We start from the raw sequence: 46,671 nt of genomic DNA, 5'->3' as shown, positions 1-46,671 counted from the left end.
GAAGACGCTCGGCATCGTCTTGTCCCGCAAGGCGATCACGATCCGGAACCGCGAGAAAGCCAGCCAGGCCACGAACAGCACGGTCTTCATCCCGTCAACGACGGGGCCATCCGCGTAGTCGAACTGTAGCCAGAGCCCTGGCTCCGGGGTCCAGGGCCGGTGCACGCGCACGTTCCGGGCCCGGTATTTGGCCTTCAGTTCAGCCAGCGTTGTCCTGGTTGTCCGCTCACACCCGGTGAACCCCAGGGCGAGGAGTTTCTCATGCACGATGTCGCCGCGGATCTTCCCGCGGGACTGCTCGACCCAGGAGATCATCTGCGGCAGGAACGGGTCGGTCATCCGGCCGCGTTGCCGGGCCATCGGCGCCTGCGCGCCTTCCTGACGGGCTTTCACATAAGAGCGCACCGTATTGTGCGAAACACCGCAGATCTTCGCGGCATCCCGGTAGGACCGGGTCAAATCATAAGCAGCTAAAATTTCCATGAACTCTCCTGGAGACTTCACAACGAGCCCCTTCCTTCCGGTAACGGGTGAAATACAGACGATCGACATCGCCATTTCACCGCGGAAGGAAGGGGCTCTCCCCGTAACGACACGAGGGATGGACAAGGGAATCCCCGGCACGCCAAGCCACACACCGGTGGCCTAATCCTGTTCAAAAATGCTTGCCGCTGCTGGTCAAAACCTTGCCGCGAACGGTCAGTCAGATTTTCCGACTCCGGTCAGTTTAAAGTTGCCGCTTACATGCCTGCCCTGACCTGAGGAAGCCGGCGCATCCTCAGCAATGTCTCCGACCCAGGTTTCCGGCAGTTCAGGATCATCCGCGTAACCTATCGCGTTCCGATGTCTCGCAACCTCAGTGCCCATCAGCACATCGTAGGTCGGGTGCCCTGGAGAAAGAACCGTGCCGAGCAAGGCCTTCTTTTTCCGTCCGGTCTCCAGCTCGGTCACCTCCTCGAAGCGAGGATCTCCAAGCTCGATCACTTGGATCACCCGACCCCGATGGTTGAGAGTTACCCATTTCTCCTGGGCCAGTCGGCTTTCATCCAATGACCAGGTTCCCCGGTTGTGCCGCCACAGCTCTTCAGCCGTTGCCGCGGGGTCATAACCCCACCAACTACGGGGAAGAGGATCGTTGCTGTCCGAAGGCGTCCGTTCGCTGAGCCGAATATTGATGACCATGGATCGAGTATGGCTGACCGAAAGCGCGACAAGACGAACAAGCCATGATGAGCCCAAAATGTGGGATGCTATGGGCCGCGCCCGATTCAATCTCCAATGCCCATGGTTTCGGCGCTGAAACCTTCGACGCACTCTCGGAAGGCACCCGGTGAAGGATAGCGCTGGCTCTTATGGGATAGATCAAAGGAAGCAGCAGGTTCTGCGCTGCTTGAGAACGTATGATCTTGCCTCAGGCTCGGAATTTTCCGCCGATCGTGCAACCAGGAAGGGACTAACAATGTGGAGTAAGTTTGATAATCATGGCTTCGAGAACGAGGAAGATTATCTGAAGTCGCAGAAGAAGGAAGACAGCTACAGTTTCTCGTATCCCTTCGAGTACATCGCCAAGAATTACGGAAATGACAACTACGACATCGGCATTGCGACCATGGAGGTCAGCGTCGAGTGGAGTGATTTTCAGGTGGGATACGTTATCTCGTACAGCGTCCCTGATATGGACAAGATCGACCCGGCTCAAGGGAACAGCGATGCCCAGGGGTTCTACGAGTACGGCGTCTATGATCGCGTGAGGGCCGACCTTTCGAGCCTCGGTATCGAGTTCGATCTCATCGCCGGGTAGACACATCCACCAAGCGCGAGGCGGCTGTGGCATTGCGGCGTCAATTGCTTCGTCCGATCTCGATGCGGCGACGACGACTGGATGGTTACAACGGTCGGTCATGATCGTCCAGCACGGTACTGCTGCCTGCCCACTTCCCGCCGCACGTTGGGCATTCGATATACCACTCGTCGGTCCCCGGGAACTCGATCATTCGCCCGACGTTCTCGCCGCTCGACGGGCACCACGCCTTCAAGTCCTCTTCCTTCTGAAGAATCGTCTCTTGAGCCTTCATGAAGTCCAGATCTCGGTTGTCTCTGCTCATGTCGGCGATCGTACAGAGTGTGACCGACACGGGGGGCGCCGTCACTGAGCAGACGGAGCACCCTTGTCTGATGGCTCTGCTCCTGCGCCTACCTCCCCGGGCCCCTTGCGTTCGGTGAGCAGCTCAATCAGCTGCTCGTCAGTGATCCAGTTGTGCGTTGCCTTGCGCCTGCGGCTCCGCCACATGCCGCTCGTAGATCAGTGCGAATCCCACTCGAACGCGGGTGCCAACCGGCAGATGTCTCAAGTCACTCATCTCTCGTCCTCCACCTGCATTTGTTAGGTGCCACCGCCTGTTTTGAGAAGCGACCGCGCCCCATTCGGTCCCGCGGAGCGTAGCCCGGACCGTCTTTAGGAACGGCTGCTTCCGGTTTCATTCTTCCCCTTGACGATCAGCCCGGACAGTAGTCCCTGACGCCTAAGTCAACGTTTGCCCGGATGGGCGCGGGCGTGCCTCCGGGCAACCCGTGGGAGAAAACATGCCCGAGTGGTGAACGCATCGACATTTTCAGCTGGCCGTCGACGACTCACCAGACACAACCTTGGACTCCACTTCCTTGTCGCGAGGTCCGGGGAGATCATCTGGTACTAGAGATGCGTCATCAGGATGGTGGAAGATCCAGTTACGGGCACTGGCAATCGTATGGTCGTTGAAGAGCTGAGCCCACATTGTTGAACCGGGCTGCTTATGGTCGTGCTTTCCCGCGACGATTTCCTCTGCCACGTCCTCCGGCTTCTGCTGGTGGTGATCAACTCTCTCTTCAAACACAGAAGCGGGGTGGTTCATGAGCAGCCCGACTTCTCTGGTAAGTGGAACCAAAATTCCCCAGGCGTTCCCAACCCCAACGCCTGCGAAAACACCATCCAATTCCGGGTTGTGCACGAGAGTAACCGGGGTGTCGCAGGTCAACAATTTCTTTGACTTGAACCTGATGAGCGCCCAAGGACGCCCCAAAAAAAGATCAACAACTCCGGCACCAGGTCGAGAATGTGTTGGATATGGCCGGACGACGTGGTTTCCACGGTGATCCCATCGGAACCGGATGCTTGTTGGACCAGCCGATCCGCCACGTCATCATCAAACTCTTTGCCCGTCTTTTGCAAAGTCTCACGAACACCCTCCGAACCCATCTGGGTGATCATCTCGGACAGCAATGTTCCGTGCGTCTGATCCATCCATGTTCTGGTATCCGGGCCCCGGAGGAACTGGAACGTGAGAAACGTACCCAGGATTTCCCGGTCTTCGGGGGACAGCGGCCAGGAACCTTCCACGGCCTTCCTGATGACGTCGGACGCGTCACCCTCCAAGCCAGATAACTCCTTCTCAAAGACGTCGGCTCCGTCGGGATGGCCGGGCAAAGCATAGAAGTTCGTTCGGACAGTCGCGTGGGTTGTCGGTATGACCAACCGCTTCCCGTCACGACTGGCTGCACCGACTTGCGGAGTACTGCCGGTGTCGTCTTTTGATCCGAAGCCATTCAGGTAGAACTTTGGAACCGTGTGGTGTCGCTTGCTGACCCCCATGCTGACTGCGTCCTCTCTCTGGCTTTCTGACAATCAAGGCCTATTTTCCAGCTCCGCCCACGAATGGCCCAGCTTCGGGCCGAAACTGGGCGGCTTTGATCGCTATGTGGCCACACCGAGCGCAAGAAACTCATTCTCGGGCGGCTTCCGGACAGTCTCTGTCCAAAGCTTGCCCACAATCAACCCGCCGCCGGGCGACAAGGCGGCTTTGGAGCGTTCATGGGCGATTTGACTCGAGTTGAACCTCTCAAAACGCTGCCCCGCCCTTTTGGCGCACCGCTCGAGAACAAACCCACCCAAAACCAGCCCACACGCGACCACACCATTGCAGCCAGCCTCCCCGTCGATCAAACCCGCAGTCCCTGATCAGCTCAAGCGAGCGCGTCATCGTCTGGAACGTCCGCAATGTAACGAGACTTCGCCAAGCGGCACCAAATTCTCATTCCTCCGCAAATTCTCATTCGTCCGCACACGTCTGGCATCCAAGCGGGGACTCACGCCTATCGACGGCAAGGTGACAGGCTGCCGGCAGTCATGTCCCCGAGCCCGTTGCAGACGATGAAGGGGCGTGAAGCAACGGCGAAACACCATCACCGCCCCATGCCCGGAGTGCCGTGTATGCCCGCATTCCCCGAGTGTTCCCGGGGCATTGCGGTGACGATGTCCATTGCCCGGCTGTCTGCGGATGCCGGGGTGAAGTACCTGCTGAAGACCACGGCCCATGGTGATGTGACCGTGAGGAATCTGACGGACTACTACACGAAATCCGGTAACCCGCCCGGGACCTGGCTGGGCAGCGGCATCGACGGCATCGGCCTGGCCCCCGGCACCGTCCTGACGGATGATGCGGCGAAGGCAGTCTTCGAAGCAGCGCTGCATCCGATCACCGGTGAGCCGCTGGGCCGCCGGCACGGGCAACGGGCCACCACCCCGGCAGTGTCGAGCCAAAAGACCGGAACGTCAACGCGTTACCCCGTTGCTGGGTTCGACTTGACGTTCAGCGTTCCGAAGTCGGTCTCGGTCCTGTGGGCGCTCAGCCCGCAGGACGTACGGGATCAGGTGTTGGCGGCGCATCACCGTGCCGTGCAGGACACCCTTCTCTGGCTCGAGGGCCGGGCGATCGGCACCCGGACGGGCCGCAACGGCGTGGCCCATGTCCCGGTCCGCGGAGCCATCGCCGCCGCGTTTGATCATTGGGAATCCCGGGCTGGTGACCCGCAACTGCACACCCACCTTGTCATCGCCAACCGCGTCCAGCGGACCAGCGACGGGGCGTGGGCCACTCTGGATTCCCGGACCCTGTACAAGGCGGTGGTCGCGGCCAGTGAGCACTACAACGGCCTGCTCTTCGACGAGCTGCGGCGCAGTCTGGGAACCGAGACTGAGCTGCGGGCGCCGGTCTCGGTCGAACGCAACCCCAGCCGCGAGCTATCCGGGGTCCATGCCGGGCTGATCACGGAGTTCTCCGCCCGGGCACGGATCATCGAGCTGGAGAAGGACCGGCTGGTCCGGCTCTGGAATCTCGAACACGGGACCAATCCCTCCGACGCCACTGTCCTGAAGCTGCGGCAGCAGGCCACCTTGTCCACCCGGACGGCCAAGGATTCCCAACCCGTTCCCCTGGCCGAGCGGCTTACGTCCTGGCGTCGCCGGGCCGAAGGCCTTGACTGCACGCCGGAACACTTGATTGCCGGCACTGTCGACCAGTCCCGCACCCGGCCCCTCACAGGTGCGGACTTGTCCCCGGAATGGCGGCAGGTCACCGGGCAGCTGGTGATGGACTTGGTCGCCCAAAAACGCGCCACCTGGAACCGGTGGAATCTGCTCGCCGAGGCCGAACGCGTTTGCGCGGGCATCCGGATGGCCAGCCCAGCCGAACGCGCAGCGATGATCGAAGCCCTTGCCGACGACGCCCAGACGTTCTCTGTCCCTCTCAACGACTACCGGTACATCGCCCCTGACAACGCCCCGGCCGACCTCGCCACCGACGGGCGCACGGTTTTCGACCCGGTCACTGGGACGGTCTTCACCAACGCACGCATCCTTGCCGATGAGGAAGCCATCATGGCTGCCAGCCACGCCACCGGCGCGCCCGGCTTGGAGCCCTGGGACGCCGTCGACGCCGTCACCCCCACGCCCGGCAGTGCGGGGCCTGTCTTGTTCGCGGACCAGCAGGACGCCGCCATGCAGATCCTGACCAGCCGGCGCTGTCTGGACGCGCTCACCGGCCCGGCCGGGGCAGGAAAGACCGCCACGATGAAAGCCGTCAGCGACAGCTGGCAACAGGTCCACGGCCCCGGCAGCGTGGTCGCCCTCGCCCCGGCCGCCCTGTCCGCCGACGTTCTCGGCGACGCGTTGGGACTCGGAGCGGAGAACGTGACGAAATGGCTCTACGAATCCAACGGCCCGGGAGCAGCCAACCGCGCCCGCCGCTACCTACTCGCCGAACGCGCCCTTGAACACCCTCTGGGTACCGGCCCGACTCACAGGTGGCGACGGCAGGCGGCACAGGTCCTCGCCACCGTCACCGCCGAACAGTCCCGCTGGCAGCTCCACCCCGGCCAACTCGTCATCATCGACGAAGCGTCCATGGTCTCCACCTACCAGCTCGCCACCCTCACCGAGATGGCGTCCGCGGCCGGGGCGAAACTGGTGTTGGTCGGTGACCCTGCCCAGCTGGACTCCATCGACGCCGGCGGGATGCTCGGCTGGCTCGACCGCACCGACCGGGTGGTGCGGCTGACCTCCCTGCACCGCTTCACCCATGCTTGGGAAAGCGCCGCCTCGCTCCAGCTGCGGGCAGGGAACTGGGACGGGATCCTCGAGTACGAGCGGCACGGCCGGATCGTGGCCGGCACCGACAGCCGGATGATCGAGGCGGCCTACGCTGGATGGGCCGCCGACGTGAAAGCAGGGCTGGCCTCCATCCTCATCGCCGCGGACAATGACACAGTGACCGTCCTCAACCGGCGCGCGCAGGAAGACCGGGCCGCCGCCGGCGCGGTTGACACCCGGCTCACCGTGCCCCTGTCCGACGGTCTCAGAGCCGGTTGTGGGGATATGATCTTGGCCAGGCGCAACGACCGGCGGATCAGGGATAGCCTGGGCGGGTTCATCCGCAACGGCACCCTCCTGACCATCACCGCGCAGCCCGGCAAAGCCGGCACTGTGACCTGCGTCAGAAAAGACACCGGCGCCACCGTCAACCTTGACCCGGGCTACCTTTCAGGGTTTACGGAGTTGGGGTATGCGACCACAGCGCACCGCTCGCAGGGAATCACCGTCGATACCGGTCACATCGTCGTCACCGAAGGCAGGCTCACCCGCGAACTGTTCTACGTCGGCATGACCCGCGGTCGGACCACGAACACCGCCTACGTGGTCGAACCCGACACTGACGCGGACGAACGGATTGATCCGACAGCTCTGCCTGGCTGGCCGGAGATCCTCGGCCAGGTCCTCGCCAGCGAAGGCGCCGAACACACCGCATACGAAACCCGACAAGAACTCCAAGACAGCACCGATACCCTCCACCAGCTCGCCGCCGAGCACGACTACCTCACCCAACTCGCCGCCGACGAGGACCTCGCGGATTTCCTCGCCGCCAACTTCCCGGGCTCGGCCGACGATCTGCGGCGCTCCCCGGCATGGGGCCCCGCGGTCGCCGCATGGAAGCGGCTGGCAGCACATGACCGGAACCTGGCCGAACACGAAGTGCTCAACGCAATGACGCCCCGCGGCGAAGTCCGCGACCTGACGGCCATCATCCACAACCGGCTACGCACCGCCGCCAAACTCCACGAAGCACTCGAAGGGCTCGTCCCGTGCCCCAGCAACCGCACCGACCTGAGCAACCTCATCACCCAGGTCGAACAGCGCATCCGCAACCGCGCCAAACTCGTGGCCGCACGCATCCCCGCCAGCCAGGAACCATGGATGCAAGACCTGGCCTCACAACTCCGAAACATCCCGGACCCAGACCGGCGACGGCAAACGCTCCAGGAAATCCTCATCTACCGGGACCGCTGGGCCATCACCGACAACACCACCCCGCTCGGAACCCCTGTCAGCTGGGACGAACCAGACATGCAAAACCAACGCCACCGACTCCAGACGAAGCTCTCCCCGGTTATCCACACCCGCACCAGCCCCGCCACGGCAACGGTGCACCCCCACCAGCCCTCCCCTTCGACACGGGACATGGGACTGCGGACCTAGAGTTAGAAGTCGCAGTCCCCAGCGCTGGCCGAAGGTGCCAACCTCTCGAAAGTTTTTGCCGAACCAAACGAGACATATTGGTGTGGTCCGGTGTCGGCCTGCCGTTCTCGCGCTCCAAACCGCCCGGTCGCATCCCGTTTGATGACTCTTGCAAAGCCCACGTGGACCGCCCGCACGAGATATCGGGGCGAAGACCGCCGCATTCCAATGTTGGCCCTTCGCCTTGGAGGCAGGGCGTTTCAGGGGCTGCCGAGACCTCGCGTCAAGCGCAAAAGCCGTGGGCACTTTTTGGGCACATTTTGGGCACATCCGATGTAAAAACGGGTGATTTGAGGTAACCAAAATCCTTGAATTCTAGGGATTTTTCATGCCCTCAATGGGGCTGAAAAGGTTTCAAATCCCACCGTCACCGCCAATGAAAACCCCCGGAATTCCGGGGGTTTTCTGCATTCCGAAACTGGTCGCGCCCGCGTCGGGGATGTTGACGTGGCGGCTACGCGTGAGGCGGTAGCCTCTGCTAAATCTCGAGCACGGTCGCGTGACGCCGCCTGAACGGTGCGACAAGCCGCCCGGCCTGCCGAGGCCCCCATAGCGGCCTTGTGGCTGGTCGCGGCTGAAGGTGGCCAACGCGCTCATGATGGGCCGCGGAGCTGACCATGAAGCCAAGGATGGCCAGGCCAACAATGAACGCGTAGATGACGCCACGCTCAAAAATGCCTGAGAATTCGGTTTTACCGCCGGTGAGCAGCATCAACAATCCCGATACGCCAGCGACGATGGCCAGTCCGAAAAACCAAAGGCTTGCGTCGGTCCGCCTGAACCAGAGCACGCCGATCGAGACGAGCGTTACGAAGATACCCAACGACAGAATGACGACGGCGGGGTCGTGGATGCCAATAGTGTGGCCTGCATTTGGATAGTCTTCGGGGAAGACGCCGATGGCGAAAATAGCCAGCCCGGTAACGGCGAGCGACCAACGAATGATGGTTGTCGTCACCTTGGCAAAACCGGTGGGCTGCATCCGAATCTTGCCGTCAGTTTTGTCCCGACGTACCGCCTTGTACGCGTCATCAAGGTCGCCGGCATGTGCTGCAATCCAGAGCACCGGCGAAGTGATGAGACAGGCCGCTACCACGACGTTCACGCCGATGAAGATAAGAGCCAGATCCATCGCAGCGAAAGACGGAGAACACACGTAGCGGGCAGGGTTGCCGACGTTGTCGCAGTGCACCGCGCCGAGGTCGCTGACGTAGTTCGATGCGTAGCTGTAAGTGCCATTGCCTTTCCACCCAAGCTGAACGACCCACTCAAATACGATGAAGCTAAGCATCGCTTTTGCGGCCCATGATCCGATCATGTGCCGAGTATCCGACGTCCTTGGACGCCGCCCCAAACACCAGCCGCCGAGTAGCTCGATCCAGCTGTTCACCTTGTTCATAGCAAGGATTAAGGCGCTCGACTGGACAAAATACTAGAGGTTCCGCTACTCGAATGAAGACCTGCGCATCCTTGCACGGAATTGAGTAGAGGAGAGCCCGCTGTGTTACCCGTTAACTAGTTCAGTGAATAGCCTCCCTGGCAACGCAGTGATAGTTGAGGCATCGGTGAATGGGCGGCCTAGAATCGTCGTATGGGCCTCCTAACGTTCAGCATCAACGTCACCCTGGATGGTTGCGTCGACCATCAGGAAGGCATCGCCGACGACGAGACACACGCCTACTTCACCCGCCTGATGGACGAGGGGGGCGCAATGCTCTGGGGCCGCACCACCTACGAGATGATGGAGAGTTACTGGCCAGCGGTCGCCCGCGGCGAGGAGGACGCGCCGCCTGCGATGCGCGAGTGGGCGCTCAAGCTGGAGGCCAAGCCGAAGTACGTTGTGTCGTCGACGCGAAGCGACTTCCCGTGGAACAACAGCCACCACGTCGTGGGCGACCTGCAAACGGCGGTGCAGGATCTCAAGGATGCGACTCCCGGCGGAGTGCTCGTCGGCAGCGGCAAACTTGCAACAGCGCTGGACCAACTGGATCTGATCGACGAGTACAAGTTCCTTGTCCATCCCAGGATTGCCGGCCACGGTCCCACCCTGTACCAGGGCGGACTGCCTAGCACGCGACGCCTCGACCTGATCTCGGCGGAGCCGCTCAGCAACGGCGCGGTCGCCTTGCACTATCGACGGGCTGATTGAGGGTGGCTGCCCGTCGCCGGTGAGCTTCGGCTGAAAGACCGTGCGCTCGTTAATGTAGAACCAGATGCGTACGGTGTTACGGCCGCTCCACGGTCTCGTCATCGTCAAGCCGCTCGAGGTCGGCGCTGCCGTGTCCGGCTACGGCCGTGGCCGTCTCTTTCCAGCTGGTCAGCTCGGCCAAGGCGAGGTGCGGCTGGTTGGTTGAGAAAGAAGTCGCTTGCCCTCCTCAGATCTACTCGTGTAGATTCTGTCAAGAATGTTAGCCAGGTCACACTCAAGAAGATCACCCGAACAGTCCTGGGCATGAAATAGAAACGACCAGCCCATGAAGACCCCAACGACAGCCGTGGACCGTCCGGGCCTGGCCATACTCGGCGCCCGCACCCTGGGTAATGCCCTGGGCTCCGGACGAAACTCGCTGAACGCCCTGCGGTTGGTCTTCGCGGCAGCCGTGATCATCTCCCATTCCTGGTGGCTGGGTGGCTACGGCCCGGAACCCTCGCTTTACGGGATCAAGCTCGGGACCGCTGGCGTCATGGGCTTCTTCGCCATCTCCGGCTATCTCATCACCGTCAGTGCCGAACGCTCGGACACTGTGCTCGAGTATGCCGCAGCACGGCTCGCCCGCATCTATCCTGCCCTCGTGGTCGCGGCGCTTACTGTTGCCTTCGTGGCAGCACCGCTTGGCGCCCTCCTGACACACGGGACCTACGACCCGCGCGGAGCATTGACCTTCCTCGGCGCGGCCCTGGCACTCAGCATCGGCGTCATGGACACACCCGCCATCGGGACGTCGCTCTGGGGCAACAACGACCGCTTTGACTGGAACGGCCCCCTGTGGACCCTCACCTGGGAGGGGCTCTGCTACGTCATCATCGCCGCGATTGTGTTCCTGCTCCGCAGGATTCCGGAGAGCAGGCGAGGCACGGCCACTGCAATATTCCTGCTTTTTGCCGCATCCACGGGGGCAGTCTTCGGAAAGCTGCTTGCAGGCAGCTTCGGGCCGAATCGCACCGAATTCGTCCTCCCGCTGCTCGCGGTCTTCATGGCCGGATCCCTCCTTGCCACCCAGAGACACAAGGTCCGCGTCGGTGCGGCGCCGAGCCTCCTCGCCGCACTGGCCGTGTGGGGGGCCCTCGCCACGGGCTACGGAACAGCCCTCGCCCCGCTGCCGTTTGCCTACCTCGTCCTGTCGATCGGTTCAATCGGCAGCGCGTCCGCCATCGGGGCTCGCTACGACATCTCCTACGGGATCTACATCTACGGATGGCCCATCCAGCAGCTCCTCGCAGCCGCCCACATTCCATCCCACGTTCCCGCGCTCGGGTTTGCTGCGTTCGCTCTCGTGGCGGTCTGGCCGCTTGGTTTCTTGAGCTGCGTGGCCATTGAACAGCCAGCCCAGCGGATCCGGCGCGCCCTCATGCGCCGCCTCGCCCTCCGGGCAACCAGCTAAAATAATCCGCTTAAACGCTTGATCACGAGTCAAGTGCCAGCTATTGTTGCCGTGATTAAGCGTTTAATCAAAAATCCTTAGCTCCACCCAAGCTCCCCCGACTGCTCAACAACGCCGTGTGCAGAGGCTCGACGCAGAGCTATCGGCGGTCGAGTAGTCCTGACCGAGACCCGGAGATCTTATGGCCCACTCAGCAAGGAGGCTGTCGAAGAGGGCGAGCATGCTCGCCCTCTTCGCCGCGCTCACGATGTTTTTCACCACAACCATAGTTACCGGGGACATCCCCGGCGCAGGAGCCGTCGGCAGCGCGACCCCACCGCCAATGCGGGCCGTCTACCACATGACTCCCCCGTCAGGATGGCTGAGCGACCCTCAGCGGCCCATCTATCTCAACGGCAAGTACAACCTGTACTACCTTCACAGCAACCAGGACAACGGCCCCGGCGGATGGCGACATGCGACGTCGTCGGACACTGTGGTGTTCAACGACCAAGGCGACGCCCTCCCCCTCCAAAGCAATTTCCCCGTCTGGACCGGCTCCTCGGTGATCGATACCAACAACACCGCGGGCTTCGGGGCCGGCGCCGTCGTCGCGCTCGCCACGCGGCCCACCGACGGCGACCCGTTCCAGCAATCGCAATACCTCTGGTACTCGACCGACGGCGGGACAACCTTCACGCAGTACGGCGCACCGGTCATTGCCAACCCGGACGCCTCGGACTGGTTCCGCGACCCGAAGATCGTTTGGGACGCGGCACACTCGACCTGGGTAGCCGCGATCGGCCGCCAGCAAAAGATCACCTTCTACACCTCGCCGGATCTTAAGACGTGGACGCACCAAACCGACTTCAGCTACACCACTCCGAACATCGGCGGCGTTGAGTGCCCGGACATCTTCCAGATGAAGGCCAACGACGGTTCGTGGCATTGGGTCATGGCCGGGAGCATGCAGGGCGACTACAGCGGCAAGCCGGACACCTACGCGTACTGGACCGGAACGTGGAACGGCTCGGCGTTCGTCGCGGACCAGACGGACCCGCAGTGGCTCGACTGGGGTTCGGACTGGTACGCCTCGGTGACCTGGCCGGACGCCGCGAAGCCCGACACCTCCCGTTACGCGATCGGCTGGATGAACAACTGGCACTACGCGCCGCACACCGTGCCGACGGACTCCACGGACAACTACAACGGCCAGATGTCGGTGGTGCGTCAGCTCAGCCTCAAGTCCGAGGGCAGCGGTGTCTACAGCCTCCTATCCCAGCCGACCCCGAATCTGGCCAACTACGCCACCAAAACCGTGAAGCCCGCCAACGCGACGGTCAATGGACGGACAACCCTCGACTACCACGGCTCCGCCTACGAGCTCGATGCGGACGTCAGCTGGACCACCCTGAACAACGTCGGCATCTCCGTCGGCGAGAACAAGGACGGCAGCCGGCACACGAACATCGGTGTCTACGGGGGCAACCTCTACGTCGATCGCTCCGCGCAGGACCAAGTGCCGTATTCCTTCGGCACGTACCAGCAGTCCCAGGCGCCGCTCGCCTCGGGCACGACGTCCTTGCACCTCCGGATCCTCGTGGACCATGGCAGCGTGGAGGTCTTCGCCGACGACGGCCGGATCGCACTCTCGAACCAGGCCTTCTTCACGTCGTCGGACACGGGGATCTCCCTCTACACGATCGGCGGCAGCGCAAACTTCGCCAACCTCTCGATCACGGAATTCGCCAACATCACCGAACAGGCGAACCCCGCGGCGCCGTACGCGGACTTCGAGGGCAGCACCTATGGTTCATGGACGACGGCGGGAGCGGCCTTCGGTTCCGGGCCAGCCGCCGGGGCGCTCCCCAACCAGCAGCCCGTCACGGGCTACCTCGGGAACAAGCTCGCCAACAGTTTCAACGGCGGCGACGCAGCGACCGGAATGCTGACCTCGCCGTCGTTCACCATCGGCCACTCGTACGTCAACTTCCTCGCAGGAGGCGGGAACAACCCACGGCCGTCGGACGTCTTCGCCGACTTCGAGGGCGCGACCTGGGGTGCCGGGTGGACGGCGTCAGGCAGTTACATTGGCCAGGGCCCGACGGCGGAATCCCTCCCCAACCAGCTCGGCTCCAAGGTCCTCGATACGTACGTCGGAGGAGGTGATGCCTCCACGGGCGCGATCACGTCACCGACGTTCACGATCACGCGGGACTACATCGACTTCCTCATCGCTGGAGGAAACCACCCCTGGGGCCAGTCCGGCGCCGCGGCGGTGAACCTCCTCGTCAACGGGCAGGTAGTGCGAACGGCAACAGGCCAGAATTCATCGACGATGTCGAACGTGAACTGGGACGTCCACACGCTCGTGGGGCAGAAGGCCCAAATCCAGGTCATCGACCACGCAAGCGGATCCTGGGGCCACATCATGGTGGACCAGATCGTGTTCAGCAGCGTGCCAAACGCGGTTGGAGGTGAACCGGACAATCAGACCACGGTGAATCTTGTGGTCAACGGGCAAGTGGTCCGCACCGCGACGGGCCAGAACAGCGAACGCCTCGCCTGGACGTCGTGGAACGTCTCCGACCTCGTTGGCCAGAGCGCACAGATCCAAGTGGTCGATAACGGTACGGGAAGTTGGGGCCATATCCTGCTCGACCAAGTCACCTTCGAAGACATACCGGCCGCCTAAGTCGAACGTGGCCTGTCCGTCCTGACCTTCTTTGCCGCGCAAAAGCCTCGAAATGACGCGACTCGCCGTGTCGTAAGCGCTTTCCGAAACGAAAGAAGGTCAGGACGGCGCCGCCCTCCCTGAAAGAAGACGCCGCTACTCTCGGCGACGCTAAAGATCCCGGGCATTCGCCAGGACCGGAAGCTTGCCCCGGACTTCTTCGACGACCGACGGATCGATGTCGACGACGGCGAGTTCCGGCATTTCCCCGAGGGCCACCATCACGGCACCCAGTGGCGAGATCACGGCACTGTGCCCTATTCCCGTGGGCGCGGTGCCGGTGGTGGGCAGGCCGACGCTGGCCGGGTTGCCTTGGCCGCACGCCACCACGAAGGTGGTGCTGTCCACTGCGCGGGCCCGCACCAGCAGCTCCCACTGCTCGGCTTTGCCTTCGCCGTCGCCCCACGAGGCGCAGACGATGTTGACCTGCGCTCCTGCCCGGGCGTTGGCTGTGAAGAGGGCGGGGAAGCGCACGTCGTAGCACGTGGCAAGGCCAAACACGGTGCCGTTGAGTTCGAAGGTTACGGGTGACGTCCCGGCGTCGACCGAATCGGATTCCGCGAAACCGAAGGCATCGAAGAGGTGGATCTTGTCGTAGGAGGCGTCCACCCCTGGGCCGGTGACCAAAAGGGTGTTCCGGACCCGGCCGCCCTCACCGGGAGTGAACATTCCCACCACGACGGCGATGTTCAGCTCCCGTGCGAGGCCGCGGACCGCTGTGGCCCACGGCCCGTCCAACGGTTCGGCGATGTCCGCAAGGCTGTTGCCGAAGGCGCGCATCGCTGCTTCGGGAAAGACCACGAGTTCGGCTCCGGCGGCTTTGGCGCGGGTGGCGTATTCTCGGATCAGTTCCAGGTTGGCGGCCAGATCGGCTCCCGTGATGATTTGTGCCACGGCTAAACGCATGAATTTACTCCAAATTGTTGTATACATGATGTATGCGAAAAAGTTCGGGGACTGCGGCGTCCGGCCGCGAGAAGGCGTACGCGTACTTGCGTGAAAATATCCTGATCGACCCCGAAGTCCAGGGGAAGTTCCTGAACGAGCAGGAACTGGCCGCGGAAATCGGCGTATCGCGTACGCCGGTGCGTGAGGCGCTCCTGCTGCTCGTCTCGGACGGCTTGGTGGAACTGATTCCCCAGCGCGGGGCTTACGTTCCTCCGGTGACCGGCCGGGAAATGTCCGAATTGATGGAACTGCGCGGGATCCTTGAAAGCCACGCCGCCGGGCTGGTCATCGAGCAAGGCCGGGTTCCCGCCCGGACGATGCAGGAAACCCTTGACCAGCAGGCAAAGCTTCCCGAGGAACTGAGCCCGGAAGCGGCCCGTGAGTTTATACGCCTGGACACCCTGTTCCACCAGCAGCTCATCGACGCGGCCGGCAACGAGCTCATCTCCCGGACGTACAGCAAGCTCCACGTCCGGCAGATTCTGGTAGGCGTCTCCGCGCTGTTCCGTACCGGAGGCCGGCGCGAACAGGTATGCGCCGAACACCAGGACATTCTCGACGCCCTGATGTCCGGCGACGCGGCGAAGGCCCAGAAGGCCATCGACCATCACCTGGCGGTGACCCGGGACATCCTGCTGCGCACCTGAGGAATCTTCTGTCCGCCCAGCGCAGCTTGTCAGGATTTTCGAAGGCATGACGTGAGCGTCAGCGCGTTTCCGCGACGGCGGACCGTTGGCTTGCCGCGGAACCTTCCAGCAGCAGGCGATAGTCCTCGTCCTCCACGGTGTTGGAGTCCCGGCCGAGCGCCAACCCCACGGCGGTCACGACGGCGGCCACGGCCACATAGATGGCAACCGGAATCCAGGTGCCGAACTGGGACAGCAACAGCGTGAACATCAAGGGTGCGATGGCGCCCCCGATCACGCCTGCGAACGTATAGGCCAACGAACTTCCGGTGGACCGAAGTCGCGGAGAGAACTGTTCCACGATGAAGGCTGCCTGCGGTCCGTACATGAAGGAGTGCGCCATGAGGCCCAGGACGATTCCCGCGATCAGCAACGGCTCGCTGTGTCCGCCGAGGATTCCGAAGAAGACGAAAGTCCAGACGGCCCCGACCACCGCCGCGATCCCGTAGACGAGTCGCCGGTTGAAGCGGTCGGAGACGGCCCCGGCCAACGGGATCATGAACAGTTGGAATGCCGAACCGATCAACACGGCAGTGAGGACCTGGCTGCGGTCGTAACCAAGCGTCTGGATCCCGTAGCTCAGGGTGAAGACGGTGAACAGGGCATAGAGCACGTCCGGGCCAACCCTGCACAGGGTGGCAGCGACGAGCGGACGGAGTTCCTTGCTGAAGACTTCGCGGACCGGAGCGTTGGGCTGCTCACCGTGCGCCTCGATGGCCTTGAAGATCGGGGTATCTTCAAGCTTCAACCGGATCCAAAGACCGAAGCCCACCAACACGGCCGAAACCAGGAAAGCGATGCGCCAGCCGAAGCTGATGAACTGCGCTTCGCTGAGGGTGACGGTCAGGACGGCCAAGATGCCGTTGGCCAGAAGGTTGCCGGCCGGCGGTCCGACTTGGGCCGCGGAAGCCCAGAAGCCGCGCCGATGGGGATCGCCGTATTCGCTGGAGAGCAGCACTGCCCCGCCCCATTCGCCGCCGACACCCACGCCTTGGGCGAAGCGCAGCAACACCAGGATGATCGGGGCCGAGATGCCGATGCTGCCGTAGCCAGGCAGCACCCCGATCAGCACAGTGGCGACGCCGATGATCATCAGCGTCGTCACGAGGACCTTCTTGCGGCCGATGCGGTCACCGAGCCGGCCGAAAATGATGCCGCCCACAGGACGGGAGACATAGCCCACCGCGTAGGTCGAGAATGCCAGGATGGTCCCGGTCAAGGGATCCGACGACGGGAAAAAGACGAGGGGGAATACGACGGCGGCCGCGGCGGAGTAGACGGCAAAGTCGTACCACTCGAGCGCGGTGCCGGTGAGGCTTGCCGCAAAGGCCTTGTACAGGCCTTTGGGATGCATCGGCTTTCCGGGACGCGGCGCTGCGCCGGAAGCCGGAACTGGAACATTGGCCATGGGTTTCCTCCACGAGAAGTTTACGGTGACGCCTGCCACACTGGCGTTAAATGTATACATTACGCATACTGGATGTACATTGGCGACTGTTTCCGGTTTCCGATCTGAAAAATTTCTCCAGCAGGACACGCAAAGGATGGACAGAAAATGACGACTCTGAGCTTTGAACTTCCCGATGGCACCACGCGGAATGTCCAGGTCAAGCACCTCCTGAACGCCGGCTACGCAGGGCGCGAGCAGGAAGAAGTGCAGGCCCACATCGCCGAACTGGCCGAACTTGGCGTTCCCGGCCCCACAACCACGCCAGCGCTGTACCCGGTGTCGCCTTACCTGGCCCAGCAGGTTTCGGAAGTCCGCGTCCAGCACGGCCGGACCTCGGGCGAAGCGGAATGGGCGCTCGTGATCACCGATGGGGACGTCCTCCTGACCGTGGCGTGCGACCACACGGACCGTGAGCTCGAGGTCCACGGCGTGGCGTGGAGCAAGAACGCGAGCCCGGACGTCTTGGGACGCAAAGCATGGCGCCTGGATGATGTTCGCGACCATTTGGACAAGATCACGCTCAAGGGCTGGGTGGGCGACGGCGAAACTCCGGACACCCTGATCCAGGACAGTTCGCTGGAGGCCCTCCTCAGCCCGGACTACTGGCTGGCGGTGCTCGCAGAACGCGGCCTGAACCAGCCCGGCACCGTCCTCATTTCAGGCACAGTGGCAATGAAACAGGGGGTCGACCAGTTTGCCCGCAGCTGGAGAGTGGAAATGACCGATCCGGTGACCGGCACGTCGGTGGACGCCCAGTATGTCGTGGAGAAGATGGCAGAGCCCATCGGCTGAGGCCGCCTCCGCCGCCGTTCGCCCGACCGCGGTCCATTGTGGCCGCCCGGGACCGGGCATACTCTGGGAGAGGCACAAGCGGTTGGCACTACTACCGCGTTGAGAGGGCGCTGTATGGACGCCAATTCCATCACCGACACCTTCCACCGGCCCCTGCGGGACCTGCGGATTTCCGTCACGGACCGGTGCAATTTCCGGTGCGTCTACTGCATGCCCAAGGAAATCTTCGGGCGGGATTTCGTTTTCATGCCCCGGGACCAGCTGCTGACGTTTGAGGAAATCACCAGGCTGGCGTCGATCGCGGTGGGACACGGTGTGCGGAAGATCCGGCTGACCGGCGGTGAACCCCTGTTGCGGAAGGACATCGAGGAACTGGTCCGGATGCTGGCCCGCTTGCGCACTCCCGACGGGCTGGCACCGGACCTGGCGATGACCACGAACGGCTCGGTCCTGGCGCAGAAGGCGCAAGCCCTCAAGGATGCGGGGCTCAACCGGGTGACGGTCTCGCTGGACTCCCTCCGGGAGGAGACCTTCCAGGCCATGAACGACGTCGGCTATCCCGTGGCGAAGGTCCTGCATGCCGCAGACGTTGCCCAGGCCGCGGGTCTCGGGCCCGTGAAGATCAACATGGTGGTCAAGCGGGGGACGAACGATCAGGACATTCTTCCCATGGCTCGCCACTTCAAAGGGTCCGGGTTCATTCTGCGGTTCATCGAGTACATGGACGTGGGTGCGTCCAACGGCTGGAAAATGGATGAGGTGGTTGCCTCAGCCGAGATCCTGGCCCGCATCGGCGCGGTGTTCCCGCTGGAGCCCGTGGCGCCGAACTACCCCGGCGAAACCTCGGATCGCTGGCGCTACGCGGACGGCAGCGGCGAAATCGGGGTCATTTCCAGCGTGACCCAAGCCTTCTGCCGCGGCTGCACGCGGGCCCGGCTCTCCGCCGACGGGAAGCTGTTCACGTGCCTCTTCGCCACGGCGGGCACGGACTTGAGGGCACTCCTGAGAGGCGGGGCGTCCGACGTCGAGCTTTCGACGGCGTTGTCCGCCCTGTGGGGCGGCCGCGCGGACCGCTATTCGGAACTGCGCAGCTCGCACACGCCTCAAGACCCCGCAGCGGCACACAAGATCGAGATGTCGTACATCGGCGGGTAGCCCACCAGACCGGAGCCCTGCCGGTGACCCTATGCTGGTGCCATGACGCAGACGTCGATCAGCTCCGCCACAGCGCTGGCCGAAATGCTGGCCGCCACCGGCTACCTCGCCGACGATGGCCTGGCCACCATTGGCTACCTCGCCCTGAGCATGGAACGGCCGCTGCTTCTGGAGGGCGAACCGGGCACCGGCAAGACCTCCCTCGCGGAGGCCCTGGCGGAAGGGTTCGGGCTGCCGCTGATCCGATTGCAGTGCTATGAGGGAATCGACGCCTCGCAGGCGCTGTATGACTGGGACTTCACCGCCCAGATCCTGCATCTGCGCAGCGTGGAGGCCAGCGGCGGAGCGGGAATGGACGCGCGGCTGAGCGTGGCCGAACTGGAAAGTTCGCTTTACGACAAACGGTTCCTGCTCGCGCGTCCCATCCTCAAAGCGCTGCAGCAAAGCCCGGCGGTGCTGCTGATCGACGAAATCGACCGGGCCGACGACGAGTTCGAGGCGTTCCTGCTGGAGGTGCTCTCCACTTATCAGGTCTCCATCCCCGAGTTCGGCACGGTCAAAGCCGAAACCCCGCCGATCGTGGTGCTCACCTCCAACCGGACGCGCGATCTGCACGATGCGCTCAAACGCCGCTGCCTCTACCACTGGATCGACCACCCCGGGCTGGCCCGAGAAGTGGAGATTGTGCGCACCCGGCTCCCCCAAGTGCCCGCGCTCCTGGCCGAGCAGGTGGTGCGCGCGGTCCAGCAGATCCGGGTCACCGACGACGTACTGAAGCCTCCCGGCGTCGCCGAGACCTTGGACTGGGCGCGTGCCTTGCACCAGCTCGGCCGGGCCGAGCTTGACCTGGCTTCGGCTGCGGCCAGCATCGGCGCGCTGTGCAAGTACCGCGAGGACACCGAGCGCGTCTCGGCGGCCCTGGCCCGGATGCTCGGCTGAGCCCATGCCAACGGCAGGACAAAGCCCCGAACACAGCGCCGAAGAGATCCTCCTTGCCTTCGCTGCAGCCGTGCGTGCGGCCGGCGTGAAAGTGACCGCGGACCGCTCGCTCAGCTTCGTCGACGCCGTCGGCAGGCTCAAGTTGGACCGCCGTTCGGACGTGTTCTGGGCCGGCCGCGCGACGCTATGCGCCTCGCCGGAGGACTTGCCCGCCTACCAGCGGACGTTTGAGGCCTGGTTTGCCGTGGAACACTCCGCCGCCCAACGCCTGGAAAACTCCGCGACATCCGTGAGCGCTGCCACTTTGGATGACGACGACGGCGGCCCGGAAGGTAGGAGGGAACAGTTGCGGGCACTCGCCAGCCGCCGGGAGTTGCTTCGGCACCGCGATGTGGCCGTATTGGACGACGAGGAACGGGCCTTGCTGCACCGGATGTTCGAGGAGCTGCCGGTGCGCCTGCCCACCCGGCAGACCCGGCGCAAGCACCTCGACCGGCACGGCGACGTGGACCGGGTGCGGACCCTGCGCGACCAGCTGCGCCGCGGCGGGGAACCGGGGCCGCTGCGCCGCGCCCGGGCTCCCCGCAAAAACCGCCGGGTGGTCTGGCTGATCGACGTTTCGGGCTCCATGGCACCGTACGCGGACAGCCTGCTTCGCTTGGCCCACCGGGTAGTGGAAGCCGCCCCGCGCCAAGTGGAGGTGTTCACGCTGGGCACCCGCCTGACCCGCGTGACTGCCGCACTGAGGGTGCCGGACCCGGACAATGCCTTGGCCCTCGCCGGCCGCACAGTCCCCGACTGGTCCGGCGGTACCCGGCTCGGAGAAGTGCTCCGGGCGTTCAACGACCGGTGGGGGCAGCGCGTGATGGTGCGGGGCGCCGTCGTCGTGATTGCCAGCGACGGCTGGGAGCGCGGCGACCCCGCACTGCTGGGACGCCAAGCCGAGCGGCTGCACCATCTGGCGAGGCGGATCATTTGGTCCAATCCGCACCGCGGCAAGGCGGGGTACGAGCCGCTGCAGCGGGGAATCAGGGCGGTGCTGCCGCACGTTGACTTCTTTATAGGGGGGCACTCAATGCAGAGTTTCGAGGAGTTGTTGGACGTGGTTGCCAATGCGTGAGGTCTTGGACGATCTGGTCGCCGCCATGGCGGCCGGCCACACAGTAGGACTCGGAACGGTGGTGCGCACCTTCCGCTCCGCACCGCGGCCGGCCGGTGCCGCCATGATGGTCGACGCCGACGGCAGTGCGGTGGGCTCGGTGTCCGGCGGGTGCGTCGAAGGAGCGCTTTATGAACTGGCCACCAAGGTGGTCGAGTCCGGCAAGCCGGTGCTGCAGCGCTACGGCATCAGTGACGATGCCGCGTTCGAGGTCGGCCTCACCTGCGGCGGGATCCTGGACATTTTTGTGGAGCCGGTCTCCACTGAGAACTTCCCGGAACTGGCCCAGGTAGCGGACGACGTCGGTGCGGGCCGGCCGGTTGCGATCGTCACCGTGATCGAACACCCCGATCCGGCGTGGCTGGGCCGCCACCTGGTGGTCCGCCCAGAGGGGTTCGTGGGTTCCCTCGGCAGCGAGCGTGCCGACCATGCGGTATCCGATGACGTCCAGGGCCTGCTGGCCGCGGGCCGCAACGCCACGCTCATGTACGGACCGGACGGGCAGCGGCGCGGCGAGGGCATGCGCGTGTTCGCCCTCAGTTTCGCCCCGCAGCCGCGGATGCTGGTGTTCGGCGCGATCGACTTCGCCGCCGCCGTCGCCAAGCAAGGCACCTTCCTGGGCTACCGGGTCACGGTCTGCGACGCACGCGCGGTTTTCGCGACGGCTGCCCGGTTCCCGCAGGCGGACGAGGTAGTGGTGGAATGGCCGCACCGCTACCTGCAGGCGCAGATCGCTGCCGGCCAAGTGGACGAGCGCACCGTGATCTGTGTGCTCACACATGATCCGAAATTCGACGTGCCGCTCCTTGAGTTGGCACTGCGCCACAACGTGGCCTACGTGGGCGCGATGGGATCCCGGCGCACGCACCACGACCGATTGGAACGGCTGCGCGAAGCCGGCCTGAGCGAGGCCGAATTGGCCAGGCTCTCCAGCCCGATCGGCCTGGACCTGGGATCCCGCACCCCGGAGGAAACGGCCGTCTCCATCGCCGCCGAAATCATTGCCTTGCACTGGGGTGGCGGCGGCGGAAGATTGAGCACCATGGAGGCTCGGATCCACCACGAACCCACGGTTGAAGCGGACCACGAGGATGCGGGGTACGAACTCAAGCCGGGCTAGGGCGCTCACCCCTTCCGAGGAGTAACCTGTGTCACATCAGGACTGGATGCCGGGCAGTTGTGCCCGTCGTCCAACGCGACAGGAGATCCCAATGGCGAGTTCCAAGACGATCACCGTCGAAGTCGATGATGTGAGCTACACAGACGATGTCGAGCCACGATTGCTGCTGGTCCAGTACCTGCGCGAACGGCTTGGCAAGACCGGCACATTGATCGGCTGCGACACTACCAACTGCGGCGCCTGCACCGTCCATCTGAACGGAGTCAGCGTCAAATCCTGCACCATGTTCGCGGTTCAGGCAGACGGCCACAGCGTCACCACCATCGAAGGCCTGGCCCGGGACGGCAAGCTCGCCCCGCTGCAGCAAGCCTTCCACCAATGCCATGCGCTGCAATGCGGCTTCTGCACGCCCGGCATGATCATGCAATCGGCATCCCTTCTCGCCGAAAACCCGCACCCCACCGAGCAGGAAATCCGGGACGGCCTCGAAGGAAACCTTTGCCGGTGCACCGGGTACCAGAACATAGTTGCCGCGGTACAGGCAGCCGCTGACGGTACGGTTTCCGCGGACAGCGACGAATCAGAAACGGCAGGTGTGGCATGACCATCGCCGAAATCGGCAGGCCCCGCCTCCGCAAAGAAGACGCGCACCTCATCACGGGGCGCTCCAGGTACACGGACAACATGACGTTGCCCGGCATGCTCCATTTGGCCATGGTCCGCAGTCCGTTCGCCCACGCCAGGATCACCTCGATCGACACCTCAGCCGCGAAGTCCTCACCCGGCGTCGTCGCCGTGTTCACCGGAGCCGATCTGGCCGCGGAACAGGGCAGCCTGCCCAACGTCTGGCCCGTCACCGCCGACCAGAAGGCGCCCGCGTTCCCGTCGATCGCCGTCGACGAGGTGGCCTTTGCCGGCGAGGTAGTTGCCTGCATCGTTGCCCGCAGCGCCGCAGCGGCGCGGGACGCCGTCGAACTCGTGGACGTCAGCTACGACCAACTTCCGGTGGTCCTGGATCTGGAGGAAGCATTCACCGACAAGGTGCTGGCCCACTCCAACTTGGACTCCAATCTCTCGGCGACCTGGGTGTTTGACTCGGGCGAAGCCGGCACCGGCAAGCCGATCGCCGAGGCGTTGGCGAACGCCGAAGTCCTCATCGAACGCACCTTTTATCAGCAACGCCTCATCCCGGCCTTCATGGAACCGCGCTCGATCGTGGTTGACCCGACGAGTGAGCAAATCACCATGTGGTCGTCCACGCAGATACCCCATATCCTGCGGCTGATCCTGGCATTGACGCTCGGGCTCCCGGAAAGCAAGCTCCGCGTGATCGCCCCCGACGTGGGCGGCGGCTTTGGCGGAAAGCTGACGGTGATCCCCGAGGAGTTCATCACCCTCATGGCAGCCCGGCGGGTCGGCAAACCCTGCAAATACACCGAAACCCGCAGCGAGTCCCTGCAGTCCGGGCATCACGGCCGGGCCCAAGTGCAGAAGGTGAAGCTCGCGGCGACGAAGGACGGGATTGTCACAGGGCTGGACATCCAGCTGCTGGCGGACATGGGAGCCTACCTCGGCATTATCGGCTCGGGCATCCCGATCCTGGGCGCGTTCATGTACAACGCCATCTACAAATTCCCGGCGTACCGACTGGAATGCAACAACCTCTTCACCAACAAGGCGTGGACGGGCGCTTACCGGGGCGCAGGCCGGCCGGAAGCAACCTTCGCTATCGAGCGCTTGATGGATGAGCTCGCCGTCGAACTGGGCATGGACCCCCTGGAACTGCGCAAAAAGAACTGGATCACCCACGAGGAATTCCCCTTCACCACCGTCACTGGACTCGAATACGACAGCGGCAACTACGAGGCGGCCACGGCGAAGGCCCTGGAACTCTTTGGCTACGACGAACTCCGGGCAGAGCAGGCCAGGCGCCGCGAAGCCAACGATCCCGTCCAACTCGGCATCGGCATCTCCACGTTCACCGAAATGTGCGGCCTGGCTCCATCCCGGGTGCTTGGCGCGCTCAGTTACGCGGCCGGCGGCTGGGAGCACGCCCAGGTGCGGGTGCTGCCCACCGGCAACGTCGAGGTAGTCACGGGCACTTCCCCCCACGGCCAGGGCCACGAAACCGCGTGGAGCCAGCTCGTGGCGGACAGGCTCGGCGTGCCGTTCGAAAATGTCGAAGTGCTGCATGGTGATACACAGGTCTCCCAGCGGGGCCTGGACACCTACGGCTCCCGCTCGCTGACCGTCGGTGGTATGGCGGTGCTGGCCGCTGCGGACAAGGTGATCGAGAAGGCCAAGGTCCTGGCAGCGCACATGATGGAGGCCAGCGAGGAGGACATCGAGTTCATGGACGGCAAGTTCAGCGTCAAGGGCACTGATCAGTCCACTGCCTTCGGTGAAGTCGCCTTCGCCGCCTTCTCGGCGCACAACCTGCCGGAAGGGTTTGAGCCCAATCTGGATTCGGATGCCACCTTCGACCCGCAGAGCTTCTCCTTCCCGCACGGCACCCATCTGGCCGCCATGGAAGTGGACACCGAGACCGGGCAGGTCAGCATCCGCAAGTACGTTTGCGTGGACGACGTTGGGGTGGTGGTCAATCCGCTGATTGTGGAGGGCCAGGTCCACGGCGGCCTGGCGCAGGGAATCGCTCAGGCCCTTTATGAGGAGGCCGTGCACGACGACGCCGGGACCCTGGTCACGGGCTCGTTCGTGGACTACCTCGTGCCCGGCGCGCCCGACCTGCCGCACTTCACGACGGCGCGCACGGAGACGCCGTCCACCACCAACCAGTTGGGGGCCAAGGGAGTCGGCGAGGCAGGAACCATCGCCTCGACGCCCGCCATTGTCAACGGCGTACTGGACGCGATTCGGCACCTTGGCGTGAAGGACATCAAGATGCCATGCACGCCGGCGCGTGTGTGGGCCGCCCTTGAAGAAGCCAAGACCACGGGAGGTGTGCAATGATTCCGAGCGCATTCGATTACGCCGCTCCGGCCACGGTGGCGGAGGCGTTGAGCGTGTTGGCCGACGCCGGCGACGACGTGAAGCTGTTGGCCGGGGGTCAAAGCCTGATCCCCGTGATGAAACTGCGCCTTGCCGACCCCGCGATGGTGGTCGATTTGGGCCGGATCGGCGAGTTGTCCGGGGTCCGCGACGACGGCGACGCCCTGCTGATCGGAGCCATGACAACGCACCACCAGATCGCCACGGACCCGTTTATTGCCGAGCACGTGCCGTTGCTGGCCAAGGCAGCTGCGACGGTCGCGGATCCCCAGGTCCGCCACCGCGGCACGTTCGGCGGCGCCCTGGTTCACGCCGACCCGGCGGGCGACATGCCCGCACCGGTGCTGGCCGCGGACGCCGCGTTCATCCTGGCAGGTCCGGAGGGGGAGCGCCGGGTGGCAGCGGCGGACTTCTTCCAGGGGTACTTCACTACCGCCGTCGACGACGGCGAGATCCTCACCCATATCCGGGTCCCGAAGTACACCGGCTGGGGTGCGCACTACGAGAAATTCACCAGGGTGGCCCAACAATGGTCCATCGTGGCGGTTGCCGTGATGGTCCGGGTGGAAGGCGGCACGATCGCCGAGGCCAGGATCGGCTTGACCAACATGGCCAGCACCCCGTTGCGGGCGACCGCCGTCGAGCAGGCACTCGTGGGCGCCGCCGCGACCCGGGAAGCGATCGCCTCGGCGAGCGCACACGCTGCCGAGGGGACCGATCCCGCGAGCGACCTCAACGGGGACGCGGCCTACCGCCGCCACCTGGCCGGGGTCCTCACCAAACGGGCCGTCATCGTGGCCGCCGGGCTCTAGCGGAACACGGACAGGAGGCGACGTGGAACTCAAACATCACTTCGTGGTTCCCAGTTCGTTGGAGGACACCTGGTATTCCTTCAACCAACTGGAAGACATCGCGCCCTGTTTCCCCGGGGCGACCCTCACGTCCGTGAGCGGCGAGCAGTTCACCGGAACGGTCAAGGTCAAGCTCGGGCCGATCGCCATGATCTACACGGGCACCGGTGAATTCCTCGAGCGCAACCAAGAGACGCACACCGTTGTCATTTCGGCGACGGGCAAGGACAAGCGGGGCAACGGCACTGCGGGCGCCACGGTAACGGCAGTGCTGACGCCCGACGGCGACGGCACCTCCGTGGACGTGACCACCGATATGAACGTCACCGGAAAACCCGCCCAATTCGGCCGGGGCGTCATCCAGGACATCTCGGACAAGTTGCTGGAGCAGTTTGTCCAGTGCGTGATCGGGAAGGCTCGCGGCGGGGCTCCTAGCGATACCGGGCCCGACGCCGGAAGCGCGGCTGCGTCGGCAGGGTCCGGGACGGCTACCGGCGAGGTAGCGCAGCCCGGGGAGCCCGCGGCTGGAGCAGCCGCCGGGCCCGCCGCCGTCGGGCCCGCTGCGGGTTCTGCAGCGCAGGTGGTTGAGCCGCCGGCGGCGCCTGTGCCTGCGGCCGCGGCTGCACCCGCACCTCGGTCCGCGCCCCTCGCGTCGTCGTCGGAATTGGATCTGGGCTCGGCCGTGTGGCCGGTGCTGGTGCGTCGTTTCGGGCCCGTGCTTTGCGCCGCCGCCGTCGTGGTTCTGGTGGCTTGGCTTGTTCGGCGACGGGGAAGGAACTGAACGCCCCACTTAGGCATTGTTGCTGGTGGTTTCCGGCCGCGCGGCGCGCTTGCCGCGCGGCTCCACGTGTCGATATCATCAGGGTGGGTTATGCAGCGGCCCTAGGAACTCTTTCCATGGAGCGACCTCATGACCCGCCCGACTCCCCTCTCTTCCAAGACTCTTTACGTAGCTGCTCCCATGCTTGGAGCCGCGCTGTGAACGCATTACTCACCTCATGCCTGGAAGGCGAACTGGACCCGGTCCAGGGGCTTGCGAAGCTGTCCGTTGCGGAGCTCAACTTTTTGGCCGACGCCCTTTTCAGGCTGCTCGACGTCGGGAAGCCCGAGTTCGGGGTCAAGTCCTGGTACGACGCGGTCCTGGATGAGTTGGCTGCCCGCGGTGAGCGTTCCACGCGCGGCGAGGTTCCTGCGCCCGGTGAGCAGGGCGCCGTCGACGTTTCCTCGGACTAGTCTTCCAGTGCCGCGGAGGCAAGAGGGGCGCTAGCGCTGTCTCCTTCTGGTGCTTGCCGGCCTGCCAGTTCGCGCACGACTGTTTTCAGTTCCTGCCGGAACATCGACGTATCGATCGATACCTGGGCAAGAACCTGCCGTTCCGATTCCGCTGCCCGCTCAAGTGCGTCCCTGCCGGCATCGGTCAGCGAAACGACGTGTACCCGGCGGTCCTCGGAACTTCGACGGCGGCTAACGTGCCCGTGTGACTCCAGCCTGCTGAGGGTCTGCCCCATGGTTTGGGCCTGCACACGCACGATCTGGGCGAGCGTGGTCTGGGTGATGGGGCCAGTGGCTGCAAGAACCTCCAGCGCGATGACGCCGGCGTGGGTGAGGCCGATCGCCCTCAGATTCTCGTCCCAAGCGTGTTCCACCAACCGGGCCGCTGTAGACAGCAACCTTCCGGTGGGCCAACGCTCGATGTCCGGCATATGTCCCATTGTAGCGGTGAGGGGATTTTGGGGGGGGTTGAACGGGTTAACTAGTCCTGCGGGGGACTCGTGTGAAGACGGACGCAGCGTTCGAATTCGGTAGGCTGAGCCAAAATTGTCTGGGATTGGGGCTACGCATGTTTGGGCTGAGCGGGTGTCGCCCTTGATTCGGCGGGGCGGAGCTATTTGGTGGGGCAGGGCATATTTCGCCATGCAGGCGATTGCCGGTTTCTTGTGGTGGGCCGCGGTTTTCCTGTCGCCGGTGGTGCGCGAGGCGACCCTCGGTAACCTCGACCCGGTTGCGGTTGCTGTCTTCGACATTCCTTTATTCGTCGTGGCGTCGGCCGTGGCGTCTTTTGGCGTAAAGGCTGCCGCGCTGGTGAGTGCCGGCTGGACGGGCGCCGTTGCCGTCGCACTGGCGGTTTACGCCACTGTCACAACCGAAGCGGGCTGGGGCGTACTCGGCATGGGCGCTGCGAGCGCGGGCTCGCTGATCTCGCTCTGCCTAGTCTTGCTGGGACACGTGCCGACCGCGTGGATCATCCGCGGTCCGTTCGCATTCCGTCCCGCAATCCCCCGCGCGACCGCCGCCGCCCACGTGGCCTCAACATTTGGGCAAATTGTCCTGTTCTGGGGGTTCTTCCTGGCGGTGATTCCGTTCGCAGTTGCCTTTCTCGAACAGCGCTGGGCGGTGGTTCTCCCGTTTCCGTCGTTTGCCGCTCCTGTGGGTGTCGCCGTTCTGGTACTAGCCAGCGCCCTTGGTATCTCGGCGGCCGTGGCGATGTCGACGTTGGGCAATGGCACCCCGCTGCCGTCGGCAATGCCCAATCATCTGGTCATCGCGGGTCCGTATCGCTGGATCCGGAATCCAATGGCGGCCGCAGGCATTCTCCAGGGCGCGGCAGTTGGCGTCATCCTACAGTCATGGCTGGTAGTGGCCTACGCCGTCGTGGGCTCGCTGGTGTGGAATTACGTTGTCAGGCCGCTTGAGGAATCTGACCTGGAAGAACGGTTCGGCGAAGAATTCCGTCAATACCGCGATGCCGTGCGCTGCTGGGTACCGCGGATGTCGGGGGCTTCGCGCACTCAGGAACGATGAGTGCACACCCATGTCCCTTCGAAGGTTGTCGTTCCTCAGTCTCGCTCGCTCGGACCGAGAGCTACAGCCCAATATTGTCTCGCAATAACCCTTTTATTGTGAGACAATATTAAAATGGGGATCAGGTGGGCGGACAGCGCAAACAAACATGGAATTGCCCGCGGGGATGCGTTGCATGCAATCTTGAACCAGATCTACCACGTTGAAGAGTTCGATGAGCCGCGTGTGGAATCAGGCGCACGTCCGGATCTGTTTATCGGCCCTTCTCGGGACCGCCGGACGATTCTCGAAGTCATGGCAGTCATTACACCGCCTAACGACATCCTGGTCTTCCACGTGATGGAGGCAAGGCGGAAGATACTCGACATTGCCGAGAGAGGAACAACGGAATGAATGAGAAGAAGGCCAAGGGCGGTCAGGACCTGAGCCCGGAGGAACAGGCCCACTTCCGTGCCCTGGGCGAATGGGCGGAGACCGCCGACATAGGCCCTGACGCCCGCATCACCAAGGCGTCCGGGCAAGGTGCCGGACGCGCCCTGCTGGAAGCAGCCCTGGGCTCGCCCGAGGCAGTAAAAAGAGCCGTCGGCAAACCCTCCCTGAGCAGCAGCGGAACATCCCCGTCCCGGACCATCCGCCTCCCGAAGGACATGGACGCACAACTGGTTGCCCGGTCCGAAATCGAGCACCGCAAGCCGAGCGAAATCCTCAGGGAAGCACTGGCCCAATACCTTGCCAAAGCCTCCTGACAGGCAGACAGCTGATTGACGGGCCCGGTAGTCGTAGATGACAACGCTGCCGATTGGGGGTATGTTTGCCCACTCTTGGCCGCCTATTTCATACTGTTGGTCTCCTTGGTCACTTTTCATGTGCTCCCAGGGATGACGAATTCGTCCAGGAATTCTTCCGTGGAGGAGATCTCACCACCAGTATGGTGGTTGCATAACGCAACCACTGATCTGAGGGGACCTTCACCATGGCTGTTCGAGTTGACCTGAATATCTCGCTGGATGGTTTCGCCACGACGACGGACGCAACTCCGGAGAATCCGTTCGGTTCGGACTGGGGCCGACTCGTTGACGCATATACGTCCACCCGCACTTTCCGTGAGCGGGTTCTGCATGACACCAGTGGAGAAGGAACGTCCGGTGTCGACGACAAATACGCCGCGGCCTACTTCGAGGGGGTCGGAGCTGAGATTATGGGTGCCGGCATGTTCGGGTTCCATAACTTTCCCGACGACCCCGAGTGGAAGGGCTGGTGGGGTGACGAGCCGCCCTTCCGCGTCCCGGTGTTCGTCCTCACTCACACCCCCCGCCCTGACATCACGATGGCCGGCGGTACGACCTTCCACTTCGTCAGCACCAGCCCCGAAGAAGTGCTTGAACGAGCGCTCAGTGCGGCGGGTGAAGAGGATGTGCGTATCGGAGGTGGCCCCACCGTTGTGCGCGATTACCTCAGTGCCGGACTTGTCGATCGGCTGCATGTCGCGATCACACCCATCCTGCTCGGTAGCGGAATACGGCTCTGGGACGATCTCCGCGGACTGGAAAGCGACTACACGGTCACGTCAGAGACCGCCGAAAGCGGCATCATCCACGTCACCTTCCACCGCTAAGCCCACACGGGATCGCCTGACTGCGCCTACTCGCGTTTGAGTGTGAGGGCCAGACTGGGAACCGCGAAGGACAAGAGAAAAATCGGCAGCGGGCTCTTCCCGCTACACCGGAATCTGGCGATTTCGTCCTCGGCGACGTCGAAGGGCCGGTCGGCAAGCCATCGGTGGCGAGCCGTCCGCCGTCGTTCATCTGGGCTGGTCCAGTCGACCGCTACTGCTTCAGCGGCGCGAGCTGTATTTGCTTCGCGAGCGCGTAAGCGGTTGGAAGATCGCTGTCGCTTTCGACGAACACTCGGCCAATGACGAGCGCGGAATGGGATGGCGAAGAAATCTGCGTCATCCCGTTGGGTACCGTTCCCTTCCAGCCGGGTCCACTGAGGACATAGTCGCCGGCTTCGGTTCCCGTGGTGCGTTTGCCGACGTAGGCAAAGTTTGTGCTTTTCGACGGGTCGGTGAACTGCACGCTGAAATAGCGCCCGGCCATGTCCGGTACGTGCAGGATTTGCGGCCCTTTGCTCAAGTCGAGCCAACCGCCGATGTAGAGCAAGTCGTCGGCCCCGGTTGCCATAAGGCTCCCGCGCGAAGTCGCCGTCGACGGGGACGATGTGCCGGGCACGGCGTACAGCGTGTTGACGGGGATGGGGCCCTCACCGAATCCGTGCTTGAGTATCGCCCTCTTGTACCCGTTGACTGTGAGTCGCGGCCAGAGGTAGATGAAAGCGGGCGCGCCGAGCCCCCATACGATGACCGCCGCTATGACCAGAGGAACGATTCCGTCCCCGTTGGCAATCCGCCGGTAAATGACCCAGGCGAAGACGGCCAGTATGACGGCGGTGAGGGGACGTCCGTACTTCAAGATGAGGCGGTTCATTTCACTGCGCCCTGACAACCGACGGCAATTGGTACGTGCCGTCGAGAATCGCCGCGCCAGGCAGATACACGCGGAACATCAGCTTGAACTTTCCGGACGGAATGGGCAGCCAGTTCTGCTCGTGCCCGCTCGGAGCCTGATGCTGCAGATAGATGTCGACCGAACCGTCGGCATTCTGTGCCAGAGCGGAACGGTCACCAACGCTGTAGCGATTGGTGGGATCTTCCACCATGTACCCGACGGTATCGGTCGGGGTGAGCGACCAGAAGGCGTCATGCGGCGGGAGGTTCCCGGGAGGAAAATGCAGGACGTATCCATTCCCGCCGCTCAGCGTTTGCCCTGAGCCATCCACAGTGGCGGTCCAGTACGCAGCCTCTTCAAACACATTCACGACAGGCAGGGCCTTGGCGCAGGCGCCCCGGACGAGGACTCCGTTGCCAGGCTGGCCGCATTTGCGGATGGCACTCCAACCGTTGACGGTCGTTGTGAGCGCCCTGCCCACGGCGTTCATGACGAGGATCGCCGTCAAGAACGCAAGCACGGCACCGAGAATCAACCCTTGCACCACACCGGACTGGGAGAACCACGCGAGGGCATTTGCCATAACCGCAAACTACCACTGGGCTATGTGGTTGGGGGGTTCGCACCGATCCGGCCTGCAACTAGGTGCCCTAACGTCCCCGCGTAGGACGACGCCGGTACCAAGCAACAAAGCCCCACAGCGCGACGATCAAACATACGGCAGCGACAATCCCCCGCCACCAAATAAAAGGTTGCCAAAGCCCGAATATCAGGGCCCAAACAAGGAGAACGCCACTCACGTCGAGTCGTGGGGCTCGGATTTTCACGGAGGCTCTCCTTCTTCCATCTGTCTCTGTCCAGGAGCGCAAGCGCCAAAGACCACGAATACTTTCCCAACAGCCCGACGTCGGACGTGCCCCCCGCCCCGTCGCCGAACGCCGCGGGACAAGCGCCTCGCTTCCCCGCGCAAATCCCAGTGACACCACCGCCACGGGCGACCATACTGGGAGCATGAGCGTCAACACCCGCCGCACAGCGGAAGGCGCCGCTGTTGCCACCCCGGCCCCTACCGCCCCCGCTGTTCCGACAGAACCAACCGCACCGGCCGCTCCGACAACCGGTCCCATCACCCGCGAGGAACTGCAACTCGCTTCGCGCAACCACGCCATGCCGCTGGAAATGCTCCGATGGCCCGTCACACCGCTGGGCATGCATTATCTCCTGGTCCATTTCGACGTTCCCCAGATCGATCCCGTCTCGTGGCGGCTGAATATCGGCGGGCTCGTGGACCATCCGCACGAGTACACCCTGCCTGACCTCCAGCACCGCGAGCGCCGCACCCAAGCCGTCACGATGGAGTGCGCTGGCAACGGCCGCTCGCGGCTGGAACCGCGACCTGTGAGCCAGCCCTGGGACCAGGGTGGGGTGGGCACCGCCGAGTGGACCGGCACCCCGCTTGCTCCGTTGCTGCTCGACGCCGGCGTGTCACCCGACGCCGTCGAACTCGTCTTCACGGGCGCGGACCGCGGGATCCAGGGCGGCGTAGAGCACCAGTACGCGCGCAGCCTGACGCTCGCGGAAGCAATGTCCGACGACGTCCTGCTCGCCTATGAGGTCAACGGCCAAGCCCTGCCACCTCAACATGGCTACCCCGTCCGGCTCCTCGTCCCGGGCTGGTACGGAATGACGAGCGTCAAATGGCTGCAATCCATCGAGGCAATTGACCACAGCTTCGACGGTTACCAACAGCTCGACTCCTACCGTTACACCCAAGACGCAGACGATCCCGGCGAGCCCGTCCAACGGATCAAAGTCCGTTCCCTCATGGCTCCCCCCGGCGTTCCAGATTTCTTCACACGGCAACGCGCGGTGAACGCGGGACCGGTTCAGCTGAGCGGCCGGGCCTGGTCCGGGCAAGGAACCGTGGAGAGCGTGGAAGTCTGCGTGGACGGGGTCTGGGAGCAGGCCCAACTTCAAGCTCCCACCGGCCGGCACGCGTGGCGCGGATGGACATTCACGTGGATCGCAACGCCCGGTTCCCACGATTTGGCATGCCGTGCGACGGATTCCACAGGGCAGACCCAGCCGGAAACGCCGGAGTGGAACTATCAAGGCATGGGAAACAACGACATCCAGCGGCTGGCTGTGACCGTCCGGGAGTAACTCGCCCGCAGGCACGCCGAAGCCGGGCCGTTGACCGTGTGCAACGGCATGAGTACTGTGAGTCCACTATCCATCCGCGCCCTGGAGGCAGCAATGGGCGGCACTTCCAAGAGCAACGCCGACTACGAGTTCCTCACTGTCTGGCGCGTCGCGGGGACCCCGCGTGAGGTCATGGATATTCTAGGCGACGCGGGGACACTGCCCCGCTGGTGGCCTTCGGTGTACTTGAGGGTTGTTCCGCTGGACCCGGGAAACGCCGACGGTACGGGAAAGGCCTTCTCGCTGCACTCCAAAGGTTGGCTGCCGTACACGCTGCGCTGGAGGTTCACGGTCACCGAACCCATCACAGAGCAAGGTTTCGCGATCGCGGCGAGCGGCGATCTGCGCGGTACCGGGCGCTGGACTTTCGAACAGGACGGCCCGGAAACCGTTATCACCTATGACTGGCGGGTCAGCACATCGAAACCCCTGCTCCGGCGGCTAAGCTGGCTGCTCAAACCCGTTTTTGCCGCGAATCACCACTGGGCGATGGCACGCGGCCAAGAAAGCCTCGCCCTTGAATTACGACGACGGCGTCCCGGCACGGACCTCTCCAAGGTCCCCCGTCCCGCGCCACCCACATTTGCAAGCCGATACCGCTGGCCAAGGAGTACGACGCATGCCTGACGATAACAAAGGCGAAGTCCGCTGGTTGCCGGAGCCCGAGGACCAGGACTACCCAAGCGCCGCAGACTACCTTTCCCTGCTGGAATCCGACCACGTGGTGGCATCGGTTGTCGCCGCCCTCAAGGACGCGCCCATCCAGCACCGCAAAGCCAAGGACATCCTCCGGGCCGCCCGCTTGGCGTTGCTCCCGGAAGAGAACGCCCACGTGGCCTCGGACCTGAAGAAGATCAAGGAGGGCAAGAAGCTCTCGCCCATCCTGATGGTCCGGGGAGACCTGGCCACGGGCATGCCCGCTCAGGTGGCCGATGGCTATCACCGGGTGTGCGCGAGCTACTACACCGACGAGAACACGGACATTCCCCTGAAACTGGCTGATGCGCCCCGGTAACCACCGCAGACCAACCGCCAGGCCCGGAGAAGGAGGAAGGTGTCGTTCTTTCAGCTTTCGCTGATCGCCGCAGTCGCGCTCCTCGGTCCGCTCTTGGCGCTACCCCGGAAATGGCACCTTCCCGTTGTTTTGGGGCAGTTGCTGGCAGGCATCGTCATCGGACGCACGGGACTGGGACTGGTGGACTCCTCGGATCCCACCTTCACGTTCGTGGCCGACGTCGGGTTCGCCCTCATCATGTTCGTCGCCGGGACGCACGTCCCCGTGCGGGACAAGGCCATCCGTCCCGCCCTGGGTAGCGGCGCCTTGCGCGCCGGCGTCGCCGCGGTGCTGGCCGCCGTCGTCGGAGTCGTCATCGCTTTAGCCTTCGGCACCGGACATGCTCCCCTCTACATCGTTTTGCTCGCATCCTCCTCAGCAGCGTTGGTCTTGCCGATCGTCGACTCGCTTCGGCTGACAGGGCCGAAGGTCCTGACGACGACGGCGCAAGTGGCGATCGCTGATATCGCTTGCATTGTGGCGCTTCCGTTAGCCGTTGACCCGCCGAACGCCGGCCGGGCAGCGGTCGGGGCAGCCGTCGTCGCGGCTTGCGCGTTGGTCTTGTTCTTCGTGCTTCGTTGGCTGGAGAACAGCGGCAACCGCGGACGGTTACACGACATATCCGAAGACCGGAAGTTCGCCTTGGAACTGCGGATCCAGCTGGCCTTGCTGTTCGCGCTTTCAGGGCTCGCGGTCCTCGGCCACGTCTCCATCATGCTGGCCGGGTTCTCCTTCGGCCTGGTGGTCTCTGCGGTGGGCGAACCCCGTCGCCTGGCGCACCAGCTCTTCGCCGTGAGCGATGGTTTCCTGGGGCCGGTCTTCTTCGTCTGGCTGGGTGCATCGCTCGACCTAAGGACCCTCGCGGGCAGCCCAAGCATGATCCTCCTCGGGATCTGCCTTGGCTTTGGAACACTGCTGGTGCACGGAAGCATCCGGGCCCTCGGCCAGCCCCTGCCGCTCGCAGTACTGGCCTCGTCCCAATTGGGAGTGCCGGTTGCAGCCGCCACCATCGGCTCCCAATTGCACTTGCTGGAACCAGGAGAAGCCGCGGCGATGATCCTGGGTGCCCTCATCAGCATCGGGGCAAGCACCATCGCGGGTTCGCGGGCGGCACGGAAATATTCGGAAGCCGCGCCGGAACCGGCGGGCGAGGGGCCGAAGAGCGGTGGGCCGGCCGGCAAAGGACAATCCGGCAAAGGCCCGGCAGGCAAGCCCTCCGAAGGTGGTCCGGCAATAACTGCCTGATTCCCAAACCCGCAGCATGACCCCGTCACACGACCCATCCGACAGCGGCACGGCCACGAACCACCGGTAGAATTGCGGGGTTGGCCAGCCCGAACCGGACGGTCGACCACCCGCTTGAACGCTACCGAGGGAGGAACCCGTGCGCGCATCGCATGCCCGGACGCCCTTCCATGCCATGCGTTCGGTGGCCCTGGCGGTCGCCATTGTTGCCCTCGCGGCAGGTGCCCATGTCCTCTCCGGGGGTGCGCTTCCCGTCGCTCCGGTCCTGTTGGTCGTCCTCGCATTGACCGGGCTCGTCACCACTCTTGCCACCCGGTTCAAGCTCGGATTCCCGGTCATTGCCGCGCTTCTGGGAGCCGGCCAGCTCCTCCTGCACGAGGCCTTCACGGCATTCGGTCCGCTCACTGTTCCGGCTCCGGGCTCACCAGCACACCACTTGGCGGCTGAACACCTCTCCCCGCCGCTGGGCACTGAAACAGTCCATTTTCACGAGGTCGACACTCCCCTCAGCTGGTTGATGCTGACGGGGCACGCCCTCGCCACTGCCGCTTCGGCATTGCTCCTTGCCAAGGGCGAGCAGGCACTGTGGCAGCTCGAGGCCTGGCTTCGTCCCCTCCTGCAGCTCATCCGACTGATCTTCAGGCCCGACGCCGGCAACGCAGCTGTTGCGTTCAGCGCACCTGCCGTATTCATCCCCCGCCCGTGGCGGAACCTCAGGCAAGACAGCAGACGCGGCCCGCCCGCCGTCGTCGTACCCTCCTGACTCCGCCCGGCACCGCCTTCAACTGGTGACGGGCACCTCCCCTCACTTTGGCGCGCCTTCGCGCGCCCGTTGAAAGGCAACAACCATGAACAAGTCCTCACTCCGCCGCGCCCTCTCCGCTACCGCAATCGCGGGCGGCACCGCCGCACTGATGATGGCCGGCCTCGCAGGCGCATCAGCCCACGTCGTCATCAACCCGGACAAGACCACGGCCAACTCGTATGCCCTGCTGACGTTCGGCGTCCCGCACGGCTGCGACACCTCAGGCACCACCAAGTTGACCATCAACCTGCCCGAGGAACTGACCGACGCCACGCCCACGGTGAACCCCAACTGGACAGTCGAAAAGGTGACGCAGACGCTGCCGGAACCCAAGAAGCTGGCCGACGGCACATCGATCACCAAACGCACCAGCCAGATCGTCTACACGGCCAAGGCTCCGCTGGACCCGCACTTGCGCGACGCGCTGGTCCTGTCCGTGAAGCTGCCCGACACCGCTGGCAAGACCCTCTACTTCCCCACGCTCCAGAACTGCGAGCAAGGGCAGACGAACTGGGCTGAAATCCCGAAGGACGGCCAGGACGCGCACTCGCTGAAGGCTCCGGCTCCTTCGGTGGCCGTCACAGCCGCAGATCCGGCCGCGGGTGACACCCACATGGCTGCGTCCATCTCCACCGAGCAGGTAGCTTCCGTGACCGACGACGGCTCACAGGCGCGCAGCTGGGCCGGCCTGATCGCCGGCGTGGCAGGGCTGGGTCTGGGTGGCGCGGCCTTCTTCCGCAGCCGTTCCGCCAAGGCATCAGTTTCCAAGTAACGGCTCCGTTGGGTCGGCGTCCGGAACATTACGATCCGGACGCCAATCCGGCGCCGCTGCCGCGCCGCAGTTGACTCCGGCAAATGACGACGAAAAGCTGTGCGCATGACGAATATGCGAGTCAAGAACGGTCTCCTGCTCACGATGGCAGCAGCCTCGGTATTCCTGCTCTCCGGCTGTTTCCAAACCCAGGCCCAGCCCTCGGGATCAGCCGTACCCAGCGACACGGCGTCGGCCTCGTCGTCACCGTCGGCCTCGGCCTCAAGTACTCCTACTTCAAGCGGCAGCGCCACGCCATCGAGCACCGGGACGACGCCATCAGGCGTCGCTCTCTGCAAAGCGGGCTCGCTGACAGCATCTGTCGACTCCACAGGGGGCGGAGCGGCAGGGAGCGTCTACATGAAACTCATCCTGACCAACTCCGGCACGCAACCCTGCGTCCTCAATGGCTTCCCGGGCGTCTCACTCACGTCGGGACCCGCGGGCGATCCGATCGGCGCGGCTGCCGCGCGCGACGACTCCCAGCCTGTGACGCAAGTGCTCCTCGCTCCGGGGAAGGCCGGTTTCGCCCAACTCCGCTACACCCAGGCCGGGAACTACCCCGAGTGCACCCAGGCCCCAGCCGCCGGCTTCCGGGTCTACCCACCCGAGGACACCGCTTCGCTGTTCATCCCGCAGCAATACACGGCTTGCAGCAACACCAATATCAATCTCCTGACCGTCCAGGCGTTCCAGGCGGGGTAGGCGGTCCAGCGCTGTTCCATGTCTAGGCTGTTCCTTATTGTGTCGGTGCCGTGAGGCATGATGGAGGAATGCAGGAGCAGAAGCTACCGGGCGGTCCTGGCAATTCAGCCATGGACCGCTTCAGCCGTGCCACGCGCGAGTGGTTCCTCGGTGCTTTCTCCGCGCCCACCCCTGCCCAGGACGGTGCATGGAAGGCCATTTCTTCGGGATCGCACGCCCTTGTAGTTGCACCCACGGGTTCCGGCAAGACGCTCGCAGCATTCCTGTGGGCGTTGGACCGGCTCTTGTCCGTGTCCCCGCTTGCTTCGGCGGGCGCCCTTCCGGAACTTGAGGGCACAACCGCCCGTGCCAAAGCTCCCAAGCGCAAGACCCGAGTCCTGTACATCTCACCCCTCAAGGCCCTCGGCGTGGACGTCGAACGGAACCTCCGCTCGCCGCTGATCGGCATCACGCAAACCGCCAAACGGCTCGGGTTGCCGGCCCCGCTGGTCAGCGTCGGAGTCCGTTCAGGAGATACGACGACGGCGGACCGCCGCGCGCTGCTCAGCCACCCGCCGGACATCCTCATCACCACGCCCGAGTCCTTGTTCCTCATGCTGACGTCCAAAGCCCGGGAGACGCTCAGCGAGGTGGACACCGTGATCGTCGACGAGGTCCACGCCGTTGCAGGCACCAAGCGTGGCGCACACCTCGCGGTGTCATTGGAACGGCTCGATGCGCTGCTGCCGAAACCCGCCCAACGGATCGGCCTATCGGCCACCGTGGAACCGCGCGAGCTCGTCGCACAGTTCCTCGCCGGTTCGGCACCCGTGGAAATCGTCGCACCACCGTCGCACAAAAACTGGAACCTCAGCGTCAGCGTTCCTGTGGAGGACATGTCCGACCTGGCGGGAGCCGCGGGCGCCTTCGACTCCGGGCCGGCCTCCGGACTGCAACCGCAAGCGTCCATTTGGCCGCATGTCGAGGAGAAGATCGTCGACCTTGTGCTGTCGAAGCAGTCCACCATTGTGTTTGCCAACTCCCGGCGTCTCGCGGAGCGACTCACAGCCCGATTGAACGAGATCTACGCGGAGCGCCAACTCATGGCGGTGAATGTGTTTTCCGCCGCGGCGGATTCGGCGCTGGACTCGGGGCTGCCGTCCTCGACGGCGACTCCGGCGCACATGATGGCCCAGGCCGGCAGCACGAGCGGCGCCGATCCGGTCCTGGCCCGCGCGCACCACGGTTCCGTGTCCAAGGACCAGCGGGCACTCATCGAGGATGACCTCAAGTCCGGCCGGCTGCGGTGCGTTGTGGCCACGTCGTCCCTGGAACTCGGCATCGACATGGGTGCCGTGGACCTTGTAGTCCAGGTTGAGTCGCCGCCGTCGGTGGCCAGCGGACTGCAAAGGGTTGGGCGCGCCGGGCACCAAGTAGGCGAGATTTCAGAAGGCGTACTCTTCCCCAAGCATCGTGCGGACCTCGTCCACACCGCCATCACTGTGGAACGCATGCTGAGCGGGAAGATCGAACGCCTCCACGTTCCAGCCAACCCCTTGGACATCCTCGCCCAACAAACGGTCGCCGCCACCGCGCTGGGAAGCATCGATGTCGAGGAATGGTTCGCCACCGTGCGGCGCTCCGCTCCTTTCGCCACCCTGCCTCGCTCAGCTTTCGAAGCCACCCTGGATCTCTTGGCTGGCCGGTATCCTTCGGACGAATTCGCCGAACTCAGGCCGCGCATCATCTGGGACCGGAATGCCGGCACCATCGAGGGCCGCCCCGGAGCACAGCGACTTGCCGTCACCTCGGGCGGAACCATCCCGGACCGCGGGCTCTTCGGCGTGTACATCATCGGCACCGAGAGCGAAGGCACCGGTTCTGGGTCCGGCTCCGGTTCCAGCCAGGCCGGTCCAGGGTCCGCACAGGAGCCCAGTCCGGCGTCGCGCGCTGCCAAAGGCGGCCGACGCGTCGGCGAGCTCGACGAGGAAATGGTCTACGAATCACGCGTCGGGGACATCTTTGCCCTGGGTGCCACAAGCTGGAAAATCGAGGACATCACGCACGACCGTGTCCTTGTCTCGCCCGCCTTCGGCCAGCCCGGAAAACTCCCCTTCTGGAAGGGCGATTCCTTGGGCCGGCCGGTGGATCTCGGCCGCGCCCTCGGAGCATTCGTGCGTGAGCTTTCCGCCTCGGACCAAGAGCCAGCACTGGAACGCTGCAAGGCCAGCGGACTGGACGACTTCGCCGCCGGCAACCTGATCCAGTATCTGGGCGAACAGAAGCAGGCCACGGAAGTGGTCCCCAATGACCGGACGCTCGTGGTCGAACGGTTCCATGACGAACTCGGCGATTGGCGCGTGGTGCTGCACAGCCCCTTCGGCATGCCGGTCCACGCACCGTGGGCACTCGCCGTCGGGCAGCGGCTCCAGCAGCGCTACGGGCTGGACGGTTCCGCGATGGCCGCCGACGACGGGATCGTGCTGCGGGTCCCGATGATGGAGGACGAACCCCCGGGGGCCGAGCTGTTCCTGTTCGACCCGGAGGAGCTTGAGCAGATCGTGACGGCGGAGGTTGGCGGGAGTGCCTTGTTCGCCTCCCGCTTCCGCGAGTGTGCCGCGCGCGCCCTGTTGTTGCCGCGCCAGAACCCTGCGAAAAGGCAGCCGCTGTGGCAGCAACGGCAACGCTCCGCGCAATTGCTGGATGTCGCGAAGAAGTACCCGTCTTTCCCCATCGTGCTCGAAACCGTGCGCGAGTGTTTGCAGGACGTCTACGACCTCCCCGCGTTGAAAGACATAGCAGCTTCGATCGAACGCAGGGAACTGCGCTTGGTTCAGACCACCACGCAGCAGCCGTCGCCCTTCGCCAAATCGCTGCTCTTTGGGTATGTGGCCCAGTATTTGTACGAGGGCGATTCACCGCTCGCCGAACGCAGGGCCGCTGCCTTGGCCCTCGACTCCACGCTCCTCAACGAGCTCCTGGGCAGGGTGGAACTACGCGAACTCCTCGACGCGAAAGTCATCGAGGCCACCGAGCTCGAGCTCCAGCGGCTGGCACCGGACCGGCTGGTCCGTGGGATGGAAGGCGTCGCGGACTTGCTGCGCCTGCTCGGCCCCTTGAGCGTCGACGAAGTGGCGGCCCGTTTGCAGCCCGAAGGAGTGGAAGCTTCCGCGGATCCGGCCGCGTCGCAACTGGCGGCGGGATCGCATCTGGCCGCATCGCATCTGGCGGCGCTGCGCAAGGCCAACCGCGCCCTCACCGTGACGCTCAGCGGCGTTGAACGATTCGCCGCTATCGAGGACGCGGCCCGGCTCCGCGATGCCATCGGGGTTCCGCTGCCCATGGGAGTGCCGCTCGCCTTCATCGAACCCGTCCACGATCCGCTCGGGGACCTGGTCTCCCGATACGCACGAACCCACGGACCCTTCACGGCCGAGGAAGCCGCCTCGAGGCTGGGACTGGGTGTCGCCGTCGTAAGCACTGCGCTCAAACGCCTGGCGGCGGACGGCCGCGTAGTGGAGGGCGAGTTCCGCCCGCACCCGAGTGCGCCGGCCACGGTTCCCGATGAGGGCCCGGAGTTGTTGGAGGCACCGGAACTCCCGGCTGTTCCGCTCCGCGGAGTCCCATTGAGCAGCGAGTGGTGCGATTCCGAAGTGCTGCGCAAGCTCCGGCGTCGTTCGCTTGCTGCACTGCGCGCCGAAGTGGAGCCGGTGGACGCTGCCGCGTACGGCCGGTTCCTCCCCGCCTGGCAAAACGTATCCGTACCCTCGGCCGGCCGTCCTGGTTCTTCTGGAGGCAGGGGTGCCCCGGCGCTGCGCGGGCTCGACGGCATCATGACCGCCATCGACCAGCTCTCCGGCGTGCCTGTTCCGGCGTCGGCGTGGGAGCCTTTGGTGCTGGCCAGCCGCATTTCCGATTACCAGCCGGCCATGTTGGACGAGCTCATGGCCGCGGGCGAAGTCTTGTGGTCAGGGGCTGGCTCGTTGCCCGGGAACGACGGGTGGATCAGTCTCCATGTGGCCGAAGCCGCGGAGCTCACCCTCAACCCGGACCCTGAATTCGAGCCCGGCGACGCCCAACTCCGCCTTCTGGAATACCTGCAGACCGGCGGGGGCGCCTATTTCTTCCGGCAACTCACCGATGTTGCCGGCGGCATGGACGCGGTCCTTAGCGACGATGCCGTGGTGGCTGCCCTGTGGGACCTTGTGTGGGCCGGCCGCATCACGGGCGACACCTTCGGCCCCGTCCGCGCGATGATTGCCGGCGGACGCACGGCGCACAAACAGCCCGCGCGGCCGCCGCGTGCCAGGTCCCTGCGCATGAGCAGGCTCGGCCGCTCGCACGGCACGGGCTTGATGGGCTCGCCCGGACTCACGGGCGGCCGCTACGGCTCGGTCACCGGAGCGGCTCCGACTCCCCCGCTCGCCGTTGGACGCTGGTCCGCGTTGCCTGCTCCCGAGCTCGACCCCACCATCCACGCGCGCGGCACCGCCGAACTCCTCCTCGACAGGTACGGCGTCGTGACTCGGGGCTCCGTCATGGTGGAGAACATCGTGGGCGGATTCGGGCTGATGTACAAGGTCCTCGCGCGCCTCGAAGAAGCCGGGCGGTGCCGCCGCGGCTACTTCATCGAACACCTCGGCGCCGCCCAATTTGCCGTGCCGGCGACAGTGGACCGATTACGCTCCTTCACGGAGGACGCCCAACTCGCCAAAACGGAGCCAGTCGCTTTGGCCCTCGCCGCAACGGACCCCGCAAACCCGTATGGCGCGGCCCTCCCGTGGCCCGCGTTGGCCGTCGACGCTGGATCGGGCCACCGTCCGGGACGGAAAGCAGGTGCCCTGGTGGTGATAGTCGACGGTGCCTTGGTTTTGTATGTCGAACGGGGAGGGAAGACCCTGCTCACTTTCAGCCAAGACGACGCCGTCCTGGCCGCTGCCGCTGCCGCGCTCGTCGGAGTGGTGCGGCGGGGAGCCGTGGACAAATTGATTATGGAAAAGGTCAACGGCCATGACCTCTTGGACACCCCCGTGGCTTCCGCCCTTGCGGCTGCCGGGGCGTACTCCACGCCGAAGGGTTTGAGGATCCGTGCCTGAGGGTGACTCGGTCTGGCGGGCCGCCGCGGAGTTGCACAAGGCCCTCGGTGGGCAGACCCTTGTCTCCTCGGACTTCCGGGTACCCAGGTTTGCCACACTGAACCTGGCCGGATGGACCGTGTCCGAGGTAGTGCCACGGGGAAAGCACCTGCTCATGCGCTTGCTGGAGCCGGCGGCGGTTGGGTCGGTCGCGACTGGGCCGGCGGACGACGCCGGTTCGGCGGCTACCAGACCATCCCGCCGCGCCCTGACCATCCATTCGCATTTGAAAATGGAGGGAAGCTGGCAGGTCTATTCCCCCGGCGGCCGGTGGAGGAAACCCGGCCACACGGCCAGGTGCGTCCTCCGCACAGCGACGGCCGACGTCGTCGGCTTCTCCTTGGGAATCCTCGAGGTGATCCCGACGCCGGACGAGTCCCGCGTAGTAGGGCACCTCGGCCCGGACCTGCTCGGGCCCGACTGGGACGCGGAAGAGGCCGTTCGTCGGCTCCGGGCCGCGCCGGACGCACCGATCGGCGTCGCACTGTTGGACCAGCGGAACCTCGCCGGCCTCGGCAATATCTACCGTTGCGAGGCGTGTTTCCTGGCCGGGGTACATCCGGCCGCGCCGGTATCGGCTGTGAAGGATCTGCCGGCGATGCTCGCCGAAGCCAAGGTTATGCTCGAAGCCAACCTCGGACCCGGGCCAAGGATCACGCGCGGCACAGCGTTCCCTGGAGTCCGGGGAATTCCCCGCTCCGGCTACTGGGTGTACGGCCGCGAGCACCAGCCGTGCCTTCGTTGCCGGACGCCGATTCGCCGCGGAGTGCTCGGGCCAGCGTCCGGGATGGAAGACCGCACCATCTACTTCTGCCCGGAGTGCCAGCCCGGCTCGTCCGGCTGACGCTGCGGAAACTCCCTGACGCCCCCGGAATTCCGGGGGCGTCAAGAAATCTGCGAGTCGCCAGGAAGATTCCGCGTCACGAAGTGGCCGGCACGGCTTCCGGGGCAGCCACGGGAGCCTTCACCGGAACCGTAAACAGCGGCAGCAATAGCTGAACCACCGGGCCAATGGCCAAGGCGTAGACAACGGTTCCAACGCCGACGGACCCACCCAACAGCCAGCCCACACCGAGCACGACAACCTCGATCAAGGTCCGGGACAAACGCACCGACCATCCGGTGCGGCGGGCAAGTCCCGTCATGAGTCCGTCGCGGGCACCCGGGCCAAGGCGTGCGCCGATGTAGCAAGCGGAGGCGATTCCGTTCAGGACCACGGCGCCGGCGAGCATGGCGATCTGGCCACCCAGGTGCGAGAACGCCGGGATCAGGGCCAGGCCGATGTCCGCGAAGACTCCCACCAGAACGGCGTTGGCGAGGGTTCCGAAACCGGGCATCTGCCTCAGCGGTATCCAGAGGAGAAGAACCAGGAAGCTGACCACTACGACGACCGTGCCGATGCTCCACCCGATCTTCCCCGCGACGCCTTGATGGAAGACATCCCAGGGGTCCAGGCCAAGGCCGGCCCGGATGAACATGGCCAGGGAGATCCCGTACATTGCGAGGCCAATCAGGAGCTGGGTGATTCTGCGGGTCATCATGAAACCATGCTCCCGAAAACTGGCATTGCTTTCCATAGCCAGTTTGCAATACTGGTCTTATGCCCGGATCCCTCAACCCCACAGCCATGGTGCGTCTCCTCGGTCCGTGGAACACTGGCGCCGCTCCCGCCTATCGCGAGCTTGCCGACGTCGTACGCCTTTTGGTGATGGACGGGCGCATCCCGCTCGACGTGGCACTGCCCAGTGAGCGCGCGCTCGCCGTCACCCTGGGCGTCAGCCGGACCACCGTCACTGCCGCCTATGCCAGCCTGCGCGAGCAAGGATTCCTGAGCGGCGGCCAGGGCAGCAGGGGCCGGACGGGCATTCCACACCGGACGGTCCCTGTCAGCGGACCTGGACTGGCCATTCCGGAGGGGATACTCGACCTCGCCTATGCTTCACTGCCAGCGACGGGCGAGGTGGTGCACCGGGCATTCGCGGATGCGTTGATCGATCTCCCTGCGCTGTTGCCCGGTTTTGGCTACGACGCGGTCGGCCTCCCACCCCTCCGGGAAGCCATCGCGGACCGCTACACGGCAGCCGGGATCCCCACGACGGCCGCACAGATACTGGTGACTTCGGGGGCCCAGCACGCGCTGAACATTATCCTGAAGACCCTCGCCGGGCGGCAGCAGAAGGTCCTCGTGGAGCATCCCAGCTACCCCAACGCTCTCGATGCAATCCGCGCTTCGGGCTCACGCACGGTTCCGGTGCCGATGCCGCCTGCCGCCGAGCCGACGTCGGGCGCTACCGGCGAGCCGACGTCGGGCGCTTGGGATATCGACGGCATGGTGGCCGCAATGCGCCACCAACGCCCGGCCATGGCCTACCTCGTCCCGGACTTCCACAACCCCACCGGGCGGATCATGTCCAACCTTCAGCGGCGCCGCCTGGTCCGCGAGGCGGCAGGGACGGGCACTGTCCTGGTGGTAGACGAAACGCTGCGGGAGCTAAACCTCGACGGCGTCAGCACCTCGCCGCTCGCGGCGTTCAGTCCGGCGGTGGTGACCATCGGATCGCTCAGCAAATCGCATTGGGCCGGGCTCCGGACCGGGTGGATCCGCGCCGAAGAGGACCTGATCAACCGCTTCGTGCAGACCCGGACAACGATGGATCTGGGCGGGCCCGTCGTCGAGCAGCTGGCTGCGGCTCGGCTGCTGCGGGCTTTCGCCGAACCGCTGGATGCGAGGCTTGCGGAGCTGCGGCGGAACCGGGAAGCGCTCCTCGGATTACTGGCCGAGCACCTTCCCGGGTGGCACGTGGAACGTCCGCGCGGCGGGCTGACGGCATGGTGCAGGTTGCCCACGCCGTCGAGTACCGCACTCACCGTCGTCGCCCCGGACTTCGGCGTGCGGCTCGCGGCCGGCCCGCGCTTCGGCGTCGGCGGGGCTTTCGAGCACTTCATGCGCGTTCCGTACACGCTCGCGCCGGCCCAGCTTGAGACGGCGGTGCTGGCACTGCGCGATGCCCAAGCCCGGATCGATGCGTCGCCGCAACTCCGGAGGACCTTGAAAGCGCCCAAGGAACCCGCCGCGGTCGCCTAGCCCGCCGTTCCGCAGCCCGCCCGCTCCCCCGC

The 46,671-nt window shown here is 64.6% G+C and carries 42 protein-coding genes and 1 pseudogene; 31 read left to right on the top strand and 12 right to left on the bottom strand.

Annotated elements, in window-relative coordinates; genetic code table 11:
• Nucleotides 1-483 (bottom strand): annotated as a pseudogene (locus tag AC3WJM_RS18970) (IS21 family transposase); the annotation flags it as partial.
• A 216-nt stretch (nucleotides 484-699) separates the two neighbouring features.
• Nucleotides 700-1,182 (bottom strand): hypothetical protein, encoded by a 483-nt coding sequence (locus tag AC3WJM_RS18965; RefSeq protein ID WP_492272648.1) that lies wholly within the window; start codon nucleotides 1,180-1,182, stop codon nucleotides 700-702.
• A gap of 148 nt (nucleotides 1,183-1,330) precedes the next feature.
• Here AC3WJM_RS18965 and AC3WJM_RS18960 point away from each other — a divergent pair, with 148 nt between their 5' ends.
• Nucleotides 1,331-1,801 carry a hypothetical protein gene (locus tag AC3WJM_RS18960; RefSeq protein WP_492272647.1) on the top strand — a complete coding sequence of 157 codons (471 nt, stop codon included), beginning with the start codon at nucleotides 1,331-1,333 and terminating at the stop codon, nucleotides 1,799-1,801.
• 85 nt (nucleotides 1,802-1,886) lie between these two features.
• Here the strand turns inward: AC3WJM_RS18960 and AC3WJM_RS18955 are convergent, their stop codons facing one another.
• From AC3WJM_RS18955 to AC3WJM_RS18945, 3 genes are all read right to left on the bottom strand, one after another.
• Nucleotides 1,887-2,105 (bottom strand): hypothetical protein, encoded by a 219-nt coding sequence (locus AC3WJM_RS18955; RefSeq protein WP_307053152.1) that lies wholly within the window; start codon nucleotides 2,103-2,105, stop codon nucleotides 1,887-1,889.
• 507 nt (nucleotides 2,106-2,612) lie between these two features.
• On the bottom strand, nucleotides 2,613-3,017 hold the full coding sequence (locus AC3WJM_RS18950) for a DUF4238 domain-containing protein (protein WP_492272646.1): 405 nt from the start codon (nucleotides 3,015-3,017) through the stop codon (nucleotides 2,613-2,615).
• Complete coding sequence (locus AC3WJM_RS18945; RefSeq protein WP_492272645.1) at nucleotides 3,011-3,628, bottom strand: DUF4238 domain-containing protein; 618 nt, start codon at nucleotides 3,626-3,628, stop codon at nucleotides 3,011-3,013. The genes AC3WJM_RS18950 and AC3WJM_RS18945 overlap by 7 nt, the downstream gene beginning before the upstream one ends.
• A 618-nt stretch (nucleotides 3,629-4,246) precedes the next feature.
• Here AC3WJM_RS18945 and mobF point away from each other — a divergent pair.
• The gene (mobF, locus tag AC3WJM_RS18940; protein WP_492272644.1) at nucleotides 4,247-7,846 is read left to right on the top strand and encodes a MobF family relaxase; all 3,600 of its coding nucleotides are present in this window, start codon (nucleotides 4,247-4,249) and stop codon (nucleotides 7,844-7,846) included.
• Nucleotides 7,847-8,363: 517 nt separating this feature from the next.
• On the opposite strand, the gene AC3WJM_RS18935 is transcribed toward mobF, so the two are convergent.
• Complete coding sequence (locus AC3WJM_RS18935; protein ID WP_284988728.1) at nucleotides 8,364-9,203, bottom strand: DUF998 domain-containing protein; 840 nt, start codon at nucleotides 9,201-9,203, stop codon at nucleotides 8,364-8,366.
• Between the two features lie 273 nt (nucleotides 9,204-9,476).
• Here AC3WJM_RS18935 and AC3WJM_RS18930 point away from each other — a divergent pair, with 273 nt between their 5' ends.
• The 4 genes from AC3WJM_RS18930 to AC3WJM_RS18915 all read left to right on the top strand — a co-directional run bounded on the left by AC3WJM_RS18930 (nucleotide 9,477) and on the right by AC3WJM_RS18915 (nucleotide 14,161).
• Nucleotides 9,477-10,034: a dihydrofolate reductase family protein gene (locus tag AC3WJM_RS18930; protein ID WP_284988727.1), complete on the top strand. Its 558-nt coding sequence runs from the start codon at nucleotides 9,477-9,479 to the stop codon at nucleotides 10,032-10,034.
• A 64-nt stretch (nucleotides 10,035-10,098) separates the two neighbouring features.
• The gene (locus AC3WJM_RS18925; RefSeq protein WP_284988726.1) at nucleotides 10,099-10,239 is read left to right on the top strand and encodes a hypothetical protein; all 141 of its coding nucleotides are present in this window, start codon (nucleotides 10,099-10,101) and stop codon (nucleotides 10,237-10,239) included.
• A gap of 120 nt (nucleotides 10,240-10,359) precedes the next feature.
• On the top strand, nucleotides 10,360-11,487 hold the full coding sequence (locus tag AC3WJM_RS18920) for an acyltransferase family protein (RefSeq protein WP_307055371.1): 1,128 nt from the start codon (nucleotides 10,360-10,362) through the stop codon (nucleotides 11,485-11,487).
• A gap of 220 nt (nucleotides 11,488-11,707) precedes the next feature.
• Nucleotides 11,708-14,161 (top strand): glycoside hydrolase family 32 protein, encoded by a 2,454-nt coding sequence (locus tag AC3WJM_RS18915; RefSeq protein ID WP_492272643.1) that lies wholly within the window; start codon nucleotides 11,708-11,710, stop codon nucleotides 14,159-14,161.
• 150 nt (nucleotides 14,162-14,311) lie between these two features.
• Here AC3WJM_RS18915 and AC3WJM_RS18910 read toward each other — a convergent pair whose 3' ends face one another.
• Nucleotides 14,312-15,106 (bottom strand): carbon-nitrogen hydrolase family protein, encoded by a 795-nt coding sequence (locus AC3WJM_RS18910; protein WP_284988723.1) that lies wholly within the window; start codon nucleotides 15,104-15,106, stop codon nucleotides 14,312-14,314.
• A gap of 32 nt (nucleotides 15,107-15,138) precedes the next feature.
• Here AC3WJM_RS18910 and AC3WJM_RS18905 point away from each other — a divergent pair, with 32 nt between their 5' ends.
• Nucleotides 15,139-15,795 (top strand): GntR family transcriptional regulator, encoded by a 657-nt coding sequence (locus tag AC3WJM_RS18905; RefSeq protein ID WP_059388597.1) that lies wholly within the window; start codon nucleotides 15,139-15,141, stop codon nucleotides 15,793-15,795.
• Between the two features lie 58 nt (nucleotides 15,796-15,853).
• On the opposite strand, the gene AC3WJM_RS18900 is transcribed toward AC3WJM_RS18905, so the two are convergent.
• Nucleotides 15,854-17,242 (bottom strand): MFS transporter, encoded by a 1,389-nt coding sequence (locus AC3WJM_RS18900; RefSeq protein ID WP_284988722.1) that lies wholly within the window; start codon nucleotides 17,240-17,242, stop codon nucleotides 15,854-15,856.
• Between the two features lie 147 nt (nucleotides 17,243-17,389).
• Here AC3WJM_RS18900 and AC3WJM_RS18895 point away from each other — a divergent pair, with 147 nt between their 5' ends.
• The 10 genes from AC3WJM_RS18895 to AC3WJM_RS18850 all read left to right on the top strand — a co-directional run bounded on the left by AC3WJM_RS18895 (nucleotide 17,390) and on the right by AC3WJM_RS18850 (nucleotide 27,542).
• A complete protein-coding gene (locus AC3WJM_RS18895) occupies nucleotides 17,390-18,076 on the top strand; it encodes a DUF2848 domain-containing protein (protein ID WP_284988721.1) in 687 nt (228 codons plus the stop codon).
• A 114-nt stretch (nucleotides 18,077-18,190) separates the two neighbouring features.
• On the top strand, nucleotides 18,191-19,231 hold the full coding sequence (moaA, locus tag AC3WJM_RS18890) for a GTP 3',8-cyclase MoaA (RefSeq protein WP_492272642.1): 1,041 nt from the start codon (nucleotides 18,191-18,193) through the stop codon (nucleotides 19,229-19,231).
• A 42-nt stretch (nucleotides 19,232-19,273) separates the two neighbouring features.
• Nucleotides 19,274-20,170: an AAA family ATPase gene (locus AC3WJM_RS18885; protein WP_284988719.1), complete on the top strand. Its 897-nt coding sequence runs from the start codon at nucleotides 19,274-19,276 to the stop codon at nucleotides 20,168-20,170.
• A gap of 4 nt (nucleotides 20,171-20,174) precedes the next feature.
• Complete coding sequence (locus AC3WJM_RS18880; protein ID WP_332602410.1) at nucleotides 20,175-21,290, top strand: vWA domain-containing protein; 1,116 nt, start codon at nucleotides 20,175-20,177, stop codon at nucleotides 21,288-21,290.
• Nucleotides 21,283-22,449, top strand: coding sequence for an XdhC family protein (locus tag AC3WJM_RS18875; protein ID WP_306963352.1), 1,167 nt, complete (start codon nucleotides 21,283-21,285; stop codon nucleotides 22,447-22,449). The genes AC3WJM_RS18880 and AC3WJM_RS18875 overlap by 8 nt, the downstream gene beginning before the upstream one ends.
• Before the next feature lie 91 nt (nucleotides 22,450-22,540).
• Nucleotides 22,541-23,053: a (2Fe-2S)-binding protein gene (locus AC3WJM_RS18870; protein ID WP_492272641.1), complete on the top strand. Its 513-nt coding sequence runs from the start codon at nucleotides 22,541-22,543 to the stop codon at nucleotides 23,051-23,053.
• The gene (locus AC3WJM_RS18865; protein ID WP_492272640.1) at nucleotides 23,050-25,419 is read left to right on the top strand and encodes a xanthine dehydrogenase family protein molybdopterin-binding subunit; all 2,370 of its coding nucleotides are present in this window, start codon (nucleotides 23,050-23,052) and stop codon (nucleotides 25,417-25,419) included. The genes AC3WJM_RS18870 and AC3WJM_RS18865 overlap by 4 nt, the downstream gene beginning before the upstream one ends.
• Nucleotides 25,416-26,270, top strand: a complete 855-nt coding sequence (locus tag AC3WJM_RS18860; protein WP_492272639.1) for an FAD binding domain-containing protein — start codon at nucleotides 25,416-25,418, stop codon at nucleotides 26,268-26,270. Before AC3WJM_RS18865 ends, AC3WJM_RS18860 begins: the two co-directional genes overlap by 4 nt.
• A 22-nt stretch (nucleotides 26,271-26,292) precedes the next feature.
• Nucleotides 26,293-27,090, top strand: a complete 798-nt coding sequence (locus AC3WJM_RS18855; RefSeq protein ID WP_492272638.1) for an SRPBCC family protein — start codon at nucleotides 26,293-26,295, stop codon at nucleotides 27,088-27,090.
• A gap of 197 nt (nucleotides 27,091-27,287) precedes the next feature.
• Nucleotides 27,288-27,542, top strand: a complete 255-nt coding sequence (locus tag AC3WJM_RS18850) for a hypothetical protein (protein WP_492272637.1) — start codon at nucleotides 27,288-27,290, stop codon at nucleotides 27,540-27,542.
• Here the strand turns inward: AC3WJM_RS18850 and AC3WJM_RS18845 are convergent.
• Nucleotides 27,539-28,012 (bottom strand): MarR family winged helix-turn-helix transcriptional regulator, encoded by a 474-nt coding sequence (locus AC3WJM_RS18845; protein ID WP_059388590.1) that lies wholly within the window; start codon nucleotides 28,010-28,012, stop codon nucleotides 27,539-27,541. The two genes, AC3WJM_RS18850 and AC3WJM_RS18845, sit on opposite strands and share 4 nt — an antisense overlap.
• A 211-nt stretch (nucleotides 28,013-28,223) precedes the next feature.
• Between AC3WJM_RS18845 and AC3WJM_RS18840 the strand changes: the two genes are divergently transcribed.
• The 4 genes from AC3WJM_RS18840 to AC3WJM_RS18825 all read left to right on the top strand — a co-directional run bounded on the left by AC3WJM_RS18840 (nucleotide 28,224) and on the right by AC3WJM_RS18825 (nucleotide 30,726).
• Nucleotides 28,224-29,111, top strand: coding sequence for a methyltransferase family protein (locus tag AC3WJM_RS18840; protein WP_059388589.1), 888 nt, complete (start codon nucleotides 28,224-28,226; stop codon nucleotides 29,109-29,111).
• 183 nt (nucleotides 29,112-29,294) lie between these two features.
• A complete protein-coding gene (locus AC3WJM_RS18835; protein WP_284988712.1) occupies nucleotides 29,295-29,504 on the top strand; it encodes a hypothetical protein in 210 nt (69 codons plus the stop codon).
• Complete coding sequence (locus tag AC3WJM_RS18830; protein ID WP_216363181.1) at nucleotides 29,501-29,857, top strand: ribbon-helix-helix domain-containing protein; 357 nt, start codon at nucleotides 29,501-29,503, stop codon at nucleotides 29,855-29,857. The genes AC3WJM_RS18835 and AC3WJM_RS18830 overlap by 4 nt, the downstream gene beginning before the upstream one ends.
• Before the next feature lie 227 nt (nucleotides 29,858-30,084).
• On the top strand, nucleotides 30,085-30,726 hold the full coding sequence (locus tag AC3WJM_RS18825; RefSeq protein ID WP_492272636.1) for a dihydrofolate reductase family protein: 642 nt from the start codon (nucleotides 30,085-30,087) through the stop codon (nucleotides 30,724-30,726).
• Between the two features lie 211 nt (nucleotides 30,727-30,937).
• On the opposite strand, the gene AC3WJM_RS18820 is transcribed toward AC3WJM_RS18825, so the two are convergent.
• Together AC3WJM_RS18820 and AC3WJM_RS18815 are read right to left on the bottom strand one after the other, a co-directional pair.
• Nucleotides 30,938-31,597 carry a DUF1254 domain-containing protein gene (locus AC3WJM_RS18820; RefSeq protein WP_492272635.1) on the bottom strand — a complete coding sequence of 220 codons (660 nt, stop codon included), beginning with the start codon at nucleotides 31,595-31,597 and terminating at the stop codon, nucleotides 30,938-30,940.
• A gap of 1 nt (nucleotide 31,598) precedes the next feature.
• Nucleotides 31,599-32,201, bottom strand: coding sequence for a DUF1214 domain-containing protein (locus tag AC3WJM_RS18815; protein ID WP_492272634.1), 603 nt, complete (start codon nucleotides 32,199-32,201; stop codon nucleotides 31,599-31,601).
• Between the two features lie 428 nt (nucleotides 32,202-32,629).
• Here AC3WJM_RS18815 and AC3WJM_RS18810 point away from each other — a divergent pair, with 428 nt between their 5' ends.
• The 9 genes from AC3WJM_RS18810 (at nucleotide 32,630) to AC3WJM_RS18770 (ending at nucleotide 44,398) form a co-directional block, all read left to right on the top strand.
• Nucleotides 32,630-33,781, top strand: a complete 1,152-nt coding sequence (locus tag AC3WJM_RS18810) for a sulfite oxidase (protein ID WP_492272633.1) — start codon at nucleotides 32,630-32,632, stop codon at nucleotides 33,779-33,781.
• A 93-nt stretch (nucleotides 33,782-33,874) separates the two neighbouring features.
• A complete protein-coding gene (locus AC3WJM_RS18805; RefSeq protein ID WP_492272649.1) occupies nucleotides 33,875-34,447 on the top strand; it encodes an SRPBCC family protein in 573 nt (190 codons plus the stop codon).
• Entirely contained in the window at nucleotides 34,440-34,835 is a 396-nt protein-coding gene (locus tag AC3WJM_RS18800; protein ID WP_059388573.1) for a hypothetical protein, read from the top strand. The genes AC3WJM_RS18805 and AC3WJM_RS18800 overlap by 8 nt, the downstream gene beginning before the upstream one ends.
• A 39-nt stretch (nucleotides 34,836-34,874) precedes the next feature.
• The gene (locus tag AC3WJM_RS18795; RefSeq protein ID WP_492272632.1) at nucleotides 34,875-36,119 is read left to right on the top strand and encodes a cation:proton antiporter; all 1,245 of its coding nucleotides are present in this window, start codon (nucleotides 34,875-34,877) and stop codon (nucleotides 36,117-36,119) included.
• Nucleotides 36,120-36,258: 139 nt separating this feature from the next.
• The gene (locus AC3WJM_RS18790; protein WP_492272631.1) at nucleotides 36,259-36,882 is read left to right on the top strand and encodes a hypothetical protein; all 624 of its coding nucleotides are present in this window, start codon (nucleotides 36,259-36,261) and stop codon (nucleotides 36,880-36,882) included.
• Between the two features lie 85 nt (nucleotides 36,883-36,967).
• Nucleotides 36,968-37,696 carry a YcnI family copper-binding membrane protein gene (locus AC3WJM_RS18785; protein WP_492272630.1) on the top strand — a complete coding sequence of 243 codons (729 nt, stop codon included), beginning with the start codon at nucleotides 36,968-36,970 and terminating at the stop codon, nucleotides 37,694-37,696.
• A 105-nt stretch (nucleotides 37,697-37,801) separates the two neighbouring features.
• On the top strand, nucleotides 37,802-38,440 hold the full coding sequence (locus AC3WJM_RS18780; protein ID WP_084784462.1) for a DUF4232 domain-containing protein: 639 nt from the start codon (nucleotides 37,802-37,804) through the stop codon (nucleotides 38,438-38,440).
• A gap of 68 nt (nucleotides 38,441-38,508) precedes the next feature.
• The gene (locus AC3WJM_RS18775) at nucleotides 38,509-43,515 is read left to right on the top strand and encodes a DNA glycosylase AlkZ-like family protein (protein WP_492272629.1); all 5,007 of its coding nucleotides are present in this window, start codon (nucleotides 38,509-38,511) and stop codon (nucleotides 43,513-43,515) included.
• Nucleotides 43,508-44,398, top strand: a complete 891-nt coding sequence (locus tag AC3WJM_RS18770) for an Fpg/Nei family DNA glycosylase (RefSeq protein ID WP_441432897.1) — start codon at nucleotides 43,508-43,510, stop codon at nucleotides 44,396-44,398. The genes AC3WJM_RS18775 and AC3WJM_RS18770 overlap by 8 nt, the downstream gene beginning before the upstream one ends.
• A 76-nt stretch (nucleotides 44,399-44,474) precedes the next feature.
• On the opposite strand, the gene yczE is transcribed toward AC3WJM_RS18770, so the two are convergent.
• Nucleotides 44,475-45,095, bottom strand: a complete 621-nt coding sequence (yczE, locus tag AC3WJM_RS18765; RefSeq protein ID WP_059388569.1) for a membrane protein YczE — start codon at nucleotides 45,093-45,095, stop codon at nucleotides 44,475-44,477.
• Nucleotides 45,096-45,154: 59 nt separating this feature from the next.
• Between yczE and yczR the strand changes: the two genes are divergently transcribed.
• Complete coding sequence (yczR, locus tag AC3WJM_RS18760; protein ID WP_492272628.1) at nucleotides 45,155-46,639, top strand: MocR-like transcription factor YczR; 1,485 nt, start codon at nucleotides 45,155-45,157, stop codon at nucleotides 46,637-46,639.
• Nucleotides 46,640-46,671 lie beyond the last annotated feature (32 nt).

The sequence above is a fragment of the Arthrobacter sp. FW306-1B-G06A genome (assembly GCF_058781765.1).
The sequence above is the reverse complement of the archived record's forward strand: the minus strand, read 5'-3'. Positions and strand labels throughout refer to the sequence as shown.

Coding starts and splice junctions, on each gene's coding strand:
- AC3WJM_RS18965 (WP_492272648.1), bottom strand. CDS start 1,182: ATGGTCATCAATATTCGGCTCAGCGAACGGACGCCTTCGGACAGCAAC.
- AC3WJM_RS18955 (WP_307053152.1), bottom strand. CDS start 2,105: ATGAGCAGAGACAACCGAGATCTGGACTTCATGAAGGCTCAAGAGACG.
- AC3WJM_RS18945 (WP_492272645.1), bottom strand. CDS start 3,628: ATGGGGGTCAGCAAGCGACACCACACGGTTCCAAAGTTCTACCTGAAT.
- mobF (WP_492272644.1), top strand. CDS start 4,247: ATGCCCGCATTCCCCGAGTGTTCCCGGGGCATTGCGGTGACGATGTCC.
- AC3WJM_RS18935 (WP_284988728.1), bottom strand. CDS start 9,203: ATGATCGGATCATGGGCCGCAAAAGCGATGCTTAGCTTCATCGTATTT.
- AC3WJM_RS18930 (WP_284988727.1), top strand. CDS start 9,477: ATGGGCCTCCTAACGTTCAGCATCAACGTCACCCTGGATGGTTGCGTC.
- AC3WJM_RS18925 (WP_284988726.1), top strand. CDS start 10,099: ATGCGTACGGTGTTACGGCCGCTCCACGGTCTCGTCATCGTCAAGCCG.
- AC3WJM_RS18920 (WP_307055371.1), top strand. CDS start 10,360: ATGAAGACCCCAACGACAGCCGTGGACCGTCCGGGCCTGGCCATACTC.
- AC3WJM_RS18915 (WP_492272643.1), top strand. CDS start 11,708: ATGCTCGCCCTCTTCGCCGCGCTCACGATGTTTTTCACCACAACCATA.
- AC3WJM_RS18910 (WP_284988723.1), bottom strand. CDS start 15,106: ATGCGTTTAGCCGTGGCACAAATCATCACGGGAGCCGATCTGGCCGCC.
- AC3WJM_RS18905 (WP_059388597.1), top strand. CDS start 15,139: ATGCGAAAAAGTTCGGGGACTGCGGCGTCCGGCCGCGAGAAGGCGTAC.
- AC3WJM_RS18900 (WP_284988722.1), bottom strand. CDS start 17,242: ATGGCCAATGTTCCAGTTCCGGCTTCCGGCGCAGCGCCGCGTCCCGGA.
- AC3WJM_RS18895 (WP_284988721.1), top strand. CDS start 17,390: ATGACGACTCTGAGCTTTGAACTTCCCGATGGCACCACGCGGAATGTC.
- moaA (WP_492272642.1), top strand. CDS start 18,191: ATGGACGCCAATTCCATCACCGACACCTTCCACCGGCCCCTGCGGGAC.
- AC3WJM_RS18885 (WP_284988719.1), top strand. CDS start 19,274: ATGACGCAGACGTCGATCAGCTCCGCCACAGCGCTGGCCGAAATGCTG.
- AC3WJM_RS18880 (WP_332602410.1), top strand. CDS start 20,175: ATGCCAACGGCAGGACAAAGCCCCGAACACAGCGCCGAAGAGATCCTC.
- AC3WJM_RS18875 (WP_306963352.1), top strand. CDS start 21,283: ATGCGTGAGGTCTTGGACGATCTGGTCGCCGCCATGGCGGCCGGCCAC.
- AC3WJM_RS18870 (WP_492272641.1), top strand. CDS start 22,541: ATGGCGAGTTCCAAGACGATCACCGTCGAAGTCGATGATGTGAGCTAC.
- AC3WJM_RS18865 (WP_492272640.1), top strand. CDS start 23,050: ATGACCATCGCCGAAATCGGCAGGCCCCGCCTCCGCAAAGAAGACGCG.
- AC3WJM_RS18860 (WP_492272639.1), top strand. CDS start 25,416: ATGATTCCGAGCGCATTCGATTACGCCGCTCCGGCCACGGTGGCGGAG.
- AC3WJM_RS18845 (WP_059388590.1), bottom strand. CDS start 28,012: ATGCCGGACATCGAGCGTTGGCCCACCGGAAGGTTGCTGTCTACAGCG.
- AC3WJM_RS18840 (WP_059388589.1), top strand. CDS start 28,224: ATGCAGGCGATTGCCGGTTTCTTGTGGTGGGCCGCGGTTTTCCTGTCG.
- AC3WJM_RS18830 (WP_216363181.1), top strand. CDS start 29,501: ATGAATGAGAAGAAGGCCAAGGGCGGTCAGGACCTGAGCCCGGAGGAA.
- AC3WJM_RS18825 (WP_492272636.1), top strand. CDS start 30,085: ATGGCTGTTCGAGTTGACCTGAATATCTCGCTGGATGGTTTCGCCACG.
- AC3WJM_RS18820 (WP_492272635.1), bottom strand. CDS start 31,597: ATGAACCGCCTCATCTTGAAGTACGGACGTCCCCTCACCGCCGTCATA.
- AC3WJM_RS18815 (WP_492272634.1), bottom strand. CDS start 32,201: ATGGCAAATGCCCTCGCGTGGTTCTCCCAGTCCGGTGTGGTGCAAGGG.
- AC3WJM_RS18810 (WP_492272633.1), top strand. CDS start 32,630: ATGAGCGTCAACACCCGCCGCACAGCGGAAGGCGCCGCTGTTGCCACC.
- AC3WJM_RS18805 (WP_492272649.1), top strand. CDS start 33,875: ATGGGCGGCACTTCCAAGAGCAACGCCGACTACGAGTTCCTCACTGTC.
- AC3WJM_RS18800 (WP_059388573.1), top strand. CDS start 34,440: ATGCCTGACGATAACAAAGGCGAAGTCCGCTGGTTGCCGGAGCCCGAG.
- AC3WJM_RS18785 (WP_492272630.1), top strand. CDS start 36,968: ATGAACAAGTCCTCACTCCGCCGCGCCCTCTCCGCTACCGCAATCGCG.
- AC3WJM_RS18780 (WP_084784462.1), top strand. CDS start 37,802: ATGACGAATATGCGAGTCAAGAACGGTCTCCTGCTCACGATGGCAGCA.
- AC3WJM_RS18775 (WP_492272629.1), top strand. CDS start 38,509: ATGCAGGAGCAGAAGCTACCGGGCGGTCCTGGCAATTCAGCCATGGAC.
- yczE (WP_059388569.1), bottom strand. CDS start 45,095: ATGATGACCCGCAGAATCACCCAGCTCCTGATTGGCCTCGCAATGTAC.
- yczR (WP_492272628.1), top strand. CDS start 45,155: ATGCCCGGATCCCTCAACCCCACAGCCATGGTGCGTCTCCTCGGTCCG.